Below are 56,538 nucleotides of genomic sequence, written 5' to 3'. Positions count from 1 at the left end.
CGGTGTCCAGCTTGCCGTAGCGTTGACCCGGTTCGGCGCTGATGCTGCCGTTGACCTTGCTGATGTTCTCCTGCGCACAGACCGGCCCGGTGGCCAGCAGTACGCCCAACAGCAGCGGAATGGAAAGAGTTTTCATGGCGACCTCGATGGATGTGCGGCTGGCAGGCCGCGTGCGGAGATGTCACCATTCCCCGGTAGCCCCCGCAACTGCCTGAAGTCACTGGAAAGCCCTTGCGCGACAATGCCTTCCCATCACGCCGACATCACATCGCCGCTGCCCGCGGCGGTCGCTGCCTGCTGCTGGGGCTGGCGTTGGCGCTGGCCCTGCCGCTGCCCAGCGGTGCGCAGACCACCCGCGAGACCGAGCGCAAGCTGCAGAAACTGCGTACCGAACTGAAGGGCGTGGCGCAGGAGCGACGGCAGATCGAGGGCCAGCGCGGGCAGGCATCGCGGCAGCTGCGCGAGGCCGACGAGAAGGTCGCCCGCACCGGCCGTGCCCTTGCGCAGACGGAAGCCGCGCTGCGCGAGCAGGGCCGCGCCCTGGCCGAAGCCGAGCAGCGCCGCAGCACGCTGCAGGGCAACCTGGCCCAGCAGCACCGCGAACTGGCCGGGCTGTTGCGCGCGGCGTATCAGCTGGGCAACCACGCACCGCTGAAGCTGCTGCTGTCGCAGGACACGGTGGCTGATGCCAACCGCGCCCTGGCCTACCATCGCTACCTGCAGCGCGAGCGTGCGCAGCGGATCACCACGCTGACCGCCGACCTGAAGGAACTGGAAGCGCTGCAGGCGCAGATCGCCGAGCGCAAGCAGAAGCTGCAGGGGACGCAGCAGGACCAGAAACAGCAGGCAGCCGCCCTGGAAGCGGACCGCCGCGATCGCGCAAAGACCGTTGCCTCGCTGGAAGAGCGCTTCAAGGACCAGCGCGAGAAGGAACAGGCACTGGGCCAGGACGCCAAGGCACTGGAAACGCTGCTGGCCAACCTGCGTGCCGCTGCCGCGCGGGCCGAAGCCGAGCGGCGCGCCGCTGCACGCCGGGCCGCCGCCGAGAAAGCCGCTGCCGAGCGCGCCGCACGTCAGGCCGCCGCGCAGGGCCGTCCACCGCCGCCCACCAAGGTTCCACCTGCGGTGGCGTCGGCACCGGCGCCGAAGGTCGGCGGCCTGAGTTGGCCGTTGTCCGGCAACCTGCTGGCCCGCTATGGCGGCAAGCTGCCCGATGGGCGCACCAGCAGCGGTGTGCTGATCGGCGCGCCAGCCGGCAGCACGGTCACGGCCGTGGCCGATGGCACCGTGGTGTTCTCCGACTGGATGACCGGCTACGGCATGATCCTGATCGTCGACCACGGCAACGGCTACATGAGCCTTTACGCGCATAACGACACCCTGCTGAAGGATGCTGGCGCGCGGGTCAGCCGCGGCGATGCGGTGGCCAAGGTCGGCAATTCCGGCGGCCAGGGCGTCACCGCGCTGTACTTCGAGCTGCGCCGTGGCGGGCAGCCGGTCAACCCGGACAGCTGGCTGCAGCGGCGCTGAATCCCGGCCCGCCGGATGCGGGCCGGATTCAACGGGAATTTAGCTGTGCTTCGCGCATAATCGGTGCATGTGCCTTGGGCACCATGCCACCGTCGACAGGAGTGATCCATGCGCGCAGCCCGTACCGCCACCCTCTTGCTGGCCCTGTTGCCAGCGCTGTCCTGGGCGCAGCAGACCGCGCCCGCCCCGAGCCAGGAAACCAGCGGGCAGGCAGCGAACAGCGAGGAGGCGGTGACCTCGAAGGTGCCGCTGGAGGAAATCCGCCGTTTCGTGGCCGTGTACAACGCGGTGCGCGCCGCCTATGTCGACCCGGTCGATGACAAGAAGCTGATGCAGTCAGCCGTGCGTGGCCTGCTGCTCGACCTTGATCCGCACAGCACCTACTTCAACAAGGAAGACGCGCAGGCCTTCGACGAGCAGGCCAACGGTGCCTACGAGGGCATCGGCGTGGAGCTGCAGCAGCAGCCGGACAACGCCAGCATGAAGGTGATCGCGCCGATCGACGACACGCCGGCAGCCAAGGCCGGCATCCTTGCCGGCGATTTGATCATCGCCATCGACGGCAAGCCGATCAGCGCGATCGATGCGAGTGAACCGCTGCGCGGCCCGGCCGGCAGCAAGGTGGTGCTGACCATCGTGCGTGACGGCAAGCCGAAGCCGTTCGATGTCAGCCTGACCCGCCAGACCATCCGCGTGACCAGCGTGCGCAGCCGCCTGCTCGAGCCGGGCTATGGCTATATCCGCCTGAGCACCTTCCAGGCCGATACTGGCTCGGACTTCCAGAAGCACGTGCAGCAGCTGCAGAAGCAGTCCGGTGGCCAGCTCAAGGGCCTGGTGCTGGATCTGCGCAGCAACCCGGGTGGCCTGCTGACGGCCGCCGTGCAGGTCGCCGACGATCTGCTCGACAAGGGCAACATCGTCAGCACCCGTGGCCGCATCAGCATCAGCGATGCCCGGTTCGACGCGACCCCGGGCGACCTGTTGAAGGGCGCACCGGTGGTGGTGCTGGCCGATGCCGGTTCGGCCAGTGCCTCGGAAGTACTCGCCGGCGCGCTGCGCGACAACAAGCGCGCCCGCGTGGTGGGCAGCCGCACCTTCGGCAAGGGCTCGGTGCAGACCGTGCTGCCGCTGGACAACGGCGATTCGGTGAAGCTGACCACCGCGCGCTATTACACGCCCAGCGGCAAGTCGATCCAGGCCACCGGCATCGTGCCGGATGTTGAGTTGAAGCCCGCCGCTACGTTGGCGGAGGATGCCCTGCCGGCCAGCCTGAGCGATTACAGCGAAGCGACACTGCCGGGCCATCTGCGCGGCGACGACGAAGGCACCGAGGGCTACCACGCCGGTGCGGTGCTGCCGGGCGACGGCCCGATCAACGACGCGCTGGCCGAGCTGAAGAACCCGGGCTCGGTGGCCGCACGGTTGAAGGCCGAAGCCGCGAAGGCGGATGCCGCCAAGCCCGCGAAGGCCGCTGCGGCGAAGCCCGAAGCCAAGCCGGAGCCGAAGGTCGAACCGAAGGCAGACAGCACGCCGGAAGCCAAGCCCGCTCCTGTGCCGGCCAAGCCTTGATTCCTGGTCTACGAACGAGCGGGTGAGCGTGGAGCCGGCCAGCGGCCGGCTCTACCTGGATCAGAAGCCGTGCCGCTTGCGCAGGCGGCGCGCGATCGCGGCGCGTACATAGACCCCGTACACGACGCCGAACACGAAGCCGCCGATGTGCGCCCACCAGGCCACCATGCCGAAGCTGGGGCCGATGTGGGCGAACACCACCTGCAGTGCCGCCCAGACGCCGATCAGCAGGTACGCCGGGGCGCGCACGAACTCCAGGAACAGGCCGAGCGGGATCACCACGCCCAGCCGCGCGCCTGGGAACAGGGCCAGATACGCACCGATCAGGGCCGACACCGCGCCGCTGGCGCCGATGATGATCTGGTCCGGGCTGCCCATGGTGTAGATCGCGACCAGGTTCGACACTGCGCCGCCGACCAGGAACAGCAGCAGCAGCCGCCACGGCCCCAGCACCCGCTCGGCGGGCAGGCCGAAGATCAGCAGGAACACCAGGTTGCCCAGCAGGTGTGACCAGTCGGCGTGCAGGAACAGCGCGGTGAACAGGCGCAGCACGCTGCCGTCCTGCAGCGTCGCCCACCAGTCCAGCGGGCGGGTCAGGCCGGTGGACAGGGCGCCCCAGTCCAGCCAGAGGCTGCCGCGGGCATCGTCCGGACGCGAGATCGACCACAGGAACGCCAGCCACAATGACGCGAACAGCACGGGCGTGGCCCAGCGCAGGGCCGCCTTCTTGCGGGACGGGAGCGAGACGAACATGCCAATAGCCTAGCGTGCGGCCACTTTCGGTGGGGATGGTCCTGTTCAGCTTTTGAGACGAAAAAACCGCCTGCGCTGTTATTGTTTCATTAACAGCTCTGGGTAATACTCGCATACGGCGTCGTATGTCGGGAGGGGAATCCGGCGCGCTCCGATGGGTCCCAGGACCCGGCGGGCGCAGGCGCACTCAGAGCACCATCACCGCTTACCGGAGAGAGAGAACTACGATGCAAACCGCTTCCACCATTGCCCGACTGACCCTGCTGGCCGTCGGCGTTGCCGGTGCGCTGGCCGCCGCCGATGCCAATGCTGCCGCCTTCCAGCTGAAGGAAAACAGCGCCAAGGGCCTGGGCCGCGCGTTCGCCGGCTCCACCTCGACCGAAGGTGACGCCTCGGTCATCGCCACCAACCCGGCCTCCATGCGCCTGCTCGACGGCACCCTGGTCCAGGGCGACGTCAGCGCCATCAGCTTCGGCGCCAAGTTCCGCGGCCAGGGCCAGTACGGCAACGGCGCGCCGATTTCCGGTGGCAACGGCGGCGACGCCGGCATGATCGCCCCGGTTCCGGCCGCGTACTTCCACGTGCCGTTCGGCGAGAACGACAACATGCACTTCGGTGCTTCGCTGACCGTGCCGTTCGGCTTCAAGACCGAATACGACCGCGACTGGGTCGGCCGCTACAATGGCGTCAAGACCGAGCTGCAGGCGATCGACCTGGGCGTGGCGTTCTCCTATGACGTCAACCCGTACCTGTCGTTCGGTGCTTCGGTGTTCGCCGAGCGCCTGAACGTCGACCTGACCAGCGCTGTCGACACCGGCACCGCGATCAACGCCAGCGCCCAGCGCACGGCTGCGGCGCGTGTGCTGGCTGCCGGCGGCACCGCTGCGCAGGCCGCTGCTGCCTCGCGCCAGGCTGCCGTGGCCATGGCCCAACAGGGCTTCGCCCCGGGCACCGCCGATGGCTACCTGCGCATCAAGGGCGACGAAGTGTCGGTCGGCTACACCCTGGGCATGACGGTCACCCCGGTGGAAGGCACCAACATCGCCTTCAGCTACCGCTCGAAGGTCGAGCACAAGATCACCGACGGCAAGGCCGACTTCACCATCCCGCAGAACGCGGCCGCCTTCCTGGCCACTGCCGCCCCGGGTACCTTCATCGACAGCAACGGCCGCGCTACCATCACCCTGCCGGCCAGCGCCACCGTGGGCTTCACCCACCGCGTGAACGACCAATGGCAGATCATGGCCGAGGTCACGCGCACGGCGTGGAGCAAGTTCGACCAGGTCACGGTCGACTATGACTCCAACCAGCCGGACAGCGTGCTGCCGTTCCACTACCGCGACACCACCTTCGCGTCGATCGGTACCGATTTCCGCGTGAACGACAAGCTGACCCTGCGTGGCGGCCTGGCCTACGACCAGACCCCGACCACCGACGCCCACCGCGACGTGCGCGTGCCGGACACCACCCGCAAGTGGCTGTCGCTGGGCCTGACCTACGCCGCTTCGGACAAGATGGAATACAGCGTGGGCTACACCCACCTGTTCACCAAGGATCCGAACATCACCTCGACCTCGGCCACTGCCAACACCGTGACCGGCAAGTACAAGGTCAGCGGCGACGTGCTGGCGGCGTCGATGCAGTACAAGTTCTGATCCGGGCGATTGCCTGAAGCAGGACACGGAGGGCCCCGCGCAGGCGGGGCCTTTTTTTATGCATGGATGACGCTTCCGGCTCGTGACTTTATTGGGAGTGCCTGCCACCTTGCCGGGATTTACGCAGTGCAGGCGAATACAAAATGGTTGATCGTCGCTACCAGAAGCGGATGATCCGATACTGGGCTCGGGAAGAGGCCAAGGCGAACGCGACTCTGGATCGCGTGCTGGAGTCGGAATGGTTCGACTACTGGCACACGCATCTTGACTGGATGGGGCGCGGCAATCGCCATATCAGTGATCGCTCCGCCGTTGCCGCAGGGCTCCTGCGGCTGCTTGAACGGGTTGTGTCGAGCGAGCGGGAGCATGTGCAGTGTTGGGTGACGCTGGCGCCGGATACCGGTCAGAGTGCGTTGTTCCTGCATTCGCCGAATCCTCAGGGAACCCCATGGCCGCATCCGTTCGATGGCGTGATCTGGGACATCGTTCCGCCTGACTGGCTTGCGCCGTTGCTCTCTTCAGCCGGCCTGCAGCCAGGACGTTGGGGAAGCGGAGAGAGACAGCGGTTGTTGGTGCGCGCGCGGCCTTGATTCCATCCACGCATGGCATGGATCTGCTGGTCCGACGACGCAGGGCGTGGATCTACGCGACAATGGTGCGATGAACCTGTCCGACCCGAACTTCCAGCTGGAGCTGGCCGCCAACATCGCCGTCGCCGGCTCGATCCTGCTGGCTGGTCGCAACAACGTGCACACCTGGTGGCTGGGCATCGTCGGCTGCGCATTGTTTGCGGCCGTGTTCGAGCGCTCGCACCTGTATGCGGACATGGTGCTGCAGTTCTTCTTCATCGCCATCAGCGTGCTGGGCTGGTGGCAGTGGCTGCGCGGCGACCATGGCGCGCCGCTGCCGATCACTGCGCTGCGGCCGCGTGCATGGGCCTGGCTGGCGCCGCTGGCGGTGGTGGCCACGTTCGGCTACGGCTGGATGCTGACCCGACTGACCAACGCCTATGCGCCTTACATCGATTCGGCGGTGCTGGTGCTGAGCGTGATCGCGCAGATCCTGATGATGCGGCGCAAGCTGGAATCGTGGTGGGTGTGGCTGCTGGTGAACACCGTGGCAGTGCCGCTGTACTACAGCCGTGGCCTGCATCTGACCTCGATCCTCTACATCGGTTTCTGGATAAACGCGCTGGTCGCCCTGCGCCATTGGCGCCATCTGATGCGGACCGAGGCCAAGGCAGCCGATGCCGCCGCCTGAGCGCGTCGCGCGGGGGTTGGTGGTGGGCAAGTTCTGCCCGCTGCACCTCGGCCACGAACGCCTGATCGACTTCGCCGCTACGCGCTGCCGGCAGTTGCTGGTGATCGGCTGGTCGCAGCCGGGTTTCCCAGGCTACAGCGCCGAGCGTCGCGAGCGCTGGCTGCGAGCGCGCTTCCCGCAGGCGACGGTGGCGGTGCTTGATGACGCGCGGCTGGTAGCATTGTGCACGCAGCACGGTTTGCCCGTGCGCACGCTGCCGCAGGACAGCGACAACGAGCAAGTGCAGCGCGAGTTCACCGCCTGGCTGTGCCAGCACCTGTTCGGTGGCCCGGTGCAGGCGGTATTCACCGGCGAGGACTACGGTGACGGCTTCGCGCAGGCGCTGGCCACGCACTTCGGTGCGCCGGTACGCCATGAGCGGCTCGAACGCGCATTGGACGTCGGGCAGGCGTGCGGCACCCAGCTGCGCGCCGATCCGCATGCGCACCGCCATGGTCTCGCACCGGAGGTGTACGCCGGATACGTGCAGCGCGTGGCCTTCATTGGTGGCGAGTCCAGTGGCAAGACCACGCTGGCGCGGGTGATGGCCGAGTGCCTGCAGACCGCCTGGGTGCCGGAGTATGGCCGCACGCTCTGGGAGCAGCAGGGGGGCGACCTGATGCCGGACGATCTGCTTCGCATCGCAATGACCCAGCCGCAGCATGAAGACAAGGCTGCGCGGCGGGCGCATCGCTGGCTGTTCTGCGATACCACGCCGCTGGTGACGCTGGGCTACAGCGGCTGGATGTCTGGTACGGCGCCGGAGGCACTGCGGCAGGCTGCATTGCGGCCATATGACCTGCTGTTCCTGTGTGCGCCGGATATCCCTTTCGATCAGGACGGCACTCGGGTGGGCGAAGCCTTCCGGGCGCAGCAGCATGCGTGGTACGTGCGCGAGCTGCAGGCGCGGGGCGTCGAATACGTGCTGCTGGAGGGCGATCTGGAAGCGCGCACCGCGCGCGTGCAGGGCGAGCTGGCGAAGCGTGCGGACAACCGGTTCAGTGTCGCCCTGCCTCTGTAGCGCCGAGCCCATGCTCGGCTGCGCCAGGAAAGCCGAGCGTGGGCTCGGCGCTACAGGAAGCAAAGCACAAAAAACCCCGCGTTCGCGGGGTTTCTTGTTTGCCGCACCAAGCAGGCGATCAGTCGCCCAGGGTCAGCAGCGAGGCGTTGCCGCCGGCGGCGGTGGTGTTCACCGTCACCGTCTTTTCGGTGGCAAAGCGCAGCAGGTAGTGCGGGCCGCCGGCCTTCGGGCCGGTGCCGGACAGGCCCTGGCCGCCGAACGGCTGCACGCCGACCACTGCACCGATCTGGTTGCGGTTGACGTACACGTTGCCGACGTGGACGCCGTTGCTGATGCGGTCAACGGTTTCGTCGATGCGCGAATGCACGCCCAGGGTCAGGCCGTAGCCGGTGGCGTTGATCTGGTCGATCACCGCGTCGAGCTGGTCGCCCTTCCAGCGGATCACGTGCAGGACCGGACCGAACACTTCCTTCTGCAGCTGGCCCAGGTCCTTCAGCTCGTACGCGCGCGGTGCGAAGAAGGTGCCGTGGGCGGTTTCGGCGGACAGCTCGGCGGCGGCGATCAGGCGCGCTTCGCGGTCCATGCGTTCGGCGTGGTCCTGCAGGATCTTCAGCGCATCTGCGTCGATCACCGGGCCGACGTCGGTGGACAGCAGGCCCGGGTTGCCGACCTTCAGTTCCTTCATCGCACCGGCCAGCATGGTCATCACCTTGTCGGCGATGTCGTCCTGCACGAACAGCACGCGCGCGGCCGAGCAGCGCTGGCCAGCGGAGGTGAAGGCCGAACCGATCGCGTCCTTGACCAGCTGTTCCGGCAGTGCCGAGGAGTCGGCGATGAAGGCGTTCTGGCCACCGGTCTCGGCGATCAGCACGCCGATGGCGGCGTCACGCGCGGCCATCGCGCGGTTGATCGCACGGGCGGTCTCGGTGGAGCCGGTGAAGGCCACGCCGGCCACGCGCGGGTCGGCGGTCAGCGCCGCACCCACGGTGGCGCCGTCGCCCGGCAGGAACTGCACCACCTCGGCCGGCACGCCGGCATCGTGCAGCAGCTTCACCGCGTAGTAGCCGATCAGGTTGGTCTGCTCGGCCGGCTTGGCGATGACGCTGTTGCCGGCGGCCAGAGCAGCGGCGACCTGGCCCAGGAAGATCGCCAGTGGGAAGTTCCACGGGCTGATGCAGACGAACACGCCGCGGCCGTGCAGCTGCAGCTCGTTGGACTCACCGGTCGGGCTCGGCAGCTTCTCGGCGTGGCTGAACTGCTCGCGCGCCTGCTTGGCGTAGTAGCGCAGGAAATCCACGGCTTCGCGCACTTCGGCGATGCTGTCGGGCAGGCTCTTGCCGGCTTCCTTCACGCACAGTGCCATGAACTCCGGCATGCGCGCTTCCAGCTGGTCGGCGGCGTGTTCGAGGATGGCGGCGCGGCTGGCGGCCGGGGTGCGGTTCCAGGCCGGCTGCGCGGCTACGGCATTCGCCAGCGCCTTCTGCACGGTAGCGGCATCGGCGGCCAGCCACTGGCCGACCACTTCGCGGGTGTCGGCCGGGTTGGTCACCGGCAGTGCGGCGCCGGCCGGGTTGGCACCCGGTACCAGCGGCGAGGCCTGCCACGGCTTCACGGCGGCGTTGAGCTGCTCGGCCAGGGCGCGCAGTTCGTTGTCGTTGGCGAGGTTGGCGCCCATGGAGTTCTTCCTGTCGTGGTTCTGGCTGCGCAGCAGGTCAACCGGCAGCGGGATCTTGGGATGCGGAATCGATTCGAACGAGGCGACCATCTCGACCGGATCGCGGATCAGGTCGGCGATCGGCACGCGCTCGTCGGTGATGCGGTTGACGAAGCTGGAGTTGGCGCCGTTTTCCAGCAGGCGGCGCACCAGGTACGGCAGCAGGTCTTCGTGCGAACCGACCGGGGCGTACACGCGGCAGGGCAGGTTCAAGCGGTCGGCCGGCACCACTTCGGCGTACAGGTCGTCGCCCATGCCGTGCAGCTTCTGGTGCTCGTACACGCCGCCGTTGGCGATGCTGCGCACGGCCGCGATGGTGTGCGCGTTGTGCGTGGCGAACATCGGGTAGATCGCGTCCGCATGGGTGAACAGCCGCTTGGCGCAGGCCAGGTAGGACACATCGGTGTTCTGCTTGCGGGTGAACACCGGGTAGCCCGGGTAGCCTTCGATCTGCGCACGCTTGATCTCGGCATCCCAGTAGGCGCCCTTGACCAGGCGCACCTGGAGGCGGCGACCGGCACGGCGTGCCATGTCGGCCAGGTGGTCGATCGTGTACGGCGTGCGCTTCTGGTAGGCCTGTACGACCACACCGAAGCCATCCCAGCCAGCCAGCGAGGCGTCCGAGAACACCTGCTCGATGATGTCCAGCGACAGTTCCAGGCGGTCGGACTCTTCGGCGTCGACGGTGCAGCCGATGCCGTAGCTCTTGGCCAGCTGTGCCAGTTCCAGCACGCCCGGCACCAGGTCCTTCAGCACGCGCTCGCGCTTGGCGTGCTCGTAGCGCGGGTACAGCGCCGACAGCTTGATCGAGATGCCCGGCGCGTTGTTGACGTCGCCGTCCGGGCGGCCGCCGCGGGCCTTGTGATCACCGCCGATGGCGTGGATCGCGCGACGGTAGTCTTCCAGGTAGCGAAGTGCGTCCTTCATGGTCAGCGCGCCTTCGCCCAGCATGTCGAAGGAGTAGCGGTAGCTGGCGTTGTCGCCCTTGTGCGAGCGCGACAGCGCCTCGCTGATGGTGCGGCCCATGACGAACTGGTGGCCCATGATCTTCATCGCCTGGCGCACGGCCAGGCGCACCACCGGCTCACCGACGCGGCCGACCAGGCGCTTGAACGCGCTGGGCGCATCGGCGCGGGTGGCGTCGTTCATCTGCACCAGCTTGCCGGTCAGCATCAGGCCCCAGGTGGAGGCATTGACCAGCACCGAGTCGCTGCCACCCAAGTGCTTTTCCCAGTCGGCATCGGCCAGCTTGTCGCGGATCAGCTTGTCGGCAGTGTCCTGGTCCGGAATGCGCAGCAGGGCCTCTGCCACGCACATCAGCAGCACGCCTTCTTCGCTGCCCAGGTCGTACTGGCGCATGAAGGCTTCGATCGCGCCCTGGTCCTTGGCACGCACGCGCACGCGGCCGACCAGGTCGGCGGCCAGCGCCTGCACCCTGGCCTGTTCCTCGGCGGGCAGGCGCGCCTGCGCCAGCAGCTCACGCACGTGGCTCGCCTCGTCCTTCAACCAGGCATCGGTGATGGCCTGGCGGAACGGGTTGGGGGGCGCCGGCAGTTCCGGCGACAGCAGCGCGCCCGGACGCGGGGCGTCGTGGGCGGCAGGGGAGGAGGAAGGTGCGTTCATGCCGGTCCGGCCAGTGGAAAACTTGGCGATTTTAATCATTTTTGCGGCCTTCGGAAGTGCCCTGCAGACACCTTCATGAAGGGCTGATAGCTACTAACGGTGGTGGATTCGGCGTGTTCAGCAAACCCGGCAAGATTTGTGCTGAATTCGTCATTCGTGCCGCCGACCTCATGCTGTGTTGCAGCATCGGAAAAAGTGTGAATGCACCCTTGCTACCGGCGAGAGGGCGGGGCTACCATCGAGACGTTTCCCGCGGCAGGAACGCGGTTGCGACATGATCGAGGTGCTTCCAGCTCCGGATGGGTCAGGTACGCAGCTGCGGCTGCGTCCCCCACGGGCGCTCGATGCCCGGCAGTTCGTCCTGTTGTTCACCGTGTTGTCGGGTGCGATGTGGCTGGTGTCCGCCCTCGGGTGGTGGGCCGGCAATGCATTCGCCCCCCTGTTCGCGCTGCTGTACAGCCTGGTGCTGGCGGCGGCGCTGCGTGCCTTGTGGCGCAGCGGTGAACGGCAGGAGGAGATCCGGGTAGTGCCGGCGTACGTGGAGGTCATCCCCGTACCCGGTGGATCGCCGGTGTTCCGGGCCCACCCGCACTGGGTGCGCCTGCTCACCGACGATGAGAGGGTCCGGCTGGCATCCAGCGGCCGGCAGGTGGAGGTGGGGAGTTTCCTCGCGCCGGCCGAACGCCAGACGCTCGCAGAGACACTTGAAAGCTTGCTCGCCGCCAGCGATGGCGGCAACCGACGACGCTAAGGGTCTAGGCAATGAAGCAAAGCAGCAGGTGGGGCACGAAGTGCGTGAACGCGGTCGCCGCGATGCTGGCGACCGGGGGACTGATTCCGGCGTCGGCCTGGGCCCAGGCGGCCGATCCCAAGCCGTGGCAGCTGAACATGGGCAAGGGGGTGACCCAGACCTCGCGCCTGGCCTGGGAATCGAACAACCTGTCGTTGATCATCTGCACGGTGATCGGCGTCATCGTGTTCGGGGCGATGGCCTACGCCATCTTCAAGTTCCGCAAATCCAAGGGCGCAGTCGCCGCCACCTTCAGCCACAACACCAAGGCCGAGATCATCTGGACGGTGATCCCGGTGATCATCCTGGTCGTGATGGCATGGCCGGCCACGGCCAACCTGATCAAGATGTACGACACCCGCGATGCCGAGATGACGGTCAAGGTCACCGGCTATCAGTGGATGTGGAAGTACGAATACCTCGGCGAGAACGTCACCTTCACCAGCCGCCTGGACCGCGAGTCCGACCGCGTGCGGCAGAGTGGCATCGTGCCGACCCGCGAAAGCCATCCGCACTACCTGCTGGACGTCGACAACCGGCTGGTGTTGCCGGTCGATACCAAGGTGCGTTTCGTCATCACCTCCGACGACGTGATCCACGCCTGGTGGGTACCGGCGCTGGGCTGGAAGCAGGACGCCATCCCCGGTTTCATCAATGAAGCGTGGACCAGCATCGAGCAGCCCGGGGTGTACCGCGGGCAATGCGCCGAGCTGTGCGGCAAGGACCACGGCTTCATGCCGATCGTGGTCGAGGCGGTGTCCAAGGAGGACTTCAAGCAGTGGCTGGCGCAGCGCAAGCCTGCACCGCCGGCCGAGCCCGCCCCCCCTGCGGCACCTGCAGAACCGGCTGCCCCTGCGGGCGAAGCACCGGCGGCACCTGCTGCTGCCGAAGCCGGCAACGCACCTGCGGTTGCGGCCAGCGGCGCGTGATGTAAAGCCCGCGGCCGCTCGCGGCCGTGGTGACAACCGATTCTGAGAGGTGTTTTGCAATGGCGCACTCGGCAGTTGGGCACGACGATCACCATCACCAGCAGAGTTTCTTCGAGCGTTGGTTCTTCTCGACCAACCACAAGGACATCGGCACGCTGTACCTGGGTTTCAGCTTCATCATGTTCATCATCGGTGCGGCGATGAGCGTGGTGATCCGCGCCGAGCTGGCGCAGCCGGGCCTGCAGTTCGTCAAGCCCGAGTTCTTCAACCAGATGACGACCGTGCATGCGCTGGTGATGATCTTCGGTGGCGTGATGCCGGCGTTCGTCGGCCTTGCCAACTGGATGATCCCGCTGCAGATCGGCGCGCCGGACATGGCGCTGCCGCGCATGAACAACTGGTCGTTCTGGCTGCTGCCGGTGGCCTTCAGCCTGCTGCTGCTGACGCTGTTCCTGCCCGGTGGTGCACCGGCCGGCGGCTGGACGCTGTACCCGCCGCTGTCGCTGCAGGGCGGCTACAACGTGGCCTTCAGCGTGTTCGCCATCCACGTGGCCGGTATCAGCTCGATCATGGGTGCGATCAACATCATCGCCACCGTGCTCAACATGCGCGCGCCGGGCATCGACCTGCTGAAGATGCCGATCTTCTGCTGGGCCTGGCTGATCACCGCCTTCCTGCTGATCGCGGTGATGCCGGTGCTGGCCGGTGCGGTGACCATGCTGCTGACCGACAAGTTCTTCGGCACCAGCTTCTTCAACGCCGCCGGTGGCGGTGACCCGGTGATGTACCAGCACATCTTCTGGTTCTTCGGCCATCCCGAGGTCTACATCATGATCCTGCCCGCCTTCGGCGTGGTCAGCGAGATCATCCCGACCTTCAGCCGCAAGCCGCTGTTCGGCTACCAGGCGATGGTGTACGCCACCGCCGCGATCGCGTTCCTGTCGTTCATTGTCTGGGCCCACCACATGTTCACCGTGGGCATGCCGCTGGGCGGCGAGATCTACTTCATGTTCGCCACCATGCTGATCTCGATCCCGACCGGCGTGAAGGTGTTCAACTGGGTCAGCACCATGTGGCGGGGCTCGCTGACGTTCGAGGCGCCGATGCTGTGGTCGGTGGCCTTCGTCATCCTGTTCACCATCGGTGGCTTCTCCGGTCTGATGCTGGCCATCGTGGCGGCCGACTTCCAGTACCACGACACCTACTTCGTGGTTGCGCATTTCCACTACGTGCTGGTGACCGGCGCGGTGTTCGCGCTGATCGCGGCGGTGTATTACTGGTGGCCGAAGTGGACCGGGCGCATGTACAGCGAGAAGTGGGCCAAGGTGCACTTCTGGTGGTCGATCGTGTTCGTCAACCTGCTGTTCTTCCCGCAGCATTTCCTCGGCCTGGCCGGCATGCCGCGCCGCATTCCCGATTACAGCGTGGCCTTCGCCGACTGGAACCTGATCAGCTCGATCGGTGCGTTCGGCATGTTCGTCACGCCGTTCATGATGGCCGCGATCCTGCTGTCCTCGCTGCGCAACGGCGAGAAGGCCGAAGCACGCAGCTGGGAAGGTGCACGCGGGCTGGAGTGGACGCTGCCATCGCCGGCACCGGCGCACACCTTCACCACGCCGCCGACCATCCGTCCGGGGGATCTGGCGCATGACGACATCACGCATTGAGGTGGGGCATGCATAACGAGAGCCCACTGCAGACCTGTAGAGCCGAGACATGCTCGGCTGACGTGGAGCAGCCGAGCATGGCTCGGCTCTACAACAGCCCGGGCGACGCCCCGGAAAACGGCATCGAACAGCAGCGCCAGCGTGCCCGGCGCACGGCGATGTGGGTCGGCGCCATCGCGGTGCTGGTCTACGTCGGCTTCATCCTCAGCGGGGTGATCGGCCGATGAGCGAGGCTCCGGCCAGCACGCGGTCCCCCAGTGCCGGGCTGCCGCGCCTGATCGGCGTGGCAGTGGCGGTGTTCCTGCTGACCTTCTCGCTGGTGCCGCTGTACCGCATTGCCTGCGAAAAGGTATTCGGCGTGCGCCTGGAGCGCGGCCCAGGTGGTGAAGCCAGTACGGGTGCTGCAGCTGGCAAGCGCACCGTGCGGGTGGAGTTCGATGGCGGCGTCAATTCGCGCCTGCCATGGTCGTTCCATCCCGAGCAGCTGACCATGGATGTGGTGCCCGGCGAACTCAACGAGGCGCTGTACTTCGCCCGCAACGACAGCCAGCAGGCAGTCGTTGGCAGCGCGGTGCCTTCGGTGGCGCCGGCACGCGCGTCGGGCTTCTTCAGCAAGACCGAGTGCTTCTGTTTCACCGCGCAGACGCTGCAGGCCGGCGAGAAGCGCGACATGCCGGTGCGCTTCATCGTCGATCCGGACCTGCCGCCGGAAATCAAGACGATCACCTTGTCCTACACCTTCTACCGCAACGACGCGTTGTCCGATCGGCTGCTCCCGGCCGCCACCTCGGACGGCGCGCACGCCGCACCCTGACCCGGATACCGACATGGCCCAGACACCGACCGACGCCAACGTGTACTTCGTCCCGGCCCAGAGCAAATGGCCGTTCGTGGGCTCCATCGCGATGATGGTGACCATGGTGGGCGTGGCCAGCTGGCTCAACGACGCCAGCTGGGGGCGCTGGACGTTCTATATCGGCATCGCGATGCTGGTGCTGACCCTGTTCTGGTGGTTCAGCGACGTGGTGCGCGAATCGCAGGCCGGCAACTACAACCACCAGGTCGATGGCTCGTTCCGGATGGGGATGATCTGGTTCATCTTCTCCGAGGTGATGTTCTTCGGTGCCTTCTTCGGCGCGCTGTTCTACACCCGCAACCTGGGCCTGTCGTGGCTGAGCGGCGAAGGCCGCGGGGTGATGACCAACGAGCTGCTCTGGCAGGGCTACTCCGCCGGATGGCCGACCAATGGCCCGGCGGCGATCGGTGGCGCCTTCCAGACCATCCCGGCCTGGGGCCTGCCGCTGATCAATACGCTGATCCTGCTCACCTCCGGCGTGACCCTGACCATCGCCCATCACGCACTGAAGGCCGGCAACCGCCGCCAGCTGCTGATCTGGCTGGGCCTGACCGTGGTGCTCGGCCTCGGTTTCCTGACCCTGCAGGCGGAAGAGTACATCCACGCCTACAAGGAGCTGAACCTGACGCTCGGTTCGGGTATCTACGGTTCGACATTCTTCATGCTGACCGGCTTCCACGGCGCGCACGTGCTGCTGGGCACGATCATGCTGATCGTGATGTGGCTGCGTTCGGCCAAAGGACACTTCACCCGCGACAACCATTTCGGTTTCGAAGCGGCCGCGTGGTACTGGCACTTCGTCGACGTGGTGTGGCTGATGCTGTTCCTGTTCGTCTACGTGCTTTGACCACGCACGCATCGGTGGCCTCAGCCGCCGACGCCGTGCGGCTTGATCCAGCCCATGTAGATGCTCACGATCACCAGTACGATCAACGCCACCGACACCGCGATGCGACGTGTCAGTGCGTTGACCGTGCGCTTGGTCTGGCCGCGGTCGACCAGCAGGTAATACAGGCCGGCGCCCAGGTTCCAGACGATGACGATCAGAAACGCGATTACCAGCAGGGTCTTCAGCGAATCACTCATGCGCGGCTCGAGGGCAGGGTGGGTGCGCCTATCTGACCGCGTTTGCGCGGACTTGTCATGATGCGCCAGCACACACGCGTGATCGGATGGTTGCTGGCCGTGCTGGCGATGGCCGGTTTCACTGCATTGGGGCTGTGGCAGCTGCAGCGCATGCATGCCAAACAGTCAATGTTGGATGCGCAGGGTCCAGCCGCAGCGCAGGTACTGTCGTTGGCGCAGGCGCTGGCAGCGCCCGGTGCGTTGCACGGCGTGGCCGACCACGGTCGCTTCCTTCCCGGCGTGGTGCTGCTGGACAACCAGACCCGGCACGGCCGCGCGGGCGTGAAGATCTATCGCCCGTTCCGCAGTGACGAAGGCAGCGTGCTGCTGGTCGATCTTGGCTGGCGCGCGCTGCCGCCGGATCGCACGCTGCCGGACATACCGGCGCCGCCTTCGCCGGTGGCGGTGCGCGGGTTGCTGGCGCCACCGCCTTCGGCGGGGCTGGTACTGGGCCCGGCGTTCTCCGCCACCGGTGAGGCCGGGCGCTGGCTGGCCAGCCGCTTGCCGGCCGAGGGCCTGGCCGCAGCGCTGGGCCTGCCAACGCTGCCCGAGCGGGTCCTGCGACTGGACCCGGCGCTGCCCTTTGGCGACGAGCGCGATCTGGACCTGCTGCCGAACACGCTGCCGCCTCAGCGACACCTGGGCTACGCCGTGCAGTGGTTCGGCCTGGCCCTGACCGTGCTGGTGGTGGCGCTGGTGCTGGAGCGGCGCAGGAGACGGCCCATCGCCCGGTAGTGCCGGCCGCTGGCCGGCAATCCCCGGATTCCCGGATTCCTGGATGCCGGGCAGCGGCCGGCACTACCGGCATCGTTTACCCAACCATGAGAAAATGCCCCGCATGAACACTGCTACGTCCCCGCAGGCGCGCGGCTCCGGCCGCCGGACCCTGGTGCTGCTGTTTGCCGTGTTCTTCGGGGCGATGGCGCTGGCCGCGGTATTGCGCTTATCCGGCTGGCAGCCCACCGGGCACCGCAATGCGGGACAGCTGCTGAAGCCGCCGGTGGACCTGCGCCAGCAGGCGCCGACCCTGGCCAGTGGCCAGCCCTATCCTTGGAACCCCGAGGCCCGCACCTGGCGCCTGCTGGTGGCACCACCGGCCGGTGCCTGCGACGCGCAGTGCGTCACTTTGTCGCAGGGGCTGGGCAAGGTGTGGCAGCTGTTCGGCCATAACGCCGATAATGTCGAGATCCTGTGGCTGGGTACGCCACCGGCGTCGATCGCCTCGCTGCCCGCGCTGCGGCCGCTGGCTCCGTCGCCAGCCCTGCGCGCGGCGTTGCCGGGCGTCGATGATCCGGCGGGACTGCCGGTCTACGTGATCGATCCGAACGGCTTCGTGATCATGCGCCATGCCCCGGGTTCCGACCTCGGTGGCCTGCGCAAGGACATGGCCACGTTGCTGAAACTGAAGTGAGTCCCGTTTGATGAGCCTTTCCGCGCGTCCGGCGCTGCACCGCAATTTCCACCGCCTGGCGTGGTTCGCCATGATCATGACCGCGAGCACGATCATGTTCGGCGCGTTCGTACGCCTGTCCGATGCCGGCCTGAGCTGCCCGGACTGGCCGACCTGCTATGGCCAGGCCACCTGGCCGCAGCACGTGGAAGAGACCATCGGCCACCCGGCGGCGGAGATCCGCCCGCTGGAGACCCACAAGGCCTGGCGTGAGCAGGTGCACCGCTTCCTGGCCGGCGCGCTGGGCATCGAGATCCTGACCCTGGCCCTGCTGGCCACGCGCAAGCGCCGCTTTGGAACCACGGCAGTGGTGACCGCCTGCGTGCTGGTGGCCGCTGGCATACCGCTGTACATGATGGGCTGGCATGGCACCGCCAGTGCATTGGCTCTGATCGGCGAGGCGATCCTGCTGATCGCCGCGCTGCGCTGGAGCAACATCGATCTGGCACGCGCTGCACTGCTGACCCTGGCGGTGGTGATCTTCCAGGCCCTGCTGGGCATGTGGACGGTGACCCTGCTGCTCAAACCCATCGTGGTGATGGGCCACCTGCTGGGCGGCATGCTGATGTTCGCCCTGCTGGCCTGGATGGCCTGGCGTGCGACGCACATGCCGATCACCCTGGCCGAGGCACCGAAGCTGAAGTGGCTGCTGCGCATCGGCCTGGCGGTGCTGGTCACCCAGATCGCACTCGGCGGCTGGGTCAGTGCCAACTACGCGGCGCTGGCCTGCGGCGGCGGCAGTGCATCGCTGGACAACTTCCCGCGCTGTGCCAACCAGTGGTGGCCGCAGCACAACTTCGTCGAAGGCTTCACCCTGTGGCGTGGCATCGGCGTGGACTACGAAGGTGGCGTGCTGGATGGTGCTTCCCGTATCGCCATCCAGATGGCGCACCGCCTGTTCGCGGTGGTGGTGGCCATCTACCTGCTGTGGCTGGGCGTGCGCCTGTTCCGGTTGCCGAGCATGCGCGGCTGGGCCAGCGCGCTGATCGCGCTGCTGGTGCTGCAGGTCACCCTCGGCATCCTCAATGTGAAGCTGGCGCTGCCACTGGAAGTGGCCGTGGCCCACAACGGCGTGGCCGTTGCCCTGTTGTTCGTGCTGGTCAGCCTGCTGGCCCGCCTGCGCGCCCCGGACTGATTCCATGTTTTCCAACTACCGCCAGTACTGGGACCTGACCAAGCCCAAGGTCGTCGCCCTCATTGTCTTCACTGCCCTGGTCGGCATGGTCCTGGCTATTCCGGGCGTGCCCAGCTGGGAGCAGGTGCGCGCCGGCCTGCTCGGCTTCCTCGGCATCTGGCTGGCCGCTTCGGCGGCCGCCGCGATCAACCAGTTGCTGGATGCGCACATCGATGCGCAGATGGCACGCACGTCGTGGCGCCCGCTGGTGGTCGGCAAGGTCAAGCCATGGCAGGTGCTGGTGTTCGCCGGCGTGCTGATCGTGCTGTCGATGACCATCCTGGTGCTGTGGGTGAACCTGATCACTGCGGTGCTGACCTTCGCCTCGCTGATCGGTTATGCGGTGATCTACACCGTGTACCTCAAGCGCGCGACCTCGCAGAACATCGTCATCGGCGGCCTGGCCGGCGCGATGCCGCCGATGCTGGGCTGGGCTGCGGTCACCGGCATGCAGGGCTCGTCGGACTGGGCGTACTCGTCGCTGCTGGTGCTGATCATCTTCATCTGGACGCCGCCGCACTTCTGGGCGCTGGCGATCTTCCGCCGCGAGGACTATGCCAAGGCCGAGATCCCGATGCTGCCAGTGACCCACGGCGTGGTGCACACCCGCAAGCAGATCATGGTGTATTCGGTGGTGCTGGCGCTGGTCTGCCTGCTGCCGTACCTGGTGGGCATGAGTGGTGCGTTCTACCTGGGCGGTGCGATCGTGCTCAACGCGGTGTTCCTCTGGTATGCCTGGCGCATGCTGAACCCGCCGGACGAGCTGTTCTCGATGAAGATGTTCTACTACTCCATCGTCTACCTGATGGCGCTGTTCGCCTTCCTGCTGGTCGACCACTGGATCCTGCCCTGGTTGTAAAGCGCCACCTGTAGAGCCGAGCCCATGCTCGGCTGAGGGGTGGTTGGAAGAGCAGCCGAGCGTGGGCTCGGCTCTACAACAGATCCACGCCATGCGTGGAGTGTTCAAGCAGATCCACGCCATGCGTGGATGTCTCCAGATCGGGTCAGGGCGCGCGCTTCGCATACCGCTGCGCGATCACACCGCAGACGATCAGCTGGATCTGGTGGTAGATCATCACCGGCAGCACGATCGCGCCGAGGCTGCCGCCGGCGAACAGCACCTTGGCGATCGGCACGCCGGTGGCCAGGCTCTTCTTCGAGCCGCAGAACACGATGGCGATCTCGTCCTCGCGGTTGAAGCGCAGCCGGCGGGCGATGAAGGTGATCAGCGGCATGGCGATGCCGAGCAGCACGGCAGCCACCACGGCCACGGCCAGCAACGAGAGCAGCGGTGTCTTGCTCCACAACCCTTCGGTCACCGCTTCGCCGAACGCCGAATACACCACCAGCAGGATCGTGCCCTGGTCGGTGTAGCGCAGCAGCGCGCGCTGCTTCTCCACCCAGCCGGCAATCCACGGCCGCAGCAGGTGGCCGGCCACGAACGGCACCAGCAGCTGCAGCATGATGCCGCCGATCGCGTGCAGTGGGTCATGCACGCCGCCGGAGGTGCCGGCCAGCGCGGTCAGCAGCAGTGGGGTCAGGAACACGCCGAGGATGCTCGACAGCGAGGCGCTGCACACCGCTGCCGGCACGTTGCCGCGGGCCATCGAGGTGAACGCGATGGACGACTGCACGGTGGACGGCAGGGTGCACAGGAACAGCACGCCCAGGTACAGCTCCGGAGTCAGCAGCCAGCCCGACAGTGGCTTGAACATCAGCCCCAGCAGCGGGAACAGGAGGAAGGTGCAGGCCAGGATGGTCAGGTGCAGCCGCCAGTGCAGCATGCCGCCGATGATCGACTCGCGCGGCAGGCGCGCGCCATGCAGGAAGAACAGCGCGGCGATGGCGACGGTGGTGACATCGTCGAGCACGATGGCAGCGGCGCCCTTCATCGGCAGCAGCGAGGCCAGGCCGACGGTGCACAGCAGGGCGAGGGTGAAGTTGTCCGGTCGCAGGCGCGACCACCAGCGGGTCATGGTGGGCAGAGTCCTTGGTGCGGAGGGTGGTTCAGGGCGAGGTGACCGGTGTGGCCAAGCGCTGGCGGGTGGCGGCTTCCAGCGACTTCAGGCCGGCGCGCTGGCCGAGCTGAAGCGCCTGCTCCGGGCTGGCATGTTCATAGCGGGCATTGACCAGGCCGAGCACGGCACCGGCGCGGTTGCCGGAGGCGCAGTGCAGCAGCACCGGCCCCTGGCTCTGCTGCAGGGCCTGGTGCACGGCGCGCACATTGGCCGCATCCAGGCCCTCGGCGCCGGCCACCGGAATGCGCACATAGCGCAGGCCCAGCGATTCGGCCGCGTGGATTTCATCGAAGCCCCGGTCCTCGCCAGGCTGGCGCAGGTCGATCACCGTGCGCACGCCCTGCGCGGCCAGGGCCTGCAGCTGTGCGGCGCTGGGTTGGCCACCGGCATACAGGCCGGGGCGTACTTCGTTGAGGGGCGCGTCTTCGGCCAGGGCCGTCAGTGGCAGGCAGAGCGACAACAACAGCAGGCAGGTCAGGCGCAGCAGCATGGTCCTCTCCGTGAAACGTTCTGCTGCTACAGGCGCAGCCCGGCGCGGGCCTTGAGCAGCTCGCGCAGTTCGTATTTGTCAGTATCGTCCAGGCCCTGCTGGCGCTGCTTTGCCAACAACTCCTCCAGACGTTGCACCAGCAGCTGTTTCTCCAGCTGGGCCACTGCGTCGTGCAGTTCCTGGGTCCAGCTGGCTTCGGTGCCGGGCAGCGTCTGTGCAGCCAATGTATGCAGCGAGGCCTGTTCCTCGCGGCCGTCGAAGTGTTCCAGCAGGGCGCCGGTGCTGATGTCCGGGCGCTGTTCGACCAGCCCCAGCAGCTCCAGCAGCAGTTCCACGCCGGGCAGGCGCAGGCCCTGGAAGTGGTGCTTGCCGCCCAGCGTCAGCGCCAGCGACGGCTGCTGCAGCAGCACGGCGATCGCGCCGCGCACCAGGCTGCGCTTGGCCACGGGCTGGATCGTCCGCTGCGGCTGGCGTTGCGGCATCGGCGTGCGTGCAGCCTGGGCGTTGCCGCCGAGCCCGGTCAGCTGCGCCAGCTGCTGCTTCATCAGGTCGCCGAAGGCGCCGTCGGGAATCTGCGCCAGCATCGGCTTGGCGCGTTCGGCCAGGCGTGCCTTGCCGTCCAGCGTGCCCAGGTTGATCTCGCGGGTCAGTTCATCGAAGAAGAACTGCGACAGCGGCGTGGCCTGCTTCAGGCGCTCGTTGAAGGCCTCGGCGCCTTCCTTGCGCACGATGGTGTCCGGGTCCTCGCCATCGGGCAGGAACAGGAAGAAGGCCTGGCGGCCATCCTTCATGCGCGGCAGCACCGACTCCAGGGCCTTCCAGCCGGCGCGGCGGCCGGCGGCGTCGCCGTCGAAGCAGAAGAACACGTCCGGCGCGTTGCGGAACAGCAGCTCGGCGTGGTCCGGCGTGGTCGCGGTGCCCAGCGTGGCCACCGCCTGGGTCACCCCGAACTGGAACAGCGAAACCACGTCCATGTAGCCCTCGACCACGATCAGCCGCTCGATCTTCTGGTTGGCCTGGCGCACCTGCCACAGGCCATACAGTTCGCGGCCCTTGTGGAACAGCGCGGTCTCGGGCGAGTTGAGGTACTTGGGGCCGTCGTCCTTCTCGAACACGCGGCCACCGAAGGCGATCACCCGGCCACGGCGGTCGAAGATCGGGAACATCACCCGGTCGCGGAACTTGTCGTAGACGTGGCCGCGGTCGTTCTTCGAGAAAAGGCCGGCGCGGTCGAGCAGCTTCATGCGGCGCTCGTCCTTGCCGAGCGCGTCGCGCAGGCCGCTGTAGCCGTCCGGCGCGTAGCCGATCTGGAAGCGCGCGCGGTTCTCTTCGTCCACGCCACGGCCATCGAGGTAACTGCGTGCCTTGTCGCTGCTTTCCAGGTTCTTCTGGAAGAACCGGGCGGCGGCATCCAGTGCCGAGTACAGCTCGCGGCTGTCGTCCTGCTGCTGGGGGCTGCGCGGGTTCTCATTGCGCGGCACGTCCATGCCCGCGCGCTTGGCCAGTTCATCCACCGCGTCGAGGAACTCGAGGCGGTCGTAGTTCATCAGGAAGCTGATCGCGGTGCCGTGCGCGCCGCAGCCGAAGCAGTGATAGAACTGCTTGGTCGGCGAGACCGTGAACGAGGCCGAGCGCTCGTCATGAAACGGGCAGCGTGCGGCGTATTCCTTGCCCTGGCGCTTCAACGGCACGCGGCTGCCCACCACCTCGACGATGTCGATGCGGGCCAGCAGGTCGTCGATGAAAGCGTCGGGGATACGGGCCATGGGCAACAGGGCAGGGCGCGGTACAGGACCACGCGACGGAACCGGGGCGGTCGGCCTAGTTTACCCCCTGTCGGGCACCTGGCTGGCGGTTGCCGGATCGATGCCGGCGGCGGCCAGGTGATGGCGCGCGCGCAGGCGCTCATCGATCACCGCGGTCATCAGCGCGCCAACGAAGAAGACCACAGTCGCGTAATAGATCCAGACCAGCGAGATCACCAGCGCGCCCATCGAGCCGTAGGCACTGCCGGGGGCCACGGTGGCGATGTAGACGCCGATGCCGTAGCGGCCCAGTGCGAACAGTGCCGAGGTGATGACGCCGCCGATGAAGGCCTGGCGCCACGCCACGCGACGGTCGGGCAGGTAGTGGTACATGAAGGCGAAGCCGACTGCATACAGCAGCAGGCTCGTGACGTACCCCAGCGCGGGGAGGATCGAGGGCAGTTGCGCGAAGGCCACCTGCAGCACCGTGGTGGCGGTCATCGACAGGATCAGCAGGAAGCCCAGGGCCAGCACCACGCCGAACGAGAACACACGCTTGCGCAGCCAGGCCTTGATGCCCTCCAGGCGCTCGCCACTGGTGCGGAAGATCAGGTTGAGCGCGTTCTGCAGCTGCGCGAACACGGCGGTGGCGCCCACGAACAGCAGCAGCGTGCTCCACAGCCCTGCCAACGAGCCGACGTCGGGCTGGTTGTCAGCGTTCTTCAGGACGGTTTCGGCCACCGTAGCCGCGCTGCTGCCAGCCACCGAGCTGATCTGGCCGATCAGCGCCTGCTGTGCCGGTGGGTACAGCGAGGCGGTCAACCACAGCAGCAGCACCAGCAGCGGTGCCATCGACAGCAGGGCGTAGAAAGAAACGGAGGCGGCCTGGGTCAGCACGTCGACGTCGATGAAGCGCTTGGCCACCGCCATCGGAAAGCTGTCCTGCAGGCGCTTGAGGTACTTGTGCAGGGACACGGGAACGTTGGGCTCGGGTTCAACCATGGGTGTGGTTGTAGCAGGCGGCCAACGAAGGTGCGGTGAAGCGGGTGCATCAATGGGGTCAGAGCCCTTTCGTGTTGCGAAAGGGATCCGACCCCGTGTGCCGGATTACGCCAGCTGCTGCTTGACCAGCTTGGACACCAGGCCCATGTCGGCCTGGCCAGCGAGCTTGGGCTTCAGTGCGCCCATCAGCTTGCCCATGTCGGCCGGGCCGGAGGCGCCGGTCTCGGCGATGGCGGCCTGGATGGCGGCCACGATCTCGGCTTCGCCCATCTTGGCCGGCAGGTAGGCTTCGATGACCACGATCTCGGCGCGCTCGATCTCGGCCAGGTCTTCGCGGTTGGCCGCTTCGTACTGGCTGACCGAGTCCTTGCGCTGCTTGACCATCTTGTCGAGCACGGCGATCACGGCGGTGTCATCCAGCTCGATGCGCTCGTCCACTTCGCGCTGCTTGATGGCGGCATTGATCAGGCGGATCACGCCCAGCTTGTGCTTCTCGCCCGCCTTCATGGCGGCCTTCATGTCTTCGGTGAGCTGCTGCTTCATGCTCATGAGGAACCTCGTGGTGGTAGGTGGGGCGGGGCGGATGCCCGAACCCGGAAACGCAAAAAGCCGGCGACGCTCGCGCGTGCCGGCTTCGGCTCCATCGCGACGGGCAGGCCCGCCGCAATGAAGATGCGTCCGATCAGTACAGGCGCTGACGCTTGGTGACGTCGCGCGACGAGCGGCGCAGCTGACGCTTCACAGCAGCGGCGGCCTTGCGCTTGCGCTCCTGGGTCGGCTTTTCGTAGAACTCGCGCTTGCGGGTTTCGGCCAGCACACCGGCCTTTTCGCAAGTGCGCTTGAAGCGGCGAAGAGCAAACTCGAAGGGCTCGTTCTCGCGGACTTTGACGCTGGGCATGGAATCTCCGGGACACAGTAGAACCGGGTCACGCCCGGCGAGCCGCACATTATAGCGGCGAATCGACAAACTGCAAGCGGCCAACCCTGAATACGGGCCGGCGGTTCGAAAGCAGTGAGATCTGCACGTTCCCCGAGGGGACGGCAGGGGCGTCATAATAGCAGGCATGCGAGTCCTTGGCATCGAATCCTCCTGTGATGAGACCGGCGTGGCGGTGTATGACACCGACCTGGCCGGCAGCGCAGCCCTGCGCGCCCATGCGGTCTACAGCCAGATCGCCCTGCACGCCGAATACGGTGGCGTGGTGCCCGAGCTGGCCAGCCGCGACCACGTCCGCAAGCTGCTGCCGCTGGTGCGCCAGACCCTGGCCGAAGCCGGTCTGGGTGTAGGCGACATCGACGGGGTGGCCTACACGGCCGGTCCCGGCCTGGTCGGCGCGCTGCTGGTCGGCGCCGGTGTGGCCCGGTCGCTGGCCTGGGCGCTGGAGGTACCGGCCGTCGGCGTACACCATATGGAAGGCCACCTGCTGGCTCCGCTGATGGAAGACGACCCGCCGGAAGCGCCGTTCGTGGCGCTGCTGGTGTCCGGTGGCCATACCCAGCTGGTGGCGGTGGATGCGATCGGCCAGTACCGCCTGCTGGGCGAGACCCTGGACGATGCGGCCGGCGAGGCCTTCGACAAGACTGCCAAGCTGATGGGCCTGCCGTACCCCGGTGGGCCGCAGCTGGCCAGGCTGGCCGAGCAGGGCACGCCGGGCGCGTACCGCTTCGCGCGCCCGATGACCGACCGCCCCGGGCTGGATTTCAGCTTCTCCGGCCTGAAGACCCAGGTCCTGATGGCCTGGCGCGACAGCGACCAGAGCGAACAGACCCGCGCCGACATCGCCCGTGGCTTCGAGGACGCAGTGGTCGAGACCCTGTCGATCAAGTGCGAGCGCGCGCTGGAAGCGGCCGGAACCAATGTGATCGTGGTGGCCGGCGGCGTTGGCGCCAACAAGCGCCTGCGCGCCCGCCTGCAGCAGATGGCCGAGCGCCTCGGCGGCCGCGCCTGCTTCCCGCGCCCGGCGCTGTGCACCGACAACGGCGCGATGATCGCCTTCGCCGGCGCGCTGCGCCTGCAGGCCGGCCAGCACAGCCCGCCGAAGGTGGATGTGACCCCGCGCTGGGACATGGCGACGCTGCCGGCGGTCTGATCCGGTAGCGCCGCGCCACGCCCGGCGGACGTATTACCGACGCCCTGCCAATGGCGACGCCGCCAACACCGTCGTTGCCCGCTCATGGCGCTGTAACCAGCCCAGCGTATGCGGGCAGCGGGCGTGGATCAGCCGCCCGATCGCGGCCAGGTCGGCGCCGATGTCGCGTTCCAGGATGGGTTCGTGGTGGGCGATGCGGTTGCGTAGGTGGCGGATGCGTCCGATATCCGCATGGATGGCTTTCCTGACGGCACTGGGATGAGCAGAGGGAGCATGCTGCAGAACCCTGCTGAGTGCGGGTATCCAAAGCGTGGAGTCGAAGCGACAGGTGAAGAGCTGCTGCCAGAACACCATCGGCAGGTTGGCAACGATCCCAGGTGTATCGGTTACGCGGCTGGCAAGTTGTTCCAGTGCCGTGCGCGGAGAAGTACTGGATGAGGTTGGCAGCCTCCGTCGGAAGGCACCATTCCAGGGCCAACGCGGGCCATGCTGCCTGGCGAGCACCGCTGCAGCGGCGTTGCGGGTGACCACTTCGCACAGATGGACCGGCATCATCAGAGCACTGCACATCCGCATGTTCCACAGGTACAGGGATTCGGCTGTGACGTCGGGGCTGCAGGTCGATGCGATTCTCTCGTAAGTGGACAGACGCTCCGCTGACAACGCGCGCCGCAGTGCATCGTGTGAAGCCATCGTGATGTGCGGTGGTGAAGAATGGATCGATGTTGGCCAGTCAGGCGGGCAACAACCATAAGGGAACGTCGTTGTCCGTGCGGCCGATTCTCTGTGTTTCGCCTCGGACGAATACCTGAGCTTGCCTGTCGGAATTGGTCTTGACCGACGATCTGGTCCTTGCCTACTCTGCGTGCCTGCGCCACCGGGACTCGCGGCTGTTCAACAGCTCCCCCCGGGGACAAACGGTAGTACCAAAGGGCCCCGCTAGCAGGGCCCTTTGTCTTTTCTGGAGCCGCGTCCCTGCCGGCCGCCCACCGCCCGTTCCGGGCAGGCTCACCGCCGTGCCGTTACCATGGCTTCCTGTATTCGTGCCGGTAACCGCAATGGACAAGGTTTTCATCGAAGGGCTGACGATCGACGCCCTGATCGGGATCTACGATTGGGAACGACGGATCCGCCAGGACCTGGTGTTCGACCTGGAAATGGGCTTCGACAACCGTCGCCCCGCGGCCACCGATGACATCGCCCACACCCTGAACTACAAGGCGGTGAGCAAGCGCCTGGAGCAGTTCGTGCGCGAGTCGGAGTTCGGCCTGGTCGAGACCCTGGCCGAGCGCTGCGCGCAGATCGTGCTGGACGAATTCGACGTGAAGTGGCTGCGCCTGAAGCTGAGCAAGCCCGGCGCGGTGCGCGGCGCGCGCGCGGTGGGCGTGATCATCGAACGCTCGCGGGACTGACCCGGTAAATCCGGCCGCTGGCCGGAAACCCCGGTAGTGCCGGCCGCTGGCCGGCAACCTTGGCAACAACGAAACAGACAGGAGACAACTGATGGTGGACGCGGTGGTGGCGGTACAGTGGCTGGAACGGCTGCAGAACACACTGGAACCCTATCCCGGCGCCTACCTGGCGTTGATGATCTCGGCGCTGCTGATCGCGGCTGGCCTGGCCAATTGGGTGACCAAGCGCATCCTGCTGCGTGGCCTGCGGCGCCTGCTCAGCCGCCTCCCCGGCGCTGACACCGGCCGCGGCAGCCACCTGATGCGGGTGATCTCGCGCCTGTCCAACGTGGTGCCCAGCCAGGTGATCGCCTCGGGCATCCGCATCGTGCCGGACCTGCCGCCGGGCCTGGTCAGCTTCATCATCGGCGCCTGCCAGGCGTGGGCGATCCTGACCGTGGTGCTGGCCATCTCGCATGCGCTGGATGCGGCCAACGATCTGTACGAGCGCCGCCCCGAGGCACGCAACAAGCCGATCAAGGGCTACCTGCAGGTCGCCAAGATCGTCATCTTCGTGATCGCCGGCCTGTCGATCGTCGCTACCCTGGCCGGCGTCGACCTGCGCTATCTGGTCACCGGCCTCGGCGCGGCCACGGCGGTGCTGATGCTGATCTTCCAGGACACCATCCTGTCGCTGGTGGCCAGCGTGCAGATCAGTGGCGATGGCCGCGTGCGCATCGGCGACTGGATCGAGATGCCCAGCCAGAACGCCGACGGCGACGTCATCGACATCGCGCTGCACACCATCACCGTGCAGAACTTCGACAAGACCATCACCACCATCCCGACCAAGAAGCTGGTGACCGAGTCGTTCAAGAACTGGCGCGGCATGCAGGAGGCCGGTGGCCGCCGGATCAAGCGCGCGCTGTACCTGGACCAGCACAGCGTCGGTTTCCTCGACGACGGCGACCTGGCCTTCCTCGGCGAATTCGCGCTGCTGCGTGACTACCTGCGTGAAAAGGAGCAGGAACTGGGGCAGTGGAACGGGCGCCTGCGCGAGCAGGGCGTGGCCGAGGTCAACAGCCGCCGGGTGACCAACCTGGGTACCTTCCGTGCCTATGTGGAGCGTTACCTGCGCAGCCATCCGGGCATCCATACCGACATGACCCTGCTGGTGCGGCAGCTGCAGCCCACCACCGAAGGCCTGCCGCTGGAGCTGTACTGCTTCACCCGCAGCACCGCCTGGAGCGAGTACGAGGCCGTGCAGTCGGACATCTTCGACCACCTGCTGGCGATTCTGCCGGCGTTTGGCTTGCGGGTGTTCCAGGCCTCCAGCGACGCCATGTTGATGGCCGGGCAGCGCCAGTTGGCCGGCTCGGAGTAAGCTGCGGTGCCCCTGGCGGGACCATACGGGCCCCGCTGTTGGCTGAAACTGAACGAAGAAACCTCTCGCCAAATGGCTCGGGATCGCTAGAATGCCGGGCTTGTAAACGTTTTCATCAAGGACTGCCGGTGGCCTCCGATCGCATCGAATCCCTCATTGCCCAGATGACCGTCGAGGAAAAGGTCGGCCAGCTGGGTGTCTTCGCGGACATGGTCCGCCCGTTCGCCCCGGACGTGAACCCGGAAGCCAACGTGCGCAATGCCGACCAGGTGCTGCAGCAGGTGCGCGAGGGCAAGGTCGGCTCGCTGTTCAATGGCGTGGGCGCCGAGTTGGGCCGCCGCATCCAGCAGGTCGCCACCGAGGAGAGCCGCCTGGGCATCCCGGTGATCCTGGCCGCCGACGTCATCCACGGCATGCGTACCGTGTTCCCGATCCCGCTGGGCGAGGCCGCCAGCTTCGAGCCAAACCTGGCCGAGCGCACCGCGCGCGCCACCGCCATCGAAGCCACCGCTGCCGGCCTGCACTGGACCTATGCCCCGGCCGTGGACATCGCCCGCGACCAGCGCTGGGGCCGTGGAGCCGAAGGCGCCGGTGAGGACGTGGTGCTGGGTTGTGCGTTCGCCGCCGCCCGCGTGCGTGGCTTCCAGGGCAGCGACCTGCGCGCCGCCGATTCGCTGCTGGCCACGCCGAAGCACTTCGCCGCCTACGGCGCGGTGATGGCCGGCATGGAATACAACATGGTGGACATCTCGCCGCAGACCCTGCGCGATGTGCACCTGCCGCCGTTCAAGGCCGCCTTCGAGGCCGGCGCGATCACCGTGATGTCCTCGTTCAACGACATCAACGGCGTGCCGGCCAGCGCCAATGCCGAACTGCTGACCGACATCCTGCGCGGCGAATGGAAGTTCCCGGGCGTGGTGATCTCCGATTACACCGCCGATATGGAGCTGGTCGCGCACGGCTACGCCGCCGACGACCGCGATGCCACCGCCAAGGCGTTCACCGCCGGCCTGGACCTGAGCATGCAGAGCGGCTTCTACGCCGAGCACCTGCCGGGCCTGGTCGAGAGCGGCGAAGTGCCGATGGCGGTGCTGGATGAAGGCGTGCGCCGCATCCTGTGGCTGAAGGAAACCATCGGCCTGTTCGACGACCCGTACCGTTCGCTGGACCCGGCGCGCGAAGCGGATACCTCGCATATCGCCGCGCATGATGAACTGTCGCGCGATGCCGCGCGGCGTTCGATCGTGCTGCTGAACAACCGTGACAACGTGCTGCCGTTGCAGAAGACCGGGCAGAAGATCGCGCTGATCGGCCCGTTCGTGCAGGACCGCGAGAACATCGAAGGCTGCTGGACGCTGTTCGGCGACAAGCAGCGTTACGTGGATCTGGAAACCGGCGTGCGTGCCGCCATCGGCGACGAAGCGTTGCTGGAAATCGTGCCGGGCTGCGAACTGGAAGCGGCCATTCCGGGCGGTACCGAAGCGGCGGTGGCTGCCGCGCTGCGCGCCGATGTGGTGGTGCTGGCGCTGGGCGAACCGCAACGCTACAGCGGTGAAGCACAGTCGCGTGTGGAGATCACCCTGCCGCCGGCACAGCAGGCGCTGGCCGAGGCTGTGGCGATGACCGGCAAGCCGCTGGTGGTGCTGCTGCGCAATGGCCGCGCGCTGGCGCTGCAGGGCGCGGTGCGCAATGCACAGGCCGTGGCGGTGACCTGGTACCTGGGCACGCAGACCGGCCATGCCGTGGCCGATGTGCTGTTCGGCGACTACAGCCCGTCCGGTCGCCTGCCGGTCAGCTTCCCGCAGGTGTCCGGCCAGCAGCCGTACTTCTACAACCACCCGCGTACCGGTCGACCGGAACTGCCGACCATGTCGGAGTTCAAGGCCCGCTGGCGCGAGATTCCGAACGAGCCGCTGTACCCGTTCGGCCACGGCATCGGCTACACCACCTTCGCCTACGGCGTGCCGCAGCTGAGTACGGCACAGCTCGGCTGGGACGACACGCTGACCATCACCACCACGCTGACCAACAGCGGTGATGTGGCCGGGGAGGAAGTCGTGCAGCTGTACATCCACGACCGCGTGGCCAGCCGCGTGCGTCCGGTGCGCGAACTGAAGGACTTCCGCAAGGTGGCACTGCAGCCGGGCGAGTCGACCGACGTGGTGTTCACCCTGACCCGCGAGCAGTTGGCGTTCACCGGCCGCGATGGCGTGCTGCGTGCCGAACCGGGCCAGTTCGACCTGTGGGTCTGCGCCTCGTCGGCCGCCGGCGAAGCCGTGCAGTTCGAACTGCTGAAGGCCTGATCAGAAAAAGGGGACGGAGGGGATTAAGTCGTTTGTGCCACTAACGACTTAATCCCCTCCGTCCCCTTTTTGTTGCCGTCACTGTGGCGGCGCTACCATCGGGCTCCCTGTTTCGATGGAGTGCGCGTATGCGCCGGATGGCTTGTCTGATTCCCGCCCTGTTGCTGGCCGCCTGTTCGCAGCCGGCGGCACCGCCGGCCGAGCCTGCGGCGGATGAACCGCCGCCGATGGAGGCCAGCGCCCCGGCAACGCCTGCGGCATCTGCCACTGAACCCGCTGCTTCGGCACCGGCCGCGCCCGCAGCGGAAGCGCCCGCCGAAGACGCACGCGCGCGCATCGAAACGCTGCTTGGCGATGCGGCGCAGTTCGAGAAGGTCTTCAATGCGTTCAAGGCCGCCGCGGTTGGCGGCGATCGCGCTGCGGTGGTCGAGGAAGTGCGCTTTCCATTGAACGTCGGTGGCGGAAAGAAGATCACCGGCCCCGGTGAGTTCCAGCGCAACTACGAGAAGATCATCACCCCGGCGGTGGTCAAGGCGGTGTCCGAGCAGGATTTCGGCAAGGTGTTCGTCAACCAGCAGGGCGTGATGATCGGCAGCGGCCAGGTGTGGTTGAACGGGCAGTGCCTGGATCAGGCCTGCACGAAGACCGAGGTGAAGGTCATCACCATCCAATGAACGCAGACGGCCCCGCGTGCGGGGCCGTTGCGGACAAACGTGCCGGCCAGCGGCCGGCACTACCTCAGGTTCTTGGGGTGAGCTTCAGCAGGCGCGCCTTGCTGCCGTCTTCCAGCAGCCACAGGGCGCCATCCGGGCCCTGTTCCACTTCGCGGATGCGCTCGCCCATGTTGAAGCGTTCGGCTTCGCGCGCGCTGTCGCCATCAAACGCCACACGCACCAGCGAGGTCGACGACAGGCCGCCGATGAAGCCGCTGCCCTTCCACTGCGGGAACAGGTTGCCGCTGTAGATCACGAAGCCGGCCGGCGAGATCACCGGCGTCCAGGTCACCTTCGGCGCGGCGAATTCCGGGCGGGTGCTGTGGTCGGGAATCGGCCGGCCGTCGTAATGGTCACCATTGGAAACGATCGGGTAGCCGTAGTTGGCGCCGCGCACGATCAGGTTCAGCTCGTCACCGCCGGCCGGGCCCATCTCGTGTGCCCACAGCTTGCCGTTGGCATCGAAGGCCATGCCGAGGATGTTGCGGTGGCCCAGTGACCACACCTGCGCGGCCACGCCGCCCTGCGAGGCGAACGGGTTGTCGGCGGGCAGGCTGCCATCATCGTTGAGGCGGATGATCTTGCCGAGGTTGCCGCCCATGTCCTGCGCCGGATCGAACTTCTGGCGCTCGCTGGAGCTGATCCACAGCTTGCCGTCCGGGCCGAAAGCAAGGCGATGGCCGTAGTGGCCTTCACCACTCACCTTCGGGCTCTGTCGCCAGATCACCTTCAGGTCCTTCAGCTGGCCGGCACCGTTGGCATCCAGCGCCAGCGTGGCACGGGCCACGGCAGCGCCGCGGGTGTCCAGCGTGCCTTCCTCGGCATAGCTGAGGTAGATCACGTGGTTGCTCGCGAATTGCGGGTGCAGGATCACGTCACCGAAGCCGCCCTGGCCGCCGTAAGCGACCTTCGGAACGCCGGTAATCTCGTGCTTCTGGCCGCTGGCCAGGTCCAGGTGCTGCAGCTTGCCGCGCTTTTCGGTGACCAGCAGGCTGCCGTCCGGCAGGAAGGTCTTCGCCCACGGCTGGTCGAACCGGCTGATTTCGGTGGCGGTGAACGGGCGCTGGTCGGCAGTGGTGGAGGCTGCGGGCGCTGCGGTCTGGGCGCCGTTGGCGGCCGGGTCGGCGGCATTGCAGGCGGAGGTGGCAAGGATCGGCACCAGGCCGAGGGCGAGCAGCAGGGGCGTGCGGGTCATGGGTATCTCCAGTGCGGGGATGCGGATGGCCGGGCTGTCCCTTGTATACCACCGGCGCTGTGAGCGTCGTGGCCCGAAGGTCCTGCGACCCCTGTGCGAGCGCGGCGGGATCGTCTAGGGTGGGCACGCCCGGGCAAAGCGTGCCCGTCTGCCTGCCAAGGATCTGCAATGAACACTGCCATGCCCCACAAGCCCTCCACCGCCTTCATCGCCGCCTCATGGGTGGCCCTGCTGCTGGGTGCGGCGGCCTACCTGATCGGTCTGTTCAACGCCACGATGGCGCTCAACGAAAAGGGCTACTACCTGACCCTGCTGCTGTTCGGCCTGTTCGCGGCGGTGTCGCTGCAGAAGAGCGTGCGTGACCGCGTCGAGGGCATTCCGGTGAGTGGCCTGTACTACGCGCTGTGCTGGTTCGCACTGCTGTCGGCGTTGATGCTGCTGCTGGTTGGCCTGTGGAATGCCACGCTGGCACCGAGCGAGAAGGGCTTCTACGGCATGGCGTATGCACTGTCGCTGTTCGGCGCGGTGGCGGTGCAGAAGAACACCCGCGACCTGATCGCCGCCGGTGGCGGTGAGAGCAAGCGCAGCGCGGTCGTGCCGCCGCTGCCGGAACAGGAATGAATGTGTAGAGCCGGGCCCATGCTCGGCTGTCCTGCGGCGTTTGTTGAGTCGAGCCGAGCGTAGGCTCGGCCCGACAAAAGCGTGGCGCTATCGCTTCAACAGCGGATCCGCCTGCTGCGCGTCCTCCCAGCCACGGCGCACGGCATTGCGTGCCTGCGCCCATTCCAGCCGGCTGCGGCCACGCTCGCTGGCCCAGCGCGACTCCAGTTCAGCTTCGACCTGTTCGTAGGCGCGGATCATGTCCTGTGCACGCGCGGCATGGCCGATGCGGTAGGCCGGTTCATAGTCCTCGAAGAACAGCTGGTCGTCGTAGTACGGTTCGGCGGTGTAGCGTTCGCGCCAGTAGTTGCTGACCGCATCGCGCGGCGTGCTGTCGTCCGGTACGCGGCCGGGGATCTGGTACTCGGTCATGGAAGGCTCCGTTGTGGACGAAGCCTGATCCTGCCTGTGTGGCGGTTAACGGCCCGGTCCGGCAGCGTGATCACCAGATCAATCCGCCGGGCATGGCCCGGCGTTATCGGTCATCCGGCGTCGGCATCTTTTCGCGGCAGCTTGTAGATCACCGCGCCGATGGCGAACGCCACCAGCGCAGCAGCGATGTTCTGCCAGCTGGCACTGGCGAACAGCGCCAGGCACAGCAGCAGCGCCAGTACCGGAATCAGCGGACCACCCGGCAGTTTCAGTGCGCCCGGCCGGTCCGCATAGCGCTTGGCCAGCACCAGTACCGCAGCGGCCGTTCCGATGTAGGCGAACAGGCGCGTGGTCATCGACAGCAGGGCCAGCTGCACGAACGAACCGGACAGGGCCAGGCCCAGCGCGATCAGGCCTTGGCACAGGATCGACGCGGCTGGCGTGTGGAAGCGCGGATGCACCTGCGCCAGGATCTTCGGCCCATAGCCATCGCGGGCCAGTGCGAACAGGAAGCGTGGGCCCATCATCATCGTGTTGCTGTTGGTGCCGAGGATGGAGATGGTCGCGCCTACGGTGAGGATCAGCGCCAGCGCTTCGCCGCCGAAGCCGGCAGCGGCATCGGCCAGCGGCGTGGCCGAGCTGGCCAGGCCGGCCAGCGTGCCCTGTGCCACCACCTGCACCGCGCCGTAGATGACGGTGACGGTGATGATCATGGTGATCAGCGCGAACGGAATATCGCGACGCGGATTACGATACTCGCCGGCGGCGGCCGGGATGTTCTCGAAGCCGGCGTAGGCGTACAGCAGCAGCAACGCGGCCTCGCCCATGCGCTGCAGGTCGTGCGGGTCGGGGCGCTGGCCGGAGAAGGCCAGCTGCGGGTCGATATAGAACGCACCGATGGCCACGAACAGCAGCAGCGGCAACATCTTGCCGATCACCAGCACCACGCCGGTGCGCGCGGCCGAGCGCACGCCGATGATGTTGACGCCGGTGAGGAAGCCCAGCGACACCACGATCACCGCGATGCGCCCCATGCCGGCACCGGCCCACGGCCAGAAGCGCGCGACCGCATCGGCCAGCGCGTTGCTGAGTGCGGCCGCCGAGCTGATGCGGGTCAGCCAGATCATCCAGCCGATCTCGAACCCGGCGAAGCGCCCGAACGCCTCGCGTGCATACAGGTAGCTGCCACCGGGCTCGACGAAGTAGCTGGCGGCCTGCGCGTAGCACAGCACCAGCAGGGCGACCACGATGCCGGCGGCGACCACGCCCCACAGGCTGAAGGGGCCGAGCAGGGCGACGGTGGCGGCCGGCAGCAGGTAGATGCCGCTGCCGATCACATCGTTGATCGACAGGCCGACGATCTGCCAGCGGCTGACCGCGCGCTGCAGCTGCGGTTCGTCCTGCGCGCTCAACGGGCGTCTCCACGCAGTGCGGGCAGTTGCCACTGGGCCTGCAGGCGCGTGTACTCGGCGCGCGGCAGCAGCACGAAGCGCGGCGCATCCTGCGGCCGCAACCAGTCCAGCAGGGCCTGCATGCGGGCCTGCGGCATGGCGGTGCAGCCGGCCGTGGCCTCACCGGGTTGGCGCCACAGATGGGCGAAGATGCAGCTGCCCTTGCCGGGCTGGTTGTCCGGGTTGTGGGCGATCACGAAGCCTTCCTGGTAACGCACGTCGCCCCTGTTGTGCAGATCCAGACGCATCGGCTCGGTGGAGCCTTCCACAGCTGCCTTGCCGATCTTCTTCGCGTCGACGATGCGGTTATAGAAGGGCGACGCCGGCACATCCATGCAGTAGCTGCTGTCGAGCATCGGCTGGTAGGGCATGGCGGTGCCGGGGCGGGTGACGGCATAGCCGAACGCGCTGCCGAGCGCGAACACGCCTGCCGGGCTGCGGCCATCGCCTTCCTGCTTCTGCGGGCCATCGGCCTGCGCCGGGTGCAGGCCCAGGCCCCAGGCGCTGCCGGTGCGGCCCAGTGCCACCGGGAACGCCTCTCCATGTGCATGCCAGCCCTTGCCATCACGCACATAGGCCTGCATCTGGCCCTGTGTGCTGTCCCAGCTTTCGCTGGTGACCACGATCAGCTGGCGCGCACCCTGCAGCGGCGCAGCGTGGACGGATACCGCCGCGGCAAGCAGCAGTGCAGCGGTAGCGAGACGGACCAGCGATTTCATCAACAGGTGCTCCGGTCAGGAATCCAGCAGGTGGTCGATCCGCTCCAGGTTCACCGCCAGCTGCTGCTGGCGGTCCGGATTGGTGTGGCAGAGCAGCACGAACAGGAAATCGAGCAAGGCGTGCATGGCGCTACGGTACAGCAGCTGCGCGACCTGCGGCGTGCGCTCGTGCGCGCACACCACCAGCGCTGCGTCAGCATGCGCGCGCAGCGGGTTGGCGGTATGGCGGGTGATGGAAATCACCTTGCCACCCATGTCCTGGAACTGGCGCGACAGCTGCGAAAGCTGAGGCAGGTTGCCGAATTCGGAGAACACCAGCAGCGCATCACCGGGGCGCGCGGCCGACAGGTTGGCCAGCATCAGGATCGGGTCGGTATGCGGCACCACCAGCAGGCCGAGCAGCGACAGCCGCATGGCGAACTCGCGGGCATACAGGCCATCGTCACCCAGGCCATGGACGAACAGCTTGGGTGCGCCGTCGAGCAGCTGTACGATGCGCTCGATCTCCCCGCGCGGATTGGCCTGGCGTGTTTCCTCCTCGGCCTGGGCCTTGCTGCGGCGCAGGGCCTCGCCCAGGCGCAGGTAGTCATCGCCGCTGTCGGGTTCGCTGGGCAGCTGTTGTGGATCGGCACCGGCGCGGGCCACGTCCTGGCCGATCGAGTACTTCAGGTCCGGGTAGCCCTTGAAGCCGAGCTTCTGGCTGAACTTCACCACGCTGGACTGGCTGATGCCCAGCGCACTGGCCAGCTGCTGCGACGAGTAGTCGCGCAGCAGGTGGGCGTTGTCGAGGATGAAGTCGGCGATGCGGCGCTCGATGGCCGACATCTGCCCGCGCTCGGAACGGATCTTCAGCAGGGGCGGCATGCGGGGTGTCCGGGCATGTGTGGGCGCGTTGCGGCTGGCAGCGTAGAGCGTGTCATGGAATGGGTCGAGCGGGTTCCAGCCTCGAAGAGGTTACGGAGCGCAGTTGTTGCTTTTGACGTTGAGTCCGCCTTCAAGCGAGCCGAGCACCGCAGGTCCGGCGAGGGCGAAGAGGCGCGGGTGTCTGAGCGCAGCGAGTTCCGCGCCGTCCCTCGGCGGACCGAGGAGCGCAGGGCACCGACGTGCGCAGCACGTCGGCTCGCGGCCGGCGGAGCGTTTCTTTTGGTTACTTTTCTTTTCGCGAAAAGAAAAGTAACGCCCGAACCAAAGTCAGTTGTACGCCAGGCCAGCCGCAAGGCAGGGGTCACCCCAGCATCTCCAGCCCACGCACCTCAGTAATGCCCAGCCCCGGCACGTCGCTGATGCTGATCTCCGATTCGTTGAAATGCACGCCGCCGCTGACCGGGTCGAACTGGCCCAGCGAGGGGCCGTCCAGATCAACCTTGGTGATCACATCGCTCTTGGCCACGGCCAGGTGCACAGCCGCAGCCACGCTGATGCTCGATTCGATCATGCAGCCGATCATGCACGGCACGCCGTAGATGCCGGCGATGTCGGCGGTGCGGATCGCGTTGGACAGGCCACCGGTCTTCATCAGCTTGATGTTGATGATGTCGGCCGCGCGCTGCTGGATCAGGTCCATCACCTGGCTGGGGCTGAACACGCTTTCGTCGGCCATCACCGGCGTGTTGACGCGGTCGGTGACGTACTTCAGGCCGCTGATGTCGGCGGCCTTCACCGGCTGCTCCAGCAGCTCCAGTACCACGCCGGCTTCCTCCAGCGTGCGCATCGCATGCACCGCCTGCTTGGCGGTCCAGCCCTGGTTGGCGTCCAGGCGCAGCAGGGCGCGGCCTTCCACGGCGGCATGGATCGCCTTGACCCGTTCGATGTCCAGTCCGATGTCCTTGCCAACCTTGATCTTCAGCGACTCGAAGCCGCGTTCGATCGCCGACAACGAATCGGCCACCATCTTGTCGATGTAGTCCACGCTGATGGTGATGTCGGTGGTGATCACCGGGTCGCCGCCACCGAGCATCTGGTACAGCGGGGCACCGTGCAGCTGCGCCCACAGGTCGTACAGCGCGATCTCCACTGCGGCCTTGGCGCTGGTGTTGCGCTCCATCGCGGTCTGCACCAGCGTGCACAGGTGGTTGAGGTTGACCACGTCCTGGCCGATCAGGCGCGGGGCGATGAAGTGGCGGATCGCTTCGATGATCGAGCCGTGCGTATCGCCGGTGATCACTGCGGTGGCCGGGGCTTCACCATAGCCGGTGTTGCCGCTGTCGGTGCGGATCAGCACCACCACGTCTTCCACGGTCTCCACCGTGCGCAGCGCGGTCTTGAACGGTGTCTTCAACGGCACGCGCAGCATGCCCAGTTCGATGGCGGTGATCTTCATTCAGGAGTCTTGGCCCGCAGGCGCTGGATGTTGGTGATGCGGTCGATGTAGCGGACGGTGTCGCTGGCCATCATCGGCTCCAGCGGCGTGACCGAAACACCATTGAGATGGGCCTGCACTCGTTTGCCGTCGGTACCGAACCAGCTGCCGCCTGCCGTATCGTGGATGACCCAGGTGCGGCCGTCGACGTGGCCGATGGCCATCATCACATGACCGGGAATGTAGACCAGGTCGCCCACCTGCAGGCGGGTGGCGGCACGGTCGCGCACCGTCTTGCCGTCCTTGCCGGTGAACGGCAGGCGATCCAGCGCCGGACTGACCGCCTGGCGATCCAGCGCCGGACTGACCGCCTGCGCGCTGGTATTGCGTGGCAGCAGCACGCCGAAGCTGCGGTAGATCTCGGAGACGAAACCGCTGCAGTCGCGGGTGTCGTAGTCGTGACCCCAGCCGTAGCGCTCGCCCAGGAACTTGAAGGCCTGCTGCAGCAGCAGGCGCGGGGTCAGCGGCAGGTAATCGGCGGCGGTGTCCTGCGAGCGCGGCAGCAGCGCCGGCACCAGCTTCAATCGACCATCGGCTTCCCGCACCGGCAACTGCACCACCCACGAGGCGTGGGCCTGCTGGCCGTTCACCGGGTCGGCGGCGGGCCAGTCGGCCAGCACCGGCAGGCGCACGCCCATGTCCAGCTGCAGGCGCGAGACGCGCGGCTCCTCCGGGGTATAGGCGGTCTGTGCGGTGGCACCGGTGACGATCCGGTACGGTCCCTTCGCGCCGTAGCCGAGCACCGTGGCCTTGTCGCCGCGGGCAATGGCGTCGGCTTCGATCCACGCGCTGTAGCGCTCGCTGTGCACGAACAGCCAGCGGCCGTCGGCACTGCGATGGACCACGGCGACCTTGTCACCGGGGAACAGTGCCGATTCCTGGAAGCGGTCGATGTCAGTGTCACCGACGCTGCTGAAGACGCGCTCGCGGGTGGGGAAGGTGCGCAGCGCGGCACGCTTCACCACCAGCCCATACTGCGCTGCCACCTGTGTGGGAATCGCATCGAGTCCGAGGTTGGCTTCGATCGCGCTGCGCAGCGCGGGTGTGATCGCCTGGCCCTTGTCGTTGTAGAGGGCGCGGGTGGGCCAGCTCGACAGCGCGGTGATGCTGGCGCGAACCGTCGCCGCATCAAGCTGGGCGGGCAGTGCGGCGATGTCCTGGATGTGGCTGTCCTGCGCCCGCATCCGCGCGTTCTGTGCCTCGATCTGCGCGCGGTCCAGAATCGGCGCATCGGCGTTGTCCAGGCGCGCGGCCCAGTACTGCGGGGTCAGATAGGCCTCGTGCAGGCCGATCACATAGGGCAGCGGCGCACCCGGGTCGGGCGGTGGGGCCGCCTGTGCAAAGGCCGGAGCGGCCAGCAGGCACAGGGCCAGGGTCAAGCGGCGCGGCCAATGCCGGTGCCGTTCGCGGGAAGCCAGGCTCATGCGGTGCACACCCTCCTCGAATGCCTGTTGGAATATTTATTCCTTTTGGCTACGAAAGCAAGAATAAATTATTGACCGACATCCCGGCCCGTGTTACACAGCCATTACCACCCGCGCTGGGGAAGTGTCGCTGTGGATCCTGCCGTTCGCAAACCGCGTCTGCCTGCCGCCGGCCTGTGTGCCGTGCTGCTGCTGTGGGTGTCGGCCACGCAGGCGGCAGACGGGCGCAGCAGCCAGCAGCGCGCGCGAGGAGAGCAGGTGATCGACCTGATCGACAGCGGCCGTTTCCGCGACGCCGACGCGCTGCTGGCCACTACACCCGCCGCCACTGACGAAGCGTTCCAGCGCGAGCGCATGCGCCGCATCCGCCTGGATTTCGCCCTCGACGAAAACGCCGCCAAGGACGCCGTACGGCGCGGCATTCCCGATCTGACCGACGAGGAATTTGCGCGCTGGGACCAACTCGGCCTGATCGAGCATCTCGATATCGATGGCGAGCGTTGGTACTTCAAGCGCGCACCCTCGAACCTGTTCCTGCTCAGCGACGAAGCACGCGCGCGTCGCCGCGCGGATGCACCGATGCCGCCTCCGGGCCCCAACGAAGTGCTCAATGCCCACCACGCAGGCGTGGTTGCTGCGGCCGAACAGAGTGGCCAGGCGTCGGTTCTGCCGCAGCGCTATGAATTCACCCAGTCGCTCACGGTGAAAGCCGATGTGGTGCCCGCCGGTGAAACGATCCGCGCGTGGATTCCGTACCCGCGCGAGATCCCCGGCCAGCAGGAGCAGGTGCAGTGGCTGGGCAGCGCGCCCGGTAAGGCACGCGTGGCGCCAGCCAGCACCCTGCAGCGCACCGCTTATCTGGAAGCCAAAGCTGTGGCCGGGCAGCCGACCCGCTTCGAGATCCGCTACGCGGTGACGATCTTCGCGCGGCATACCGCGATCGATCCCGCCAAGGTGCAGGCCACACCGAACGATCCCGCATTGAAGCCCTACCTGGCCGAGCAGCTGCCGCATGTGCGTTTCACTCCCGCGCTGAAGCTGTACTCCGACCAGGTGCTGCAGGGTGAAACGCGCCCGTATGAAGTGGTGCGCAGGCTGTTTGCTGCGGTCGACCGCATTCCCTGGGCTGGTGCGCGCGAGTACTCCACGATCAGCAACATCAGCGATTACGCGCTGCGGGCCGGCCATGCCGACTGCGGGCAGCAGACCCTGCTGCTGATCGCGCTGCTGCGCCTGAACGGTATTCCTGCACGCTGGCAGTCGGGCATGGTGTTCTCCGGCGATGGCAGCGGCTACAACAACCTGCATGACTGGGGGCAGGTCTACCTGGCGCCGTATGGCTGGTTGCCGATGGACGTGACCACCGGCGCACTGGCCAGTGATGTGCCGGTCCTCCGTGACTTCTACCTGGGTGGCCTCGACGGCTACCGCATCGCCTTCAACGACGATTTCGGCCAGCCCTTCGTGCCGGCCAAGCAGCACTTCCGCTCGGAAACGGTCGACTCGCAGCGCGGCGAGGCCGAGTGGGCAGGCGGCAACCTCTACTTCGACCAATGGAGCTACGACTTCCAGTGGCGGGTACTGCCAGCCAGGCAACGCTAGCGCGACACATCGCATTCCACACCATTCAATTCTTGCAGGAGAGAGCAGGGGATGAAGGCTTACAGCATCAAGCGGGCGGCGTTGTGCGTCGCCCTTGGGGCGTGTCTGGGCGTAGTGCTGCCCGGCATCGCGATGGCACAGAACGTGAGCGGCGCAGTTGCCGGCCGTGCAACCGCGGGTGACCAGGTGACCGTGGTCAGCAACAGTACGGGTCTGACTCGTACCGTCACCGTCGGCGCCGACGGCAGCTACCGCCTCGGCCAGCTGCCGGTAGGCGACTACCAGCTGCAGCTCAGCCGAGATGGCCAGAAGCTGGGCGATCAGGTTGCTGTCAGTGTGGCGGTAGGCGGTACCACCACGGTCAACCTGGCCAGTGGCGGCGGCGTCACCAATCTTGATGCCCTGCAGGTGGTTGGCACCCGAGTGGTAAACCGCGTGGACGTCTACTCCACCGAGACATCCTTCAACATCAATCGTCAGGAGATCTCGCGGTTGCCGGTTGCGCAGGACCTGTCTGCGGTCGCGCTGATGGCGCCGGGCGTGGTCGGCGGCAACTCGTCATTCGGCGGCCTGTCGTTCGCCGGTTCATCGGTGGCCGAGAATGCGGTCTTCATCAACGGCCTGAATGTCACCGACATGTACACCCGTCGCGGCTTCAGCACCGCGCCGTTCGCCTTCTTCAAGGAATTCCAGGTCAAGACGGGTGGCTACTCGGTCGAGTTCGGCCGCTCCACCGGTGGCGTGATCAATGCCGTGACCCGTTCGGGCAGCAATGAATTCGAGGGCGGCGTCGAAGTCACCGCCGAGCCCAGTGCATGGCGCGCCAGTGGCGGCGACCACTTCCATCGTGATGGAACCCCGCATTCGTATGGCAGCCGCGACAACAACTCGTTCCTGAAGACCAACGTCTGGGGCTCGGGGCCGATCGTCAAGGACAAGCTGTTCCTGTTCGCGATGTACGAAGACCGCAACGACAAGGGACACAACACCTCGTCCGACGGCAGCACTTGGTTCAAGAATGATTCCGGCAACGGCTTCTGGGGCACCAAGCTGGACTGGAACATCAACGACAATCACAGCCTGGCGCTGCTGGCGTTCTCCGACGAGGGAGACGTCACCAATGCCTCCTATGGGTACAACTGGAACGCAGACGAGCTCGGTGCATGGGGCGGTGATTCGGTCACCGAGACGGGGGGACGCAACTGGTCGGCGACCTATACCGGCCACTTCGGGCAGAACTTCACCGCGCGCGCCGTGGTCGGCCAGAACAACCAGCGTGCCTTCACCAATTCATCGCTGGATCAGGCCTGCAGCCCGGTGTTCACCGACAGTACCTACGGCCCGCGCCTGGGCAAGCTGCAGGGCCTGCGCGCAGGCTGCCACCCCACGGGCACGGCAGTGGCCGAGCGTGACGATACTCGTGACGTGGCGCGACTGGACTTCGAATGGCAGCTGGGTGACCACCTGCTGCGCTTCGGTGTCGACCGTGAGCTGATGACCACAAAGCAGTCCACCCGCTACCCCGGCCCGACGGAACTGAGCTACACCGCCTACGTGGCGCGACCCGGCGATGAAGTCTGGGACGGTGCCAATGCCTACGTACCGGCTGGCGTTACCGAAATGCTGCGTGCGCGCAACCGCAAATCGGGCGGCACGTTCGAGACTGAAGCCAATGCCTTCTACGTGGAGGACATCTGGAACATCACGCCGAACCTGATGCTCAACCTCGGCGTGCGCTGGGACCGTTTCGAAAACCGCACCGCCGCCGGCAAGGCGTTCATCAAGATGGATGACCTGATCGCACCCCGTGTCGGCTTCTCGTGGGACATGCGTGGTGATGGCAGCACCAAGCTGTTCGGCAACGCCGGCCGCTACTACCTTCCGGTTACCAACAACATCAACGTGAATTTCGCCGGTGGCCTCACTGACGAATACAGCTACTACGTGCTCAACGGCTGGGAGCGGAAAACCTCGCCGACAGGCTCACCGTACATGGCACCGATCGTCGGCCAGCAGATCGGCCCGACCGACACCCGCATGAACACCGGCGGTGCCGATCTGCGCCAGAGTGTGGATCGCGACCTCAAGGCGGTCTACCAGGACGAGTACATCCTGGGCTTCCAGAACATGATCAACCAGGCATGGTCGTGGGGCGTCAACGCCACCTATCGACGGATGACCCGTGCGCTGGACGACATCCGCATCAATTACACCCCGTGCGGCCCGACCCCGAGCACGCTGTGGCCGATCGCCAACCCGGGCGAGAGCCTGACGATCTGGGGTGACAAGAGCATCGGCTGCGCCAACGAGGGCTGGATCACCATCGATACCGCCAACAGCGGTTATCGCAAGGGTGGCAGCGGCGAGGTGATCGGTTACTCCAAGCCCAAGCGCACCTACAAGGCACTGGAGTTCCAGATCGACCGTGCATGGGACGAGAAGTGGATGTTCAACGCGTCCTACCTGTGGTCGAAGAGCGAGGGCAACTTCGAAGGCCCTGTGAATTCCGATACCAACTACGGCGACACGGGCATGGTTCAGTTCTGGGACCATCCGGCCACCAACGAGCGCTATGGCGTGCTGTTCAACGACTTCCGCCACCAGTTCAAGCTGCGTGCCGCTTACGCGCTGAACAAGCAATGGTCGTTCGGAACCACGCTGCAGGTGCAGTCCGGTGGTCCGATCACGGCCTACGGCGTGATGTGGCCAAACGATTCCATCGCCGGTGGCAGTACCTCCAGCGAAGGTAGCGGTGGTGGCACCGGCTGGCTGTGCGTGGCCAACTGTTCCGGCCCGTACAACCAGCGGCAGTTCGAGTACAGCCCACGCGGTGCGTTCGGTCGCCTGCCGTGGACCTGGACCATGGGCGCCAATGTGACCTGGCGTTTGCCGGTGGAAGGCATCGACCTCAGTGCACGGCTGTCGGTGTACAACCTGTTCAACAACCAGAAGACCATCAACGTGCATCAGCGCTATGAAGCGCAGCCCGGCCAGTACCGCGAGGCGACGTTCGCCACCGGGACGCGCTGGCAGGCCCCGCGCTACACCCAGCTGGTGGTGACCTGGAACTTCTGAGGCCACGATCCGCGCCGTCCACCGGTGACGGCGCGGGCAATGGAGGGGCTGCGCGCATGTACCACCTGCTGATCGTCGCGGCGGCACTGGCCGCACCGTCCGCTTCGGCGACCGACATCGCCTCCCTCGATGCCGACGTCGCCGCCGTGGTCCAGCACCAGCACCTGCCCGGGCTGGCCATGGCGGTGGTCGATAACGGGCAGGTGGTCTATCGCCATGCCGAGGGCGCGCGCGGCGATGGCGGCCATATCGACGAGGACACGCTGTTCAAGATCGCCTCCAACAGCAAGGCGATGACCGCAGCGCTGCTGGCGCGGCTGGTGCAGCAGGGCAAGCTGCGCTGGGAGGATCCGGTGCGGCGGCATCTGCCGGGCGTCCGCATGCACGATGCGTGGGTGGGCGAGCAGATGCAGGTGCGCGACCTGTTGATCCACAACAGCGGCCTGGGCCTGGGCGCCGGTGATCTGATGCTGTGGCCGGAGCCGAACACGTTCACCCGCGCCGACATCATTGCCGGGCTGGCGCACCTGAAGCCGGTCAGCAGCTTCCGCAGCCGCTACGCCTACGACAACCTGATGTATGTGGTGGCAGGTGAAGTGGCGGCGGCGGCGGGTGGCAAACCGTATGACCAGCTGATGCGCGAGCAGGTGTTCGAGCCGCTGGGCATGACGCGCTGCCAGGTGGGGGCGTGGTCGGTGAAGCGGGTGGGCAACGTGGCGCAGCCACACGCTTGGCATGGCGACTACAATGCGGTGGTGAACGCCGATGGTGCGATCAGCCCGGATCTACCGTCGATGGCCGCCGGCGGCATCCGCTGTTCGCTGCGCGACATGACGCGCTGGATGCAGGTGCTGCTGGATCCTGCTGTGGTGCCGGAATGGCTGGGAAGCGAGCAGCGGCGCACGCTGTGGACCCTGCACATGCCGATGCCACTGGGCGAGCGCCAGCGGCGCTGGGACAACGCGCATTTCTACGGTTATGGGTATGGCTGGCGCGTGTCGGACATGGACGGGCAGTGGAAGGTGGCGCACACCGGCACGCTGTCGGGCATGTACTCGTCGCTGGCGCTGCTGCCTGACCGCAGGGCGGGCGTGGTGATGCTGATCAACGGTGAAGGCGAGGATGCGCGCACCGCATTGATGCAGGCCGCGCTGAAGCGCTTCACGGCCCCCGATGAGGCGCGTCCGGCGATGGAATACCTGGCCGAACTGAAGGCGGACCAGGCCGCTCGTGCGGCAACCGGGCATCAGCGACCTGTGACTTCATCTGCGCAGCGACTCGCGGCTTCCGATCTGCCGCGCTGGCAGGGCCGCTACACCGATCCGTGGCTGGGGCCGGCTTCGCTTTGCCCGGGCAAGGACGGCCTGCGCTTCAGCGTGGACAAGTCGCCCCGGCTGCAGGGGGCTGTGCTGCAGCTGCAGGGGCGCTGGCTGCTGCGCTGGGATACGCTGGGCGAAGACGCGCAGGCGTGGCTGCAGCCGGGTGAAGGCCTGGCACCGACACTGGACCTGCGCGCCATCGATCCGGACATCGACTTCAGCTATGACTTCCAGGACCTGCATTTCACTCGTACTGGCGATTGCCCTGGCAGCGACCACCCGCGCCGCTGAGCCACCGCGCGTTTCACCGGCCACCGACGCGGCCAGCGCCGGGCTGGTGGAGATCCGAACGTTGTCGCCGCGCATCGACCTGGATATCCGCTATGCGGGTGCCAACAACTTCACCGGCGCGCGCGTGCCCGGCTACGAGGCGCCTTCGTGCTACCTGCTGGCGCCGGTGGCGAAGGCGCTGGCCCAGGTGGAGCAGGACCTGCACGCCGATGGCTTCGGCCTGCGCCTCTACGACTGCTACCGGCCCGTGCGTTCGGTGCAGGCCTTCATGGCCTGGGTGAACGATCCGCGCGAGCTCTCGCGCAAGGCACAGCAGTATCCGGACCTGGACAAGCCGCGCCTGCTGGCCGACGGCTACATCGCCGAGCGCTCCGGCCACAGCCGCGGTGCCACGGTGGATCTGGGCCTGCTGGATTGCCGCAGCGGTGCATGTGCGCCGTTGGACATGGGCACTGACTTCGACTTCTTCGGGCCGCGTGCGCATACGCAGACGAGCGGGCTGAGTGAGACGCAGCAGGCGAACCGGCGGCAACTGGTGCAGGCAATGGCACGGCGTGGTTTCGTGAACTATCCGCAGGAGTGGTGGCACTACACGTTCCAGCCGGAACCGGATCCCGGTACCGCGTACGACGTTCCGGTACGGTAGGGGTATCGGCAGGGCACCGCCCAGCCTCTGACAGTTTCCCGCGCGGTCCGTTGTAGGGCCGAGCCCATGCTCGGCTGCTCTTTGTTCAATCGTCGAACTATTCGATCTCGATGGAGACTCATCCACGCATGGCGTGGATCTACTGTGGCTGCCGATTGGGTCCGAAGCAGATCCCTTACACTGGCCGCCTCTTCATCCCTGCCCACCCGATGAACCTTCCCCTGCACTTCGGCCTGCTCGGCACCCTGGAAGCGGGCGCCATCGCCCTGCTGGTCGGCCTGCTCGTGTACCTCCTGTGGTCGCAGCTGTGCCGCCTGCTGCGGTGGTCGATGGGGCACGCGATCGGCTGGTCCTGCGTCATCGCCGTGATCATCGCCGCCGGCATCGATGCGTGGAAGCTGTTCTACATGGGCATCGTGCGGCTGGAATCGCCGCTGTACGCGCGCATCTTCCTGGCCACCATCCACGATCCGAACGAACTCGGCAGCCGTGTCGTTCTGGAAATCGCCGGTGCGCTCGCCGGTGTTGCTCTTGCATGGGTGTTGTTCAGTTCGCGGTCATCGGAAAAAACCGTCGACTGACGCAGGTTTTTCGTTGCCTGCCGGTTAAATGCAGAGGCGCTGAATGCGCATCTTATGAGCCACTCACTTCACCCTAACCACCGCGCTAACGCATGCGTGGAGGCGAGTGGTTAATCGCATGTGTGCGGGCCGGTCGCGGCGCAAAATCGATTCAGAAACGCGGTGGCAGGGTAGGTGCCGTGCGGAATCAACACGCCGCGCAACACCACCCAATCGGTAGGAGACACCCCTGATGACTATTCGCAACCGCAAGCCCCTGATCGCCCTGATCGTCGCCGCCGGCAGCGTGCTGGCCATCCCGGCGATGGCCCAGTCGGCCAAGCAGCAGGCCGCGCACGCGCAGAACGAGGCCGCTCAGGCCCAGCAGGCGGCTGCACAGGCCGGCCAGGCCGCCGACCAGGCGACCAATGCGGCCGCAGCGGCATCGGCACAGGCCAATGGCGGTGGCCAGACCTGGGCCAGCATCGATACCGATGGCAACGGCACCATCAGCAAGACCGAGGCGCAGGTGAACGCGGGCCTGGCCCAGGTGTTCGACCAGGCCGATACCAACAAGGACGGCGAACTGAGCGCCGATGAGTACAAGGCCTACGTGGCCGCCCAGCAGGCCGGTGCGGGTGGCGCAGCGCAGGGTGCGCAGGGCAGGTAAGACCTGCGTCGGGGCGTATGGGAACCCGGGCGGTTTCGGCCGCCCGGGTTTTTTTCGCCACCATGGCCCCTGTATCCTTGCGCGATGAACACCCCCACGCCTGCGCCGTCGCGCGCCATCGGCCTGGTCGGTTTTGACGGTGACGATACGCTGTGGAAGAGCGAGGACTACTACCGCAAGGCCGAGCAGGATTACCTTGACCTGCTGTCGCGCTATGTCGACGTGCATGACACCCAGACCGCCCGCCACCTGCTGGAAGTGCAGCAGCGCCACCTGGGCACCTTCGGCTACGGCGTCAAGAGCATGACCCTGTCGATGATCGAAGCGGCCATCGACATCACCGGCCAGCGCATCGACGCGAAGGACATCCAGCGCATTCTGGAGATCGGCCACGACACCCTGCGCCACCCGGTCGAGCTGATCGATGGTGTACGCGAAGCGGTGGCGGCCATCGCCGAGCACTACCCGGTGGTGCTGATCACCAAGGGCGACCTGTTCCACCAGGAAGCGAAGATCAAGGTCGCCAACCTGGGCGAGCTGTTCCCGCGCATCGAGATCGTTTCCGAGAAGGACCCGGAAACCTACGCCCGCGTGCTGGCCGAATTCGACCTGCCGATGGAGCGCTTCGTGATGGTCGGCAACTCGCTGCGCTCGGACATCGAGCCGGTGGTGACGCTGGGTGGCTGGGGCGTGCATACCCCGTACGCAGTGACCTGGGCCCACGAGACCCAGCATGGCGTGGCCGACGACGAACCGCGCATGGTCACTGCCGATACCGCCCACGACTGGCCGGCCGCACTGGCGGCGATCGAGGCCAAGGCCGCTGCGGCCTGACAGGGCCCGTCGGCTGCGGCAGAATCGGGGCATGAACCACCGATTGCGCGCGCTGATGTTGTCCCTGCTGCTGGCGCCGGCCACCGTGCTGGCCCAGCAGACGGCTGAGCGTTCGGCCACCTATGAAGTGGACACCGGCGACAGCTGGGTCGATGCCCAGCTGCAGGACATCAACCACTACGCCGAACGCTACCCCGACGCCTTCCTCGACGAAGTGTCGCGCTATGCCGACGTGCCGCGCGGCTACATCAGCGCGCTGTTCACCACCCACGGCTGGCAGGCCGGAGACATCTATTTCGCCTGCTTCTGGGCCAAGGCCAGTGGCCAGACCTGCCGCGACAGCGTGCGTGCCTTCAGCCAGGACCCAGAGGGCGGCTGGGAGGCGGTGGTCAAGCGCATGCCCACCAAGCCGGACAATCTGCACTACCGGGCTGTGCGCCATGCCATCGTGGCCAGCTACCAGCACTGGGACCGGCCGATCACCCTGGATGCCACGCTGAAGCGCCAGTTGAAGCGGTAGTGCCGGCCGCTGGCCGGCAATTGCATCCTTTCCAGGCATCCGGGGTTGCCTGCCAGCGGCCGGCACTACCCGGTCATGTTGCTCTGCGTATCGCCGCCGCCGCGCGCTGCGGCGACAATACGGGTCCGAGCTGTTCCCCGTTCCCGTAATCGAGTGACTGATGAGCGCCTCTTTCGTTTCGCCTGATGTGATCCGCCGCCTGTTCGCGCAGGCCATGTCCCGCATGTACCGCACCGAAGTGCCGCTGTACGGCACGCTGGTGGAACTGGTGGAGCGGATCAACGCACAGGTGCTTGCCCAGGACCCGGCGCTGGCCGCGCAGTTGCAGCGCAACGACGAGCGTGCGCGGCTGGATGAAGAGCGTCATGGCGCGATCCGCGTCGGTACCGTGCAGGAACTGGCGACACTGCGCCGCCTGTTCGCGGTGATGGGCATGTACCCGGTCGGCTACTACGACCTGTCGGTGGCCGGCGTGCCGGTGCACTCCACCGCGTTCCGCCCGCTGACCGGCGCGGCGCTGGCGCAGAATCCGTTCCGTGTGTTCACCTCGCTGCTGCGCCTGGAGCTGATCGAAGACGAAGCCCTGCGTGCCGAGTCGGCGAAGATCCTGGCACGCCGCCGCATCTTCACCGACGGCGCGCTGGCGCTGATCGACCAGGCCGAGCGCGACGGTGGCCTGGCGCAGGCCGATGCCGAGCGCTTCGTCGAGCAAGCACTGGAAACCTTCCGCTGGCACGGCGATGCCACGGTCGATCTGCCGACCTACCAGGCACTGCACAACGCGCACCGCCTGGTGGCTGACGTGGTCAGTTTCCGCGGCCCGCACATCAACCACCTGACCCCGCGCACGCTGGACATCGACGCTGCACAGGCGGCAATGATCGAGCACGGCATGGCGGCCAAGGCGGTGATTGAAGGCCCGCCGCGTCGTGCCTGCCCGATCCTGCTGCGCCAGACCAGCTTCAAAGCGCTGGAAGAGGCCGTGCACTTCCCGGATGCCGAAGGGGGTGATGCCGGCACCCATACCGCGCGCTTCGGCGAGATCGAACAACGCGGCCTGGCGCTGACCCCGAAGGGCCGCGCGCTGTACGACCAGCTGTTGTCGCAGGCCCGCGACGCCGGTGGCGAAGGCAGCACCGGCGGCGACTACGGCCAGCGCCTGCAGGCGGTGTTCGCCAGCTTCCCGGACGACCATGACACCCTGCGCCAGGAAGGCCTGGGGTATTACCGCTACCAGCTGACCGACGCTGGCCGCGCCGCGCCGGAGCGCGTGGCCGATCTGCCCGCTGAAGTGCTGGTGGCCGCCGGCCTGGCGACGGCCGATCCGATCGTCTACGAGGATTTCCTGCCGGTCAGTGCCGCGGGCATCTTCCAGTCGAACCTGGGCGGCGAAGAACAGCGCGCCTATGCCGCGCATGCCAACCGTGAGGCCTTCGAGCAGGCCTTGGGCGTGGCGGTGAACGACGAGTTCGAGATCTACGAGCGGCTGCAGGCCGAATCGCTGGCGGCGCTGCGCGGGTAAACCGCTTGCCGTGGAGCCGAGCGTGGGCTCGGCTCTACAGGGATTCTGCGGAGCGGCCCCTTTGTAGAGCCGAGCCATGCTCGGCTGCACAGGGAAGGAGAGTCGAGCATGGCTCGACTCTACAGACGCGGGCCTCAGCCCTTCATCGTGCCGGTATCCAGCCAGCGCTGGTGCCACGACAACGCTTCCGGCAGCAGGTGCGGGGTGTGCTTGCCGTAGCTCTCACGGCTGGCACGGTCGAAGTAATCCTGCAGCTGCGGGCGGAAGTCCGGGTGCGCGCAGTTGTCGATCAGCACCTGCGCGCGCTTGCGCGGGGTCAGGCCGCGCAGATCGGCCAGGCCCTGTTCGGTGACGATCACCGACACATCGTGCTCGGTGTGGTCGACATGGCTGGCCATCGGCACGATCGCCGAGATGGTGCCGTTCTTGGCGGTGGACGGGCTCAGGAACGCCGACAGGAAACCGTTGCGGGCAAAGTCACCGGAACCGCCGATGCCGTTCATGATCCGCGTGCCCATCACGTGCGTCGAATTGACGTTGCCGTAGATGTCCACCTCGATCATGCCGTTCATGCCGATGCAGCCCAGGCGGCGCACCAGTTCCGGGTGGTTGGAGATTTCCTGCGTGCGCATGATGATGCGCTCGCGGTAGAAATCGATGTTCTCCTTGAATGTCTCGTTGGCCTGCGGGCTCAGCGCGAAGCCGGTGCACGAGGCGTAGCTCAGCACGCCGTCGCGCAGCAGGTCGAGCATGCCGTCCTGGATCACTTCGGTGAACGCGGTCAGGTCGCGGAAACCACTCTTGGCCAGGCCGGCCAGCACGGCGTTGGGGATGTTGCCCACGCCCGACTGCAACGGCAGCAGGCTCGGCGGCAGGCGACCCTTCTTCACCTCGTGCTTGAGGAACTCGATCAGGTGCGAAGCGATCTGCTCGCTGGTCGCGTCGATCGGGCTGAACGGGCTGTTGCGGTCCGGGCCGTTGGTACGCACCACGGCCACGATCTTGTCCGGGTCGCAGCGCAGCGCGGTATCGCCGATGCGGTCGTTGGCGTTCACCAGCGGAATCGGCTTGCGATGCGGCGGCAGCGCGGTGCCGTAGTAGATGTCATGCATGCCGTCGACGCCGGCCGGCTGCCATTCGTTGACCTCGACGATCACCTTCCTGGCCAGGTCCAGCCAGGTCTTGTTGTTGCCGACCGAGGTGGAGGGCACCAGCGAGCCATCTTCGCGGATGGCCGAGACTTCGATGACGGCGGTATCGATCTCGCCATAGAAGCCGAACCACACGTGCTGGGCGACGTGGCTGAGGTGGATGTCGATGTAATCCAGCTTGCCTTCGTTGATGCGGTTGCGCGCATCCGGGTCGCTCTGGAACGGCATGCGCATGGCGATGCCATCGGCCTTGGCCAGCGCGCCATCGAGTTCCGGCGCGGTCGAGGCGCCGGTCATCAGCTTGATCTGGAAGGGATTGCCCTGGGCATGCACCGCTTCGATGCGGCGGGCCAGTTCGACGGGAACGGCCTTGGGATACCCGGAGCCGGTAAAGCCGCTCATGGCCACGGTTTCACCGGGCTGGATCAGCGCGGCTGCGGCCTCGGCGGAGACCACGCGGTCACGGAGACGCGCGTTGGCGATGCGATCAACAGACATGACGACAGTGTTTCTGGGGGGAATCCCGATTATCGGCCATCCTCATCCGTACGGGGGGTTCTACCTTTGTGGAATGGCTTTTCCCCCAGGGGCTCACCCATACCCACCGGTTCTGTTTTGCAGTGCAGCGTGCAAAGTGCTTTCGCAGCCCGCACGATGGCCCTGCATCCCGACGTGGGGGAGGGAGCAGAGCCCGCTGGCAGTTCGCTGCAAGCGGGCTTTTTTATTGCCTGTCGCCCAGTATGAATACGCGGCTCCCGGTATCGGTAGTGCCGGCCGCTGGCCGGCAACCCCAGTAACCTTCGGCAGGATCATCGGATTTGCCGGCCAGCGGCCGGCACTACCGGGTCCGTTGCGCCCCAGCCGGGTCGATACAATCAGACCCATGACCCTCGCCCCCGCTGACCTGCCCGCTTCCCTGCAGCCTCTTGTCGACCGCGCGCTGGCGCGCCTGGCCCAGGTCCTGCCCGAACCCATCCCGACCGATCTGCTGCCGCTGCTGAGCCGGTTGGCGGTGACCAGCGACTTCGCGCTGGACACGCTGGTGCGGCAACCGGCCCTGCTGGCGCAGCTGGCCGCGCCCGGCTGCCCGCCGATCCCGGCCCCGGTGCTCGATCCGCTGCAACCCAGCGACTGGCCGGCACAGCTTCGGCGCTGGCGCACGGCGATGTCCACGCGGCTGATCTGGCGCGATCTGACCGGTCTGGACGACGTGGCACAGACCCTGGCCGGCGCCACCACCCTCGCCGAGGACTGCCTGCGGCTGGCGCTGGACGCGCTGCAGCAGGAATTCGCCCAGCGGCACGGTGTGGTCCGCGATGGCGAAGGCGCCGCGCAGCAGCTGGTGGTGTTCGGCCTCGGCAAGCTCGGCGGCGGCGAGCTCAACTTCAGTTCCGATATCGACCTGGTCTACGCCTATCCGCACGGCGGCGAATCCGACGGCCCGCGCGCGCTGGCCGCTGAAGAGTATTTCGCCCGCCTCGGCCAGCGCTTGGCCAAGCTGCTGGACGAAACCACCGTCGATGGCTTCAGCCACCGCGTCGACCTGCGCCTGCGCCCGTTCGGCAGCGCCGGCCGCGTCGCGCTGTCGTTCGCGGCGATGGACCAGTATTTCCAGCGCGAAGGCCGCGACTGGGAGCGCTATGCGTGGCTGAAGGCGCGCGCGGTCGCCGGTGATATCGAGGCCGGCGAAGCGTGGCTGCAGACCCTGCGCCCGTTCGTGTACCGCCGCTACCTGGATTTCACTGCGCTCGATGGCCTGCGCGAGATGAAGGCGGCGATCACCGCCGAAGTCGCGCGCCGCGAGTTGCACGAAGACATCAAGCGCGGCGCCGGTGGCATCCGCGAGATCGAGTTCCTGTGCCAGGCGCTGCAGCTGATCCGCGGTGGCCGCGAACCTGCGCTGCGCGAGCGCCGCCTGCTGGTGGCGCTGGACGCGCTGGTGGCTGCGGGGCAGATCGCGCCCGAGGACGGCAGTGCGCTGCGCGAGGCCTACCTGTTCCTGCGCCGGCTGGAGAACCGCCTGCAGATGCTGCGCGATGCGCAGACCCACGTGCTGCCCAGCGATGCACTGGACCGGCAGCGCATCGCCGTCGGCCTCGGCTACCCGGACTGGGACGTGTTGCGCGCGGCGCTGGCCGAACAGCAGCAGCGGGTCAGTACCGAATTCGCCGCGCTGCTGGCACCGCGCAAGGGCCAGGCCGCGCCCGACGCGCTGGCCAACTACTGGCGTAGCCTGCCCGAGGGCAGCAACGCACCGCTGCTGGCTGAAGCCGGTTTCCTCGATGCCAACGGCGCCGACCAGTCATTGCGTGATTTCGCGCAGGGCACCGGCGTGAAGTCATTGTCCGATGCCGCGCGTGCGCGGCTGGATCGCGTACTGCCCGCGTTGCTGCATGCGGCCACGCGTTCGCCGCAACCCGACGCCGCGCTCAGGCGCGTGCTTGGCCTGCTGCAGGCGGTGCTGCGCCGGACCAGCTATCTCGCGCTGCTGGACGAACAGCCCAGCGCGTTGGCGCGTCTGGTCGATGTGCTGGCGCGCAGCGCGCTGCTGGCCGAGCGGCTGGCCGCGTACCCGCTGCTGCTGGACGAACTGCTGGACGTGCGCGTGTCCGGGCCGATGCCCGATGCGGCCGGCATGCTGGCCGAGTGCCAGCAGGTGCTGGCGGTGGAAGATCCCGAATCCGCACTGCGCTGGCTCAATGAGACGCGGCTGGCGCTCAGCTTCCGCATGGCGATGGCCACGCTGGATGGCCGCCAGGGTGCGGTGGACAGCACGCGGCAACTGGCCGAGCTGGCGCAGGCGGTGGTCACCACCGTGCTGGCGATGGCCGAGGCGGACATGCGCGCCGCGCACGGCGGGATTCCCGGTGGACGTTTCGCGATCATCGGCTACGGCAGCCTCGGCGGGCTTGAGCTGGGCTTCGGTTCCGACCTGGACCTGGTGTTCCTGCACGACAATCCGGCCGGCGTGGAGGCCAGCGATGGCGCACGTCCGCTGGAACCGGGGCGCTGGTATGCACGACTGGCACAGAAGGTGATGGCGCTGCTTGGTGCGGTCACCGCCGCCGGGCGCCTGTACGACATCGACGTGCGCCTGCGCCCGGACGGTGGCAAGGGTTCGCTGGTGTCTTCGTTGGCCAGCTACACCGAATACCAGCGCGAGCGCGCGTGGACCTGGGAACACCAGGCCCTGGTGCGCGCACGCGGTGTGGCCGGTGATGCCAGCCTGCTGGCCGATTTCGAACAGGTGCGTGCACAGACGCTGGGCCGCGAGCGCGATGCCGGTGTGCTGTATGCCGATGTGCTGAAGATGCGCGGCCGCATGCGCACTGAACTGGACCGCAGCGACGCCGCGCGGCTGGACCTGAAACAGGGTGCCGGTGGCGTGGTGGACCTGGAGTTCCTGCTGCAGACCGGCGTGCTGGCGCTTAGTGCGCAGCATCCCGCGCTGCTGCAGCCACGCGACACGCCGTCGCTGATCGATGCGTTGGCGGTTGCCGGTTTCCTTCCGGAAGACACTGCGCAAGCACTGCATAGCGCGCATGCCACGCTGCTGGATGTCGGCCTGGCCTGCACGCTGGACCGCCGCCCGCGGCTGGCCCCGACCACGCCGGCCATTGAAGAGGCGTGTGCCGCGATTACGGCGGCGTGCAGAGCGGCAGAGCTGCCGTTCGCCTGAGTGCCGGATGGCGGAGGACTGCAGTTGGTAGATGCCAACCTTGGTTGGCATGAATGCCAAGCGCCAACCAAGGTTGGCGACTACCGGATCAATGGCCCTTCGATGGCCCGCTCCTGGTAGGTGCCGACCGTTGGTCGGCACAATCTGTCGGCAGCGATGAGTTCTGCAGGGCGTGCCGACCAACGGTCGGCACCCACC

At 66.9% G+C, this 56,538-nt stretch carries 51 protein-coding genes (1 of these 51 only partly in view); 32 read left to right on the top strand and 19 right to left on the bottom strand.

Annotation, left to right across the window (positions count from 1 at the left end):
- On the bottom strand, positions 1-136 hold the 5' end (the start) of the coding sequence (locus AC2A1N_RS07510) for a DUF4097 family beta strand repeat-containing protein (RefSeq protein ID WP_061480372.1). Its footprint begins 527 nt before the window's first position; the window shows 136 of its 663 coding nt (coding positions 1-136); the start codon lies at positions 134-136; its stop codon lies beyond the left edge, outside the window.
- Between the two features lie 95 nt (positions 137-231).
- Here AC2A1N_RS07510 and AC2A1N_RS07505 point away from each other — a divergent pair, with 95 nt between their 5' ends.
- Positions 232-1,530, top strand: coding sequence for a murein hydrolase activator EnvC family protein (locus tag AC2A1N_RS07505; protein ID WP_061480371.1), 1,299 nt, complete (start codon positions 232-234; stop codon positions 1,528-1,530).
- Positions 1,531-1,638: 108 nt separating this feature from the next.
- Positions 1,639-3,099, top strand: a complete 1,461-nt coding sequence (locus AC2A1N_RS07500; protein WP_061480370.1) for a S41 family peptidase — start codon at positions 1,639-1,641, stop codon at positions 3,097-3,099.
- Between the two features lie 60 nt (positions 3,100-3,159).
- Here the strand turns inward: AC2A1N_RS07500 and AC2A1N_RS07495 are convergent, their stop codons facing one another.
- Positions 3,160-3,852, bottom strand: coding sequence for a rhomboid family intramembrane serine protease (locus tag AC2A1N_RS07495; protein ID WP_005414994.1), 693 nt, complete (start codon positions 3,850-3,852; stop codon positions 3,160-3,162).
- A gap of 227 nt (positions 3,853-4,079) precedes the next feature.
- On the opposite strand from AC2A1N_RS07495, the gene AC2A1N_RS07490 reads away from it, so the two are divergent.
- The 4 genes from AC2A1N_RS07490 to AC2A1N_RS07475 all read left to right on the top strand — a co-directional run bounded on the left by AC2A1N_RS07490 (position 4,080) and on the right by AC2A1N_RS07475 (position 7,827).
- Entirely contained in the window at positions 4,080-5,507 is a 1,428-nt protein-coding gene (locus AC2A1N_RS07490; protein WP_242889844.1) for an outer membrane protein transport protein, read from the top strand.
- A 143-nt stretch (positions 5,508-5,650) separates the two neighbouring features.
- Complete coding sequence (locus AC2A1N_RS07485) at positions 5,651-6,097, top strand: hypothetical protein (RefSeq protein WP_134969258.1); 447 nt, start codon at positions 5,651-5,653, stop codon at positions 6,095-6,097.
- 70 nt (positions 6,098-6,167) lie between these two features.
- The gene (pnuC, locus tag AC2A1N_RS07480) at positions 6,168-6,767 is read left to right on the top strand and encodes a nicotinamide riboside transporter PnuC (protein WP_061480368.1); all 600 of its coding nucleotides are present in this window, start codon (positions 6,168-6,170) and stop codon (positions 6,765-6,767) included.
- Positions 6,754-7,827: an AAA family ATPase gene (locus AC2A1N_RS07475; protein WP_242889842.1), complete on the top strand. Its 1,074-nt coding sequence runs from the start codon at positions 6,754-6,756 to the stop codon at positions 7,825-7,827. Before pnuC ends, AC2A1N_RS07475 begins: the two co-directional genes overlap by 14 nt.
- A 118-nt stretch (positions 7,828-7,945) precedes the next feature.
- Here AC2A1N_RS07475 and putA read toward each other — a convergent pair whose 3' ends face one another.
- The gene (gene putA / locus AC2A1N_RS07470) at positions 7,946-11,164 is read right to left on the bottom strand and encodes a bifunctional proline dehydrogenase/L-glutamate gamma-semialdehyde dehydrogenase PutA (protein WP_484371915.1); all 3,219 of its coding nucleotides are present in this window, start codon (positions 11,162-11,164) and stop codon (positions 7,946-7,948) included.
- Positions 11,165-11,438: 274 nt separating this feature from the next.
- Here putA and AC2A1N_RS07465 point away from each other — a divergent pair, with 274 nt between their 5' ends.
- From AC2A1N_RS07465 to AC2A1N_RS07440, 6 genes are read left to right on the top strand one after another with little or no spacing between them, the layout of a single operon-like run.
- Positions 11,439-11,915, top strand: coding sequence for a DUF2244 domain-containing protein (locus AC2A1N_RS07465; protein ID WP_021202927.1), 477 nt, complete (start codon positions 11,439-11,441; stop codon positions 11,913-11,915).
- An 11-nt stretch (positions 11,916-11,926) separates the two neighbouring features.
- Positions 11,927-12,883 (top strand): cytochrome c oxidase subunit II, encoded by a 957-nt coding sequence (gene coxB / locus AC2A1N_RS07460; RefSeq protein ID WP_134969262.1) that lies wholly within the window; start codon positions 11,927-11,929, stop codon positions 12,881-12,883.
- Between the two features lie 59 nt (positions 12,884-12,942).
- Positions 12,943-14,550 (top strand): cytochrome c oxidase subunit I, encoded by a 1,608-nt coding sequence (gene ctaD / locus AC2A1N_RS07455; RefSeq protein ID WP_004153896.1) that lies wholly within the window; start codon positions 12,943-12,945, stop codon positions 14,548-14,550.
- An 8-nt stretch (positions 14,551-14,558) separates the two neighbouring features.
- Positions 14,559-14,777: a hypothetical protein gene (locus AC2A1N_RS07450; RefSeq protein ID WP_242889838.1), complete on the top strand. Its 219-nt coding sequence runs from the start codon at positions 14,559-14,561 to the stop codon at positions 14,775-14,777.
- Positions 14,774-15,364 carry a cytochrome c oxidase assembly protein gene (locus AC2A1N_RS07445; protein WP_061480363.1) on the top strand — a complete coding sequence of 197 codons (591 nt, stop codon included), beginning with the start codon at positions 14,774-14,776 and terminating at the stop codon, positions 15,362-15,364. Before AC2A1N_RS07450 ends, AC2A1N_RS07445 begins: the two co-directional genes overlap by 4 nt.
- 13 nt (positions 15,365-15,377) lie before the next feature.
- Positions 15,378-16,253: a cytochrome c oxidase subunit 3 gene (locus AC2A1N_RS07440; protein ID WP_005407793.1), complete on the top strand. Its 876-nt coding sequence runs from the start codon at positions 15,378-15,380 to the stop codon at positions 16,251-16,253.
- A 20-nt stretch (positions 16,254-16,273) separates the two neighbouring features.
- On the opposite strand, the gene AC2A1N_RS07435 is transcribed toward AC2A1N_RS07440, so the two are convergent.
- Complete coding sequence (locus AC2A1N_RS07435) at positions 16,274-16,492, bottom strand: twin transmembrane helix small protein (RefSeq protein ID WP_049416782.1); 219 nt, start codon at positions 16,490-16,492, stop codon at positions 16,274-16,276.
- Between the two features lie 57 nt (positions 16,493-16,549).
- Here AC2A1N_RS07435 and AC2A1N_RS07430 point away from each other — a divergent pair, with 57 nt between their 5' ends.
- The 4 genes from AC2A1N_RS07430 (at position 16,550) to cyoE (ending at position 20,014) form a co-directional block, all read left to right on the top strand.
- Positions 16,550-17,266 carry an SURF1 family protein gene (locus AC2A1N_RS07430; protein ID WP_242889836.1) on the top strand — a complete coding sequence of 239 codons (717 nt, stop codon included), beginning with the start codon at positions 16,550-16,552 and terminating at the stop codon, positions 17,264-17,266.
- Positions 17,267-17,369: 103 nt separating this feature from the next.
- A complete protein-coding gene (locus AC2A1N_RS07425; RefSeq protein ID WP_242889828.1) occupies positions 17,370-17,942 on the top strand; it encodes a hypothetical protein in 573 nt (190 codons plus the stop codon).
- Positions 17,943-17,952: 10 nt separating this feature from the next.
- Entirely contained in the window at positions 17,953-19,116 is a 1,164-nt protein-coding gene (locus AC2A1N_RS07420) for a COX15/CtaA family protein (protein WP_061480360.1), read from the top strand.
- Positions 19,117-19,120: 4 nt separating this feature from the next.
- Positions 19,121-20,014, top strand: coding sequence for a heme o synthase (cyoE, locus tag AC2A1N_RS07415; protein ID WP_061480359.1), 894 nt, complete (start codon positions 19,121-19,123; stop codon positions 20,012-20,014).
- A gap of 145 nt (positions 20,015-20,159) precedes the next feature.
- On the opposite strand, the gene AC2A1N_RS07410 is transcribed toward cyoE, so the two are convergent.
- The 6 genes from AC2A1N_RS07410 to rpsU all read right to left on the bottom strand — a co-directional run bounded on the left by AC2A1N_RS07410 (position 20,160) and on the right by rpsU (position 25,308).
- On the bottom strand, positions 20,160-21,131 hold the full coding sequence (locus tag AC2A1N_RS07410) for a bile acid:sodium symporter family protein (protein ID WP_019662218.1): 972 nt from the start codon (positions 21,129-21,131) through the stop codon (positions 20,160-20,162).
- Positions 21,132-21,162: 31 nt separating this feature from the next.
- Positions 21,163-21,663 carry a protein tyrosine phosphatase family protein gene (locus tag AC2A1N_RS07405; RefSeq protein ID WP_061480358.1) on the bottom strand — a complete coding sequence of 167 codons (501 nt, stop codon included), beginning with the start codon at positions 21,661-21,663 and terminating at the stop codon, positions 21,163-21,165.
- Between the two features lie 26 nt (positions 21,664-21,689).
- On the bottom strand, positions 21,690-23,429 hold the full coding sequence (dnaG, locus tag AC2A1N_RS07400) for a DNA primase (protein WP_061480357.1): 1,740 nt from the start codon (positions 23,427-23,429) through the stop codon (positions 21,690-21,692).
- Between the two features lie 60 nt (positions 23,430-23,489).
- A complete protein-coding gene (locus AC2A1N_RS07395) occupies positions 23,490-24,410 on the bottom strand; it encodes a YihY/virulence factor BrkB family protein (protein ID WP_134968964.1) in 921 nt (306 codons plus the stop codon).
- Between the two features lie 105 nt (positions 24,411-24,515).
- On the bottom strand, positions 24,516-24,959 hold the full coding sequence (locus tag AC2A1N_RS07390) for a GatB/YqeY domain-containing protein (protein ID WP_005415013.1): 444 nt from the start codon (positions 24,957-24,959) through the stop codon (positions 24,516-24,518).
- Positions 24,960-25,092: 133 nt separating this feature from the next.
- On the bottom strand, positions 25,093-25,308 hold the full coding sequence (gene rpsU, locus AC2A1N_RS07385) for a 30S ribosomal protein S21 (protein ID WP_002808376.1): 216 nt from the start codon (positions 25,306-25,308) through the stop codon (positions 25,093-25,095).
- Between the two features lie 166 nt (positions 25,309-25,474).
- Between rpsU and tsaD the strand changes: the two genes are divergently transcribed.
- Positions 25,475-26,500 carry a tRNA (adenosine(37)-N6)-threonylcarbamoyltransferase complex transferase subunit TsaD gene (gene tsaD, locus AC2A1N_RS07380; protein ID WP_049426946.1) on the top strand — a complete coding sequence of 342 codons (1,026 nt, stop codon included), beginning with the start codon at positions 25,475-25,477 and terminating at the stop codon, positions 26,498-26,500.
- Positions 26,501-26,533: 33 nt separating this feature from the next.
- Here the strand turns inward: tsaD and AC2A1N_RS07375 are convergent, their stop codons facing one another.
- The gene (locus AC2A1N_RS07375; RefSeq protein ID WP_484371908.1) at positions 26,534-27,193 is read right to left on the bottom strand and encodes a hypothetical protein; all 660 of its coding nucleotides are present in this window, start codon (positions 27,191-27,193) and stop codon (positions 26,534-26,536) included.
- Between the two features lie 365 nt (positions 27,194-27,558).
- On the opposite strand from AC2A1N_RS07375, the gene folB reads away from it, so the two are divergent.
- The 4 genes from folB to AC2A1N_RS07355 all read left to right on the top strand — a co-directional run bounded on the left by folB (position 27,559) and on the right by AC2A1N_RS07355 (position 32,252).
- Positions 27,559-27,912 (top strand): dihydroneopterin aldolase, encoded by a 354-nt coding sequence (gene folB, locus AC2A1N_RS07370; protein ID WP_005415016.1) that lies wholly within the window; start codon positions 27,559-27,561, stop codon positions 27,910-27,912.
- Positions 27,913-28,003: 91 nt separating this feature from the next.
- Positions 28,004-29,275, top strand: coding sequence for a mechanosensitive ion channel family protein (locus AC2A1N_RS07365; protein ID WP_111096701.1), 1,272 nt, complete (start codon positions 28,004-28,006; stop codon positions 29,273-29,275).
- Positions 29,276-29,403: 128 nt separating this feature from the next.
- Positions 29,404-31,578, top strand: coding sequence for a glycoside hydrolase family 3 N-terminal domain-containing protein (locus AC2A1N_RS07360; protein WP_484371905.1), 2,175 nt, complete (start codon positions 29,404-29,406; stop codon positions 31,576-31,578).
- Between the two features lie 128 nt (positions 31,579-31,706).
- On the top strand, positions 31,707-32,252 hold the full coding sequence (locus AC2A1N_RS07355; RefSeq protein ID WP_242889814.1) for a hypothetical protein: 546 nt from the start codon (positions 31,707-31,709) through the stop codon (positions 32,250-32,252).
- Between the two features lie 64 nt (positions 32,253-32,316).
- Here AC2A1N_RS07355 and AC2A1N_RS07350 read toward each other — a convergent pair whose 3' ends face one another.
- Positions 32,317-33,486 (bottom strand): PQQ-dependent sugar dehydrogenase, encoded by a 1,170-nt coding sequence (locus AC2A1N_RS07350; protein WP_484371903.1) that lies wholly within the window; start codon positions 33,484-33,486, stop codon positions 32,317-32,319.
- Positions 33,487-33,654: 168 nt separating this feature from the next.
- On the opposite strand from AC2A1N_RS07350, the gene yiaA reads away from it, so the two are divergent.
- A complete protein-coding gene (gene yiaA / locus AC2A1N_RS07345; RefSeq protein WP_005407812.1) occupies positions 33,655-34,107 on the top strand; it encodes an inner membrane protein YiaA in 453 nt (150 codons plus the stop codon).
- Between the two features lie 87 nt (positions 34,108-34,194).
- Here the strand turns inward: yiaA and AC2A1N_RS07340 are convergent, their stop codons facing one another.
- From AC2A1N_RS07340 to AC2A1N_RS07315, 6 genes are all read right to left on the bottom strand, one after another.
- Positions 34,195-34,518: a hypothetical protein gene (locus AC2A1N_RS07340; protein WP_005412038.1), complete on the bottom strand. Its 324-nt coding sequence runs from the start codon at positions 34,516-34,518 to the stop codon at positions 34,195-34,197.
- A 110-nt stretch (positions 34,519-34,628) separates the two neighbouring features.
- Complete coding sequence (locus tag AC2A1N_RS07335) at positions 34,629-35,930, bottom strand: APC family permease (protein WP_484371901.1); 1,302 nt, start codon at positions 35,928-35,930, stop codon at positions 34,629-34,631.
- Positions 35,927-36,688, bottom strand: coding sequence for a L,D-transpeptidase family protein (locus AC2A1N_RS07330; protein ID WP_484371899.1), 762 nt, complete (start codon positions 36,686-36,688; stop codon positions 35,927-35,929). Before AC2A1N_RS07330 ends, AC2A1N_RS07335 begins: the two co-directional genes overlap by 4 nt.
- Before the next feature lie 15 nt (positions 36,689-36,703).
- The gene (locus AC2A1N_RS07325) at positions 36,704-37,552 is read right to left on the bottom strand and encodes a MurR/RpiR family transcriptional regulator (RefSeq protein ID WP_478458422.1); all 849 of its coding nucleotides are present in this window, start codon (positions 37,550-37,552) and stop codon (positions 36,704-36,706) included.
- A gap of 361 nt (positions 37,553-37,913) precedes the next feature.
- Complete coding sequence (locus AC2A1N_RS07320) at positions 37,914-39,008, bottom strand: dipeptide epimerase (RefSeq protein ID WP_478458420.1); 1,095 nt, start codon at positions 39,006-39,008, stop codon at positions 37,914-37,916.
- A complete protein-coding gene (locus AC2A1N_RS07315) occupies positions 39,005-40,471 on the bottom strand; it encodes a C40 family peptidase (protein WP_484371896.1) in 1,467 nt (488 codons plus the stop codon). The genes AC2A1N_RS07320 and AC2A1N_RS07315 overlap by 4 nt, the downstream gene beginning before the upstream one ends.
- A 132-nt stretch (positions 40,472-40,603) precedes the next feature.
- On the opposite strand from AC2A1N_RS07315, the gene AC2A1N_RS07310 reads away from it, so the two are divergent.
- The 9 genes from AC2A1N_RS07310 to hglS all read left to right on the top strand — a co-directional run bounded on the left by AC2A1N_RS07310 (position 40,604) and on the right by hglS (position 51,510).
- A complete protein-coding gene (locus AC2A1N_RS07310) occupies positions 40,604-42,073 on the top strand; it encodes a transglutaminase-like domain-containing protein (protein WP_484371894.1) in 1,470 nt (489 codons plus the stop codon).
- Between the two features lie 51 nt (positions 42,074-42,124).
- Positions 42,125-45,148 carry a TonB-dependent receptor gene (locus AC2A1N_RS07305; protein WP_484371892.1) on the top strand — a complete coding sequence of 1,008 codons (3,024 nt, stop codon included), beginning with the start codon at positions 42,125-42,127 and terminating at the stop codon, positions 45,146-45,148.
- Positions 45,149-45,204: 56 nt separating this feature from the next.
- Complete coding sequence (locus AC2A1N_RS07300) at positions 45,205-46,758, top strand: serine hydrolase domain-containing protein (RefSeq protein WP_484371890.1); 1,554 nt, start codon at positions 45,205-45,207, stop codon at positions 46,756-46,758.
- A complete protein-coding gene (locus AC2A1N_RS07295; RefSeq protein WP_484371888.1) occupies positions 46,691-47,404 on the top strand; it encodes a M15 family metallopeptidase in 714 nt (237 codons plus the stop codon). Before AC2A1N_RS07300 ends, AC2A1N_RS07295 begins: the two co-directional genes overlap by 68 nt.
- Before the next feature lie 209 nt (positions 47,405-47,613).
- Positions 47,614-47,985 carry a hypothetical protein gene (locus tag AC2A1N_RS07290; RefSeq protein WP_049413267.1) on the top strand — a complete coding sequence of 124 codons (372 nt, stop codon included), beginning with the start codon at positions 47,614-47,616 and terminating at the stop codon, positions 47,983-47,985.
- Positions 47,986-48,217: 232 nt separating this feature from the next.
- Positions 48,218-48,634 carry an EF-hand domain-containing protein gene (locus tag AC2A1N_RS07285; protein ID WP_005407824.1) on the top strand — a complete coding sequence of 139 codons (417 nt, stop codon included), beginning with the start codon at positions 48,218-48,220 and terminating at the stop codon, positions 48,632-48,634.
- Positions 48,635-48,718: 84 nt separating this feature from the next.
- Entirely contained in the window at positions 48,719-49,468 is a 750-nt protein-coding gene (locus tag AC2A1N_RS07280) for an HAD family hydrolase (protein WP_484371886.1), read from the top strand.
- Positions 49,469-49,499: 31 nt separating this feature from the next.
- Entirely contained in the window at positions 49,500-49,988 is a 489-nt protein-coding gene (locus tag AC2A1N_RS07275) for a hypothetical protein (RefSeq protein ID WP_061478564.1), read from the top strand.
- A 160-nt stretch (positions 49,989-50,148) separates the two neighbouring features.
- A complete protein-coding gene (gene hglS, locus AC2A1N_RS07270; protein ID WP_484371884.1) occupies positions 50,149-51,510 on the top strand; it encodes a 2-oxoadipate dioxygenase/decarboxylase HglS in 1,362 nt (453 codons plus the stop codon).
- A gap of 134 nt (positions 51,511-51,644) precedes the next feature.
- Here hglS and scpC read toward each other — a convergent pair whose 3' ends face one another.
- Positions 51,645-53,159 (bottom strand): succinyl-CoA:acetate CoA-transferase ScpC, encoded by a 1,515-nt coding sequence (gene scpC, locus AC2A1N_RS07265; protein WP_061478566.1) that lies wholly within the window; start codon positions 53,157-53,159, stop codon positions 51,645-51,647.
- A gap of 385 nt (positions 53,160-53,544) precedes the next feature.
- Here scpC and glnE point away from each other — a divergent pair, with 385 nt between their 5' ends.
- The gene (glnE, locus tag AC2A1N_RS07260) at positions 53,545-56,340 is read left to right on the top strand and encodes a bifunctional [glutamate--ammonia ligase]-adenylyl-L-tyrosine phosphorylase/[glutamate--ammonia-ligase] adenylyltransferase (protein WP_484371881.1); all 2,796 of its coding nucleotides are present in this window, start codon (positions 53,545-53,547) and stop codon (positions 56,338-56,340) included.
- The last annotated feature ends 198 nt before the right edge of the window (positions 56,341-56,538 follow it).

It is taken from the genome of Stenotrophomonas maltophilia group sp. SKK55 (assembly GCF_057179845.1).
Note: the sequence above shows the minus strand (reverse complement) of the source record. Positions and strands in the feature narration are given on the sequence as shown.

Coding starts and splice junctions, on each gene's coding strand:
- AC2A1N_RS07500 (WP_061480370.1), top strand. CDS start 1,639: ATGCGCGCAGCCCGTACCGCCACCCTCTTGCTGGCCCTGTTGCCAGCG.
- AC2A1N_RS07495 (WP_005414994.1), bottom strand. CDS start 3,852: ATGTTCGTCTCGCTCCCGTCCCGCAAGAAGGCGGCCCTGCGCTGGGCC.
- AC2A1N_RS07490 (WP_242889844.1), top strand. CDS start 4,080: ATGCAAACCGCTTCCACCATTGCCCGACTGACCCTGCTGGCCGTCGGC.
- AC2A1N_RS07485 (WP_134969258.1), top strand. CDS start 5,651: ATGGTTGATCGTCGCTACCAGAAGCGGATGATCCGATACTGGGCTCGG.
- pnuC (WP_061480368.1), top strand. CDS start 6,168: ATGAACCTGTCCGACCCGAACTTCCAGCTGGAGCTGGCCGCCAACATC.
- AC2A1N_RS07475 (WP_242889842.1), top strand. CDS start 6,754: ATGCCGCCGCCTGAGCGCGTCGCGCGGGGGTTGGTGGTGGGCAAGTTC.
- putA (WP_484371915.1), bottom strand. CDS start 11,164: ATGAACGCACCTTCCTCCTCCCCTGCCGCCCACGACGCCCCGCGTCCG.
- AC2A1N_RS07465 (WP_021202927.1), top strand. CDS start 11,439: ATGATCGAGGTGCTTCCAGCTCCGGATGGGTCAGGTACGCAGCTGCGG.
- coxB (WP_134969262.1), top strand. CDS start 11,927: ATGAAGCAAAGCAGCAGGTGGGGCACGAAGTGCGTGAACGCGGTCGCC.
- ctaD (WP_004153896.1), top strand. CDS start 12,943: ATGGCGCACTCGGCAGTTGGGCACGACGATCACCATCACCAGCAGAGT.
- AC2A1N_RS07450 (WP_242889838.1), top strand. CDS start 14,559: ATGCATAACGAGAGCCCACTGCAGACCTGTAGAGCCGAGACATGCTCG.
- AC2A1N_RS07445 (WP_061480363.1), top strand. CDS start 14,774: ATGAGCGAGGCTCCGGCCAGCACGCGGTCCCCCAGTGCCGGGCTGCCG.
- AC2A1N_RS07440 (WP_005407793.1), top strand. CDS start 15,378: ATGGCCCAGACACCGACCGACGCCAACGTGTACTTCGTCCCGGCCCAG.
- AC2A1N_RS07435 (WP_049416782.1), bottom strand. CDS start 16,492: ATGAGTGATTCGCTGAAGACCCTGCTGGTAATCGCGTTTCTGATCGTC.
- AC2A1N_RS07430 (WP_242889836.1), top strand. CDS start 16,550: ATGATGCGCCAGCACACACGCGTGATCGGATGGTTGCTGGCCGTGCTG.
- AC2A1N_RS07425 (WP_242889828.1), top strand. CDS start 17,370: ATGAACACTGCTACGTCCCCGCAGGCGCGCGGCTCCGGCCGCCGGACC.
- AC2A1N_RS07420 (WP_061480360.1), top strand. CDS start 17,953: ATGAGCCTTTCCGCGCGTCCGGCGCTGCACCGCAATTTCCACCGCCTG.
- cyoE (WP_061480359.1), top strand. CDS start 19,121: ATGTTTTCCAACTACCGCCAGTACTGGGACCTGACCAAGCCCAAGGTC.
- AC2A1N_RS07410 (WP_019662218.1), bottom strand. CDS start 21,131: ATGACCCGCTGGTGGTCGCGCCTGCGACCGGACAACTTCACCCTCGCC.
- AC2A1N_RS07405 (WP_061480358.1), bottom strand. CDS start 21,663: ATGCTGCTGCGCCTGACCTGCCTGCTGTTGTTGTCGCTCTGCCTGCCA.
- dnaG (WP_061480357.1), bottom strand. CDS start 23,429: ATGGCCCGTATCCCCGACGCTTTCATCGACGACCTGCTGGCCCGCATC.
- AC2A1N_RS07395 (WP_134968964.1), bottom strand. CDS start 24,410: ATGGTTGAACCCGAGCCCAACGTTCCCGTGTCCCTGCACAAGTACCTC.
- AC2A1N_RS07390 (WP_005415013.1), bottom strand. CDS start 24,959: ATGAGCATGAAGCAGCAGCTCACCGAAGACATGAAGGCCGCCATGAAG.
- rpsU (WP_002808376.1), bottom strand. CDS start 25,308: ATGCCCAGCGTCAAAGTCCGCGAGAACGAGCCCTTCGAGTTTGCTCTT.
- tsaD (WP_049426946.1), top strand. CDS start 25,475: ATGCGAGTCCTTGGCATCGAATCCTCCTGTGATGAGACCGGCGTGGCG.
- AC2A1N_RS07375 (WP_484371908.1), bottom strand. CDS start 27,193: ATGGCTTCACACGATGCACTGCGGCGCGCGTTGTCAGCGGAGCGTCTG.
- folB (WP_005415016.1), top strand. CDS start 27,559: ATGGACAAGGTTTTCATCGAAGGGCTGACGATCGACGCCCTGATCGGG.
- AC2A1N_RS07365 (WP_111096701.1), top strand. CDS start 28,004: ATGGTGGACGCGGTGGTGGCGGTACAGTGGCTGGAACGGCTGCAGAAC.
- AC2A1N_RS07355 (WP_242889814.1), top strand. CDS start 31,707: ATGCGCCGGATGGCTTGTCTGATTCCCGCCCTGTTGCTGGCCGCCTGT.
- AC2A1N_RS07350 (WP_484371903.1), bottom strand. CDS start 33,486: ATGACCCGCACGCCCCTGCTGCTCGCCCTCGGCCTGGTGCCGATCCTT.
- yiaA (WP_005407812.1), top strand. CDS start 33,655: ATGAACACTGCCATGCCCCACAAGCCCTCCACCGCCTTCATCGCCGCC.
- AC2A1N_RS07340 (WP_005412038.1), bottom strand. CDS start 34,518: ATGACCGAGTACCAGATCCCCGGCCGCGTACCGGACGACAGCACGCCG.
- AC2A1N_RS07330 (WP_484371899.1), bottom strand. CDS start 36,688: ATGAAATCGCTGGTCCGTCTCGCTACCGCTGCACTGCTGCTTGCCGCG.
- AC2A1N_RS07325 (WP_478458422.1), bottom strand. CDS start 37,552: ATGCCGCCCCTGCTGAAGATCCGTTCCGAGCGCGGGCAGATGTCGGCC.
- AC2A1N_RS07320 (WP_478458420.1), bottom strand. CDS start 39,008: ATGAAGATCACCGCCATCGAACTGGGCATGCTGCGCGTGCCGTTGAAG.
- AC2A1N_RS07315 (WP_484371896.1), bottom strand. CDS start 40,471: ATGAGCCTGGCTTCCCGCGAACGGCACCGGCATTGGCCGCGCCGCTTG.
- AC2A1N_RS07305 (WP_484371892.1), top strand. CDS start 42,125: ATGAAGGCTTACAGCATCAAGCGGGCGGCGTTGTGCGTCGCCCTTGGG.
- AC2A1N_RS07300 (WP_484371890.1), top strand. CDS start 45,205: ATGTACCACCTGCTGATCGTCGCGGCGGCACTGGCCGCACCGTCCGCT.
- AC2A1N_RS07295 (WP_484371888.1), top strand. CDS start 46,691: ATGACTTCCAGGACCTGCATTTCACTCGTACTGGCGATTGCCCTGGCA.
- AC2A1N_RS07290 (WP_049413267.1), top strand. CDS start 47,614: ATGAACCTTCCCCTGCACTTCGGCCTGCTCGGCACCCTGGAAGCGGGC.
- AC2A1N_RS07285 (WP_005407824.1), top strand. CDS start 48,218: ATGACTATTCGCAACCGCAAGCCCCTGATCGCCCTGATCGTCGCCGCC.
- AC2A1N_RS07280 (WP_484371886.1), top strand. CDS start 48,719: ATGAACACCCCCACGCCTGCGCCGTCGCGCGCCATCGGCCTGGTCGGT.
- AC2A1N_RS07275 (WP_061478564.1), top strand. CDS start 49,500: ATGAACCACCGATTGCGCGCGCTGATGTTGTCCCTGCTGCTGGCGCCG.
- hglS (WP_484371884.1), top strand. CDS start 50,149: ATGAGCGCCTCTTTCGTTTCGCCTGATGTGATCCGCCGCCTGTTCGCG.
- scpC (WP_061478566.1), bottom strand. CDS start 53,159: ATGTCTGTTGATCGCATCGCCAACGCGCGTCTCCGTGACCGCGTGGTC.
- glnE (WP_484371881.1), top strand. CDS start 53,545: ATGACCCTCGCCCCCGCTGACCTGCCCGCTTCCCTGCAGCCTCTTGTC.